This is a genomic window from Aeromonas sobria, from assembly GCF_000820145.1.
GTDB classification, from domain to species: Bacteria; Pseudomonadota; Gammaproteobacteria; order Enterobacterales; family Aeromonadaceae; genus Aeromonas; species Aeromonas sobria.
Genome location: NZ_CDBW01000016.1, coordinates 1 through 55657, shown reverse-complemented (window position 1 = coordinate 55657; position 55657 = coordinate 1). Strand labels below are relative to the sequence as shown.

Genomic DNA, 55657 nt, shown 5'->3' with positions numbered 1-55657 from the left:
CCTCGGCGCACATCACATCCGCCACTTCCACACAGATCTGCTGCAGGACATCAGCAAAACGGGGGCCCGCCAGCTCGCCGTTTTTCAGCTTGTAGAGCGCAGTAAGCGGATTGATGGCACAATTTATCGCCAATTTTTGCCACTGACGAGCCAAAACATGCTCATCCCAGCCGGCCTGGCCGAGGGCAGTAGCAAGATCATCCGCCAATCCGGCATAAGCCTTGGCAGCCTCATTGATCGGGCCCAGCCAAGTTTCACCCTTGCCAGTATGGCGGAAGACAAAATGGCCGCAGCGCATGGCACCATGGCTGGTCACCCCGGCAATCACCGGATTGTGCGGGAACATCTCAACTACCTGCTCGGCAATCCCCATCCCGTTGTGCAGCAGCACAATCGGTACCGCGGCATCCAGTTTACCTGCCAGCGGCGTCAGAGCGGCAATCACCTGGCTGGCCTTGGTCATCACCAGCAGACGCTTGATCTTGCCGGGTTTGCTGACAAATCCGCGCTCGATATTGAGCAGTTGCACCTGCCCTTCCAGCGAGGTGAAATCGGTCCCCGGATGGAGCGTAGACTGATGGTGATCGCGCAACAAGACACGGGTTGATTGGCCGCTGATGGTCAACAGGGAGGCAACCACGCCGCCGAGGGCGCCGCATCCCAACAGTGACCACTGCGGGATAACAGGTGGAATAACAGCAGGGGTAGCAAGTTGTCGGGAACTCTTAAATCCGCTTGGCATGATGTGACTCTGTCAGGGTAAGGGTTGCATTCCTCTCAACCTGTTACCGAAGGAAATTGAAGATATCATGAATGGACACTAACGGGTCCACCCGTTCTGTGCGCAGGGGATTCTAGCAGAGCGGCCCTATCAAAATCAGCAAATTTGCCGATTTTCTGGTAGATTTGCCCACCTATAGCGCAACATGAGGAGCCCTGACATGCCGTCATTCGATATTGTCTCAGAAGTCAAAATGAACGAGGTGTTGAACGCCGTCGAGAACGCCAATCGTGAACTGGCGACCCGTTTCGATTTTCGTGGTGTTGAAGCCAGCTTCGAGCTGAACAAAGAAGAAGTAAAGTTGGAGGCTGATGCCGACTTCCAGCTCAAGCAGATGGTCGAGATCCTGCGCGCCGCCCTGCTCAAGCGCAATATTGAGAACAGCTCGATGGAAGCTGGGGACAGCGTTCACTCCGGCAAACGCTTCCACCTGACCGTCAAGTTCAAGCAGGGGATCGAAAAAGAGATCGCCAAGAAGCTGGTCAAGCTGATCAAGGACTCCAAGATCAAGGTGCAAGTTGCCATTCAAGGGGATGAAGTGCGTGTCACCGGCAAGAAGCGTGACGATCTGCAAGAGGCTATGGCACTGGTGCGTGGCGCCGAGCTGGGTCAGCCGATGCAGTTCCAGAACTTCCGCGATTAATTTATCCACTCAGCCGTGGCGCACTCATTGACTCGTGCCACGCTATAAATCGCAGCCATAAAAAAACCGGAGCAGATGCTCCGGTTTTTTGTACCCTTTGTACCCCAAGCTTGATTAGAACTTGTAGGTAACAGAGAAGTAGTGACCGAAACCGGTAGTGTTCAGACCACCAAAGGCACCGTTGTTGATACCGTAGATTTCGTTGAAGTACTTCAGACCGTAACCAACAGCGTAACGGTCGGAGTGCCAGTAGATACCGTGGAAAGTACCCAGGCCGTTAGCACTCTGGTTGTTGTCGCCGTGGATATCTTTATCAAACAGATAATCCAGGTAGCCCTGATAGGAGACGAAGCTGCCGTTGGAGAAGGTATAGAAAGGCTTGAACCAGTTCATGGAGAACTGATAACCGTTCCAGTCACCCTCTTCGGCCTTGAAGCCACTTTCGGTTGCATGGCGAGCATACAGGTTCATGCCAACTTTACCGAACCAAGGTACCTGTACATCAGCACCCAGACCGATCATGTTCTCCATCATGGAGTCATCAACGTTGTTCAGGGTAGCGACGTAGAGCTCTTGCACCGGACCGAAGGATAGATCTTTACCAGTCAGGGCATCCAGAGAGAGACGCGGGGCGAACTTCATGAAGATGTTCGGGCCATTGTGTTTGTCGCTATGGCTGCTTTGGAAAATATCGAACACATCGACATAGCCATAGAGATCAAACATACCGGAACGACCACCGAACTCCATTTCCAGGTAGGTGTCGTTGTAGTCGCTGCCCATGTAAGGACGTTGGTCAATGGTATGCATTACGTTGAACTGCATCCATTTGAAATCATTCTTGTGGATATCACCGCTGTAATCAGCAGCAAAGGCCGGAGTAGCGGCAGCAGCCAGCAGACCGGCAGCGATCAGAGTCTTGGTAAATTTGGCCATTTTATTGGTCTCTTGTGCGTTAGTTGAGGTTTTCCGTAGCCTGCCCACAAGGAGCGAGAGGAATTCTAATCAAATAAAATCAGGGGAGAAACAACTTCTCGGGAACTTTATCCGGAAGTGTGAATCTAATCACCCCGCATTTTACGCAAACGCTTGCTATTTGTCAGCAGCAGATAGCAAGTGATTCCCCTTTCTGGCTACCAAAACAATCAACAGTAACACCGGCAAGCCGAGCACACTGGTCGCGACAAAGAAGGTGCTGTAGCCAATTTGCTCCACCACCTGCCCCGAGAAACCGGCCAGCAACTTGGGCAATAGCAACATCACCGAGCTGAACAAGGCGTACTGAGTCGCTGAAAACGCCACATTGGTCAGGCTGGAGAGATAGGTCACGAAAGCGGCGGTTGCAATACCGGCGCTGAGGTTATCCAGCGAGATGATCAGGGTCAGCAGCTCCAGGTTGTGGCCCACCTGATGAAGCAGGGCGAACAGCAAATTAGTGCTGGCGGTGAGCAATGCGCCGAGAAACAGAATACGCAAGGTACCAAAACGCATCACCAGTATTCCCCCCAGCGCGGCCCCCACCAGGGTCATGATGACGCCAAATACCTTGGTGATACTGGCCACTTCGGTTTTGCTGAACTGCATATCCACGTAAAAGCTGTTGGACATCACCCCCATCACCACATCAGCCACCCGATAGCAGGCGATAAGCGCCAGGATCAGCAGCGCCGAGCTGCCATAGCGACGGAAAAAATCGGCAAACGGACACCAGACCGCTTCGTAGCCCCAGGCCCCCGCACTCGCCAGTAGAGCAGGCCACCCTTTTTCCAGCAGCAGCGCCTTGCGCTCGGCCTGTTGCTCACCCTGCCCCGCCAGATCGATATCCGGTTCGTGACAAAACAGGGTGGTAATAACCCCGAGCGACATCAGGCCCGCCATCACCAGATAAGTAATTTGCCAGCCACGGTAGTCATAACCGCTATTGCTGCCAAACCAGGCCGCCAGCGCCAACGCACCCGCGCCTGCCATGATCATCGCCAGCCGGTAGCCGGTCATATAAGAGGCAGCCATAGCTGCCTGCAGCCGCTCGGGGGCGGACTCGATGCGATAGGCATCAATGACAATATCTTGTGTCGCCGAGGCAAAGGCTACCAGCAGGGCAAACATCGCCAGTTGAGCCAACCCGGTCTTGGGATCGCAGAACGCCATGCCAACCAGCGCCGCGGCGATCAGCAACTGGGAGAAGAACATCCAGCTACGGCGACGACCCAGCAGTCTCGAGAGCAGCGGCAGCGGCATACGATCCACCAGCGGTGACCACAACCACTTGAAACCATAGGCCAGCGCAACCCAGCTCATATAACCGATATCGGTCAGGCTGACATCGGCTTCGCGCAACCAGAATGAAAGGGTACCGAACACCAGCAACAGCGGCAGGCCCGATGAGAAACCCATAGCAAAGAGAATAAATACCCGAAATTCGAGATAAACGGCGAGGGACTCTCTCCAGCTTGGTTTGCGGACCATATTCAACTACCTGACGACTTTGGAAAAGTGCGCCATTTTGGCAGGTTGATGGCCGATAGCCAAGGCGAGCAAAGAGATAGGCGCAAAGAAGCCTGAATAGAGAAAAGGCCCATCCCAAGCGGGATGAGCCTTGCATCGTGCGTGACGAGAGCGCAGTGACGACCAGCGTCCGGCGAGGTTACTTGCCGGCTTTCTTGTCGACTTTCTTGTCCGCCGCAGTTTCAGCCAGTAGCACCACCTTCTTCAGAATGATGGGGCTGGTTGGCACATCGTTGGCGCGCAGAATGGAGCTGTAACCGGTCTGCACCTGAGCCAGCTTGTCCAGCACATCCATCCCCTGTACCACCTGACCAAACACGGTATAACCGGCAGCGCCACCGGCGTTGAGGTTATTGTTGTCGACCAGATTAAAGTAGAACTGGCGAGTGGCGCTGTCGACCGATTGGGTGCGGGCCATGGCAATGCTGCCGCGTTTGTTGGGCAGACCGCCACGAGACTCGTTGATCACGGGGTCAAAGGTGGGCAGTTGCTGGAACTGCTGGTTGTAGCCGCCCCCCTGCACTACAAAGTCCTGGATCACCCGGTGGAACAGGCTGCCATCGTAGCTGCCATCAGCCACATAACGCAGGAAGTTCTTCACCGTCTGGGGGGCTTGTTTAGACGCCAGTTCCACCACGATATTGCCGTGGTTGGTCTCCAATCTCACTTTCGGGCCCGCAAATGCCAACGGGGCGATCAACATGGCCAGTAACCAGAGTTTTTTCATCATCAGACCCCTGCACCGCTCGGTTGACCTTTCAAGTAACCACGCAGCGCGTCATCCGCCATGATCTGTTGCAGCACGCTGCCCAGTTGCAGGTTCAGGGTCGACTCCAGATCGGCCATGCCCGGCTCGCTCGGGCTCTCCTTGCTGGAGGACATGTTGAACTGCTTGGTCAGACGGTTGCCCTGGAAATCAGCGATCACCTGCAGGCTGACGCGGGACTTGGTGACGTAGGTAAAGGTCTTCTCTTCCACGTTGACCGCCGCATTGGAGATCACCAGTGTCAGGTTGGTGGTGCCACTGTTGCCCACTTCCAGACCCTGGCTGCGCAGCCCTTCGGCCAGCCGCTCGGCCATCAGCAGATTGAGCGGGCGTTCGCTATTGACCAGCACCGGCGCTTTCTCTTTATGTTTGATGGAGAAGACGTAGGCAGCCTCACGCTTGTCTACCCCTTCCATGGTAATGCGGTTGCCAGAGTAGTATTGCTGGTTGGCGGGGATCACCTGCGGATTGAGCAGCGCCGTCTCCGGCCAATGAGTGGCACACCCGCCCAGCATCAGGGCGGCCAGCAGCAAGAGTGACTTTTTCATCATGGTTTCCTTTGGCTTTAGCGTTTGATGGCTTTCAAAATAACGAATTTGCTGTTCGACGCAACGACTTGTGCGTTGGCAAACAAGCGCTTGAGTTTGTTGTGATAGTCCAGATGACGGTTGCCTACTATCCAGAGTTCACCCCCTTGAGGCAACACCCGGTGCGCATCACTGAACATCTGCCAGGCGATATGATCGGTGATCGCCTGCAGCTGATGGAAGGGGGGATTGCAGAGGATCCGATCCGCCGAACCGACCGCCACGCCGTCGAGACAGTTGTTGACCATAAAGCGGGCGCGCGGCAGTGCGTCAGGCAGATTGTGCTCGACGTTAAGCTGTGCCGAAGCGACCGCCATATAGGATTCATCGATAAAGGTCACCTCGACCTCACTGTCTTTGGCGAGCAGCGAGAGGCCCAGCACCCCGTTGCCGCAACCCAAATCGATCACTTTCCGCGCACTGTTGATCGGTAAATTGTCCAGCATAAAGCGGGCACCGATATCGAGACTGGTGCGCGAGAAGACGTTGGCATGGTTGTGGATCAGCATGTCGGTCCCCTCCAGCGGCCAGACGGTCGGGAACGGATTGGTCAGCGCGGGTTGCTCTGCCTGCGGCTCGCAGTGAATGAGGCGCGCCTTTTTCCAAGCCAGCGAAGTACGGGTCGGCCCCAGATACTTTTCGAACAGCTTGAGCGTGGAGGTATGAATATCCTTCGCCTTGCCAGCGGCGATGACGCGGGTTGCCGGTGTCACCACCTGACGCAACGCCAGCAGTTGCTGCTCCAGCAGCGCTTGGTATTTGGAGACCTTGATCACCACCAGCACGGGGGCATTCGGCAGCGGTGCCAGCCCATCCTGCAGCGTTATCCCGTCAGCATCGAGTCCGTTGTCGGCCAGATTGGCCAGGGTCGCCCGTTCGCTGATATAGGAGTCGGTGACGCAGCAGGGGGAGTGAGGATGCAGGTATGCCGCCAGCGCCCCGAAGCCGTCATTCATGATGATTACCGGGCCCGCCTGCTCGAGGGGAGATTCAGCCAGGGTGTTGATCAGATATTCGTCAGCCGCATCCCAGGCTTGCAGGGTCTCCTGACTCTGCCGCGGATAGCGGTAGAGCATGAGCTGGCAGTGGGGAGTGTCGAGAAGGGTTTGCATAGGAAGAGTCCAACCTCGGCTTGGTTCGTGTATACAGGCGCCAGGGGTGACGCAAAGTGGCGCTATTCTAACGAGGAGCAGAAATTTCACCAGTTCGATGCGCATCAAGCGGGCGAACGACGGCGATTTCTCCCTTTCGGGGGCTTATTCCATACCGCAACTGCCGCTAGAATGGCCCGACATTCACTCTGGAAGCAGACCCGATGACTATCCAACAACTGATTGCAGCCAAGCTGACCGCCGCCCTCTCCCCGACTCTGCTGGAGGTGATCAACGAAAGCCACATGCACCGTGTGGAACCGGGTTCAGAGAGCCACTTCAAGGTGGTGATCGTCAGCGAGCAATTTGCAGGGCAACGGCTGCTGGCTCGCCATCGCCAGGTCAATGCCATTCTGGCCGATGAGCTGGCAGGCGCTGTTCATGCACTGGCTCTGCATACCTACACAGAGAACGAGTGGCAGGAGAAGGGCAATGCCCCCCGTACCCCGAGCTGCGTTGGCAAGCCGTCCCTCTTCTGATCAAAGCGCAGCCCTCATCCCCCCACTGGGGCGCGCCACACAAAAATGCAACAACTTTCCCCAATTAGACCGTAAAAGGCTACATCTAAAGGGGTATTTTGCAGGGTGATCACTTTTGTTGATAGCTGAGATAACAACAAATACCCCTATCGAGGTATCCAAATAAAAAAACCTTTAAAACCACGACTTACAAGGCATCAGAGGCTTATTCATTGCAGGTTAATTTTGTGATGGCACGGGGATTTTGCCCATTTTGCATGGCAGAAAATGCACCTTAAGTGGTAAACTCAAGCGCTTTTGAGTGACCTTGCATGTTGAATAATTGTTAAGCCTGAATATTTGGCGTGACCACAGCAGCGGCTCATTCAACCACCCGTCGTGATGTATTTCTCGGCGCTAACCAACCTCTCTTCCCGTAACGGTAGTGCAATTGAGTATGATTACAATCAAAAGAGGACTGGACATCCCCGTGCTGGGTGCGCCAGAGCAAGTAATCTACGATGGCCCCGCCATCACCCGTGTTGCGACACTGGGCGAGGAGTTCGTGGGGATGCGACCTACTATGTTCGTCAAAGTAGGTGATCGCGTCATCAAAGGTCAGGATCTTTTTGAAGACAAGAAGAATCCGGGCGTTAAATTCACAGCTCCCGCCACCGGTGTGGTTTCAGAAATCAACCGTGGTGCCAAACGTATTCTCCAGTCAGTGGTCATCGACCTCGACGGATCCGATGAACAGGTGACCTTTGAGCATGTTGCTTCTGCCGAGCTGGCCAAGCTCGAGCGCAGCAAGGTGCAAGAGATCCTGATCACATCAGGTCAATGGACTGCATTGCGTACTCGTCCATTCAGCAAAGTGCCGGCGGTAGGCTCTGCCCCGCGCGCCATCTTTGTTACTGCAATGGACAGCAACCCGCTGGCCGCCAGTGCCGAGCTGATTATCAAGGAACAGCCACAGGCATTCCTCGATGGTCTGGCCGTCCTGACCCGCCTGACCGACGGTAGCGTCTATGTCTGTAAAGGCGAAGGCAGTCTGCCCCACTCTCCGCTGGCTCAGGTCAAGGAAGAGATCTTCGTCGGGCCACACCCTGCCGGTTTGCCAGGTACCCATATCCACTTCCTGGATCCGGTCAGTAGCACCAAGGTGCAGTGGCATATCAACTATCAGGATGTGATCGCATTCGGCAAGTTGTTCACCACAGGTCAGATCTGCACCGACAAGGTGATCGCGCTGGCCGGTCCGAACGTGCTCAAGCCGCGTCTGCTGCGTACCCGTTTGGGTGCCTGCATCAGCCAGTTGACCAACAATGAGCTGCGTGCCGACGAAAACCGTGTTATCTCCGGATCGATCCTCAGTGGTGCCAAAGCCGAAGGGGTTCACGACTACCTGGGCCGTTATCACAATCAGGTCTGTGCATTGGGTGAAGGTCGCGAGAAAGAGTTCCTTGGCTGGATCAACCCCAGCGCCAACAAGTTCTCGATCACCCGCACCACCCTCTCTCACCTGATGAAGGGCAAACTGATCAACTTCACCACCACTACCAACGGTAGTGACCGCTCCATGGTACCGATTGGTAGCTATGAGCGGGTGATGCCACTCGACATCCTGCCAACCTTGCTGCTGCGAGACATGATCTCTGGCGATAGCGATGGTGCGCAAGCACTGGGCTGCCTGGAGCTGGATGAGGAAGATTTGGCGCTCTGTACCTTTGTCTGCCCTGGCAAGACAGAGTACGGCCCAGTCTTGCGTGAGTGCCTGACCAAGATTGAACTGGAAGGTTAAGCAATGAGTTTCAAGCAACTTCTTGAAAATATGGAACACCACTTCGAGCCGGGTGGCAAGTACGCCAAGTACTACGCCCTGTTCGAAGCGGCGTACACCCTGTTCTACACCCCGGGTACCGTTACCCGAAATGCTGCCCACGTCCGTGATGCGCTCGATCTGAAGCGTATGATGATCATGGTGTGGCTGGCCGTGTTCCCGGCGATGTTCTGGGGCATGTTCAACGTCGGTAACCAGGCGATTGCCGCCATTGCCCATATGGGCTCGGCTGCTGGTGCCAGCAGCTGGCAATATGCGCTGGCGACCATGCTGGGCGCCTCCCTCGATCCGGCTGTCGCCGGTATCGGCAGCAAGATGCTGATCGGCGCCACCCACTTCTTCCCGATCTACCTGACCGCATTCCTGGTCGGTGGCTTCTGGGAAGTGCTGTTCGCCATGGTGCGTAAACACGAGATCAACGAAGGCTTCTTCGTCACCTCGATCCTGTTTGCCCTGATCGTGCCGCCAGAGCTGCCCCTGTGGCAAGCTGCGCTGGGTATCACTTTCGGTGTGGTAATGGCCAAAGAAGTGTTCGGTGGTACCGGCAAGAACTTCCTGAACCCGGCTCTTGCGGGTCGTGCGTTCCTGTTCTTCGCCTACCCGGGCCAGATCTCCGGTGATGCCGTGTGGGTTGCCGTTGACGGCTTCTCCGGCGCTACCGCCCTGAGCCAGTGGGCTCAAGGCGGCCAGATGGCACTGATCCACGGTGCAACCGGCCAGGCTATCAGCTGGATGGACGCATTCCTTGGTAACCTGCCAGGTTCCATCGGTGAAGTCTCTACCCTGATGATCCTGCTGGGTGCCGCCATGATCGTCTACATGCGGATCGCCTCCTGGCGCATCATTGCAGGTGTGATGATCGGTATGATCGCTACCTCCCTGCTGTTCAACGTCATCGGTTCCGATACCAACCCCATGTTCAGCATGCCGTGGCATTGGCATCTGGTACTGGGTGGCTTCGCCTTCGGTATGGCCTTTATGGCGACCGACCCTGTCTCTGCTGCCTTTACTAACAAGGGCAAGTGGTGGTATGGCGCATTGATCGGCGTCATGGTGGTGCTGGTTCGTGTGGTCAACCCTGCATTCCCGGAAGGTATGATGCTGGCCATTCTGTTTGCGAACCTGTTTGCTCCCCTGATGGACCACTTCGTCGCTCAGGCAAACATCAAGCGGAGGATTGCTCGTGGCGTTTAATAAAGATTCAACCCTCGGCACCATCAGCGTGGTTACCGGCCTGTGTCTGGCCTGTTCCATCGTGGTATCCGTTGCCGCTGTTGGCCTGCGTTCTACCCAGCAGGAAAACAAGGCGCTCGACAAACAGAGCAACATTCTCGCCGTCGCCGGTGTGGATGTGAGCGAGGTTGCCAAGCGTGACCTGGCCAAGCTCTACGGCGAGAAGATTGAAGCTCGTCTGGTGGATCTGACTACCGGTGAGTTTGTTGATGGCGATGCTGACAACTTCGATAGCAAACTGGCAGCCAAAGATCCGGCCAAGAGCATCCGTCTTGCTACCGCTGACGACAAAGCCAGTCTGCGCCAGATCTCCAGGCTGATCCCGGTATTCTTCGCCAAAGACAGCGAAGGCAAGATCGACAGCATCATCCTGCCCGTCTACGGTCAGGGTCTGTGGTCGACCATGTACGCCTTCGTTGCGGTAGCTGCTGATGGCCAGACCATCAAAGGCATCACCTACTACGACCACGGTGAAACCCCGGGTCTGGGTGGCGAGATCGAAAACCCGGCCTGGCAGGCACTGTTCAAGGACAAGAAACTGTTCGGTGAGGATGGCATGCCGGCGCTGCGCGTCATCAAGGGCCATGCTCCGGAAGGTTCCGAGCATGATATCGATGGTCTGTCCGGCGCTACCCTGACCGGTAACGGCGTTCAGCATACCTTCGACTTCTGGATGGGTCCCAAGGGCTTTGGTCCTTTCCTGGCCAAGGTTCGTGCAGGAGAAATCAACAATGGCTGACAAGAGCGAAATGAAGAAGTTGCTGTTGACGCCGGTGCTTGGCAACAACCCCATCGCCTTGCAGGTGTTGGGTGTCTGTTCTGCACTGGCGGTTACCAGCCAGATGAAGACAGCGTTTGTAATGACCCTGGCGGTCATGGCGGTCACCGCCTTCTCAAACCTGTTTATCTCTCTGATCCGCAATCACATCCCGAACAGTGTCCGGATCATCGTCCAGATGGCGATCATCGCCTCACTGGTTATCGTGGTTGACCAGGTGCTCAAGGCTTACGCCTATGACATCTCCAAGCAGCTGTCGGTATTCGTGGGTCTGATCATCACCAACTGTATCGTGATGGGTCGTGCCGAAGCCTACGCCATGAAGAGCGCCCCGCTGCCCTCCTTCCTGGATGGTATCGGCAACGGTCTGGGTTATGGCGCTATTTTGCTGAGCGTCGCAACCGTGCGTGAACTGCTGGGCTCCGGTACCTGGTTCGGTTTCGAACTACTGCCGCTGGTGAACAATGGTGGCTGGTACGTGCCAAACGGCCTGCTGCTGCTGCCGCCGAGTGCATTCTTCATCATTGGTCTGATCATTTGGGGCGTTCGCACCAAGGATCCCAAGCAGGTGGAGGCGAAGGATTAAGGTATGGAACACTATCTGAGTCTGTTGATTAAATCGATCTTCATCGAAAACCTGGCACTCTCCTTCTTCCTGGGGATGTGTACCTTCCTGGCGGTGTCCAAGAAGGTAAAGACCTCTATGGGTCTTGGTATTGCCGTTATTGTGGTGCAGACCATCGCGGTTCCGGCCAACAACCTGATCTACAACTACGTGCTTAAAGATGGTGCTCTGGTATCCGGTCTGGATCTGAGCTTCCTGAGCTTCATCACCTTTATCGGTGTGATTGCGGCACTGGTACAGATCCTGGAAATGGCGCTGGACAAGTACTTCCCTGCGCTCTACAACGCGCTTGGCATCTTCTTGCCACTCATCACCGTGAACTGCGCCATCTTCGGTGGCGTCTCCTTCATGGTGCAGCGTGACTACAACTTCGTCGAATCTGTGGTTTACGGTGTAGGGTCAGGGGCAGGCTGGATGCTGGCAATCGTTGCGCTGGCAGGTATTCGCGAGAAGATGAAGTACTCTGATGTTCCGCACGGTCTTCGTGGTCTGGGCATTACCTTCATCACCGCTGGCCTGATGGCTCTGGGCTTCATGTCCTTCTCTGGTATCTCCCTGTAATCGGCTTTCCTGCAATCAGAAAGGAACGATAGATGGAAATTATTTTGGGTGTGGTCATGTTTACCGTGATCCTGCTGGCACTGGTGGCAGTCATTCTGTTCGCCAAGTCCAAGCTGGTGACTGCGGGCGATGTGACAATCAGCATCAACGGTGACCCTGCCAAGGCTGTTGTAGGCCCTGCGGGTGGCAAACTGTTGGGCGCTTTGGCCGGTAGCGGTATTTTTGTCTCCTCCGCCTGTGGCGGCGGTGGCTCCTGCGGCCAGTGCAAAGTACGGGTGAAATCCGGTGGTGGCGACATTCTGCCGACCGAACTGGATCACATCAGCAAGGGCGAAGCTCGTCATGGCGAACGTCTGGCCTGCCAGGTCACCGTGCGCTCTGACATGGATATCGAACTGCCGGAAGAGATCTTCGGGGTGAAGAAGTGGGAATGTACTGTTATCTCCAACGATAACAAGGCCACCTTCATCAAGGAGCTCAAACTGCAGATCCCGGATGGTGAAACAGTACCATTCCGTGCCGGTGGCTATATCCAGATCGAAGCCCCTGCTCACCATGTGAGCTACAAAAACTTCGATATTCCCGAGGAGTATCGCGGTGACTGGGATCGCTTCAAGATCTTTGAACTGGAGTCCAAGGTCGATGAGCCGATCATCCGCGCCTACTCCATGGCCAACTATCCGGAAGAGTTCGGTATCATCATGCTGAACGTGCGTATCGCTACGCCGCCGCCGAGCAACTGGACTGCCCCTCCGGGACAGATGTCCTCCTACATCTTCAGCCTGAAGGCTGGCGACAAGGTGACTATCTCAGGTCCGTTCGGTGAGTTCTTCGCCAAAGAGACCGATGCCGAGATGGTGTTCATCGGTGGTGGTGCAGGTATGGCGCCGATGCGTTCCCATATCTTCGACCAGCTGCGTCGCCTGAACTCCAAGCGCAAGATGAGCTTCTGGTACGGTGCCCGTTCCAAGCGTGAAATGTTCTATGTCGAAGATTTCGACATGCTCGCTGCCGAGAACGACAACTTCACCTGGAACGTCGCTCTGTCTGATCCGCAACCGGAAGACAACTGGGATGGCTACACCGGCTTCATCCACAACGTGCTCTATGAGAGCTATCTCAAGAACCACGAAGCACCGGAAGATTGCGAGTTCTACATGTGTGGACCTCCGGTGATGAACGCTGCCGTCATCAACATGCTCAAAGATCTGGGCGTTGAAGACGAAAACATCCTGTTGGATGACTTTGGTGGTTAATCCATGCACAGTGTTGTAAAGACCTGGCTAGCCTTCGGGCTAGCCTTTTTCTTGACTGGGTGCGGTCAGGAAACGGTCCAAACCAAACCGGAGATCCACATCACCGGTAGCACCATGGGCACTTACTACTCCATCAAAGTGGCTGATGGCGTCATCAGTGATCCCGCCAAATTACAGGCTGAAGTCGATGTATTGCTGGAGCGGGTCAACGATCAGATGTCGACCTATCGCCCCGATTCCGAACTGTCGCGCTTCAACCAGCATCGCAGTGCCACGCCGATCGTGGTGTCCCGTGACACCGCGCGGGTCGTCACAGAGGCCATTCACATTGGCCGTGAGAGCCAGGGGGCGCTGGACGTCACCGTTGGCCCCTTGGTCAATCTGTGGGGCTTTGGCCCGGACAAGAAGCCGACCAAGATCCCCTCCGACGAGCTGATCACCCAGACTCGCCAGAAGACCGGCCTGGGCAACCTGCACGTCATCACCTCGGTGGATGCCGACACCCTGCAAAAAGACATTCCGGATCTCTACGTCGATCTCTCCGCCATCGCCAAGGGCTTTGGTGTGGACAAGGTGGCCGAGTATCTGGAGTCCCTGGGTGCGCGCAACTATCTGGTGGAGATTGGCGGCGAGCTGCGGATCAATGGCGTCAACGGCAAGGGTCACCCCTGGCGCGTCGCCATAGAGAAGCCCACCGCGGGCACTGGCACGGTGCAAGAGGTGATCGTTCCCGGTGACAACGGGGTTGCCACCTCCGGCGATTACCGTAACTACTATGAACTGGATGGCCAGCGCTTCTCTCACACCATAGACCCACGCACCGGCAAGCCGATCCAGCACAGGTTGGTATCGGTCACCGTGATCCACCCCTCCTGTATGACCGCAGATGGGCTGGCGACCGTATTCATGGTGATGGGAACCGAGAAGAGCCTGGCGTATGCCAAAGAGCGAGGCCTGGCGATCTTCGTGATCACCAAAACGGACGACGGCTTTGAAGAGGCCTACTCCGATGCCTTCAAGCCCTATCTGGTCAAGAAGTAAGAGGTACAGATGCAGATTTTTCTGATCACCTTCGGGGTCTTCATGCTGGTGATAGCCGCCATGGCTATCGGTTACATCTTCCAGAAGAAGACCATCTCCGGCTCCTGTGGTGGCCTGGGTACGGTCGGCATCGAAAAAGAGTGCGATTGCCCCGAGCCTTGTGACAACCGCAAGAAGAAGATGGCCAAAGAAGAGGCCCGTCGCAAGATGCTGGAAGATAACCGCATCATCTGATCCGGCCTTCCTTGCGAAACAAAAAGCGCGCCATCGGCGCGCTTTTTCATTGAGGTAAAGTTCCTTAATCGTCAGGGCTGGCGCTCGATGTAGAGGATCACCTCACCAAGGTGGATGCCAAATTTGCTAATTGCAGCACGATTAATCAGGCGCGCCTCATCCAGCAGATACATCCAATCATCGAACCTCACCCGCACTACCTCGCCATCCGGCAGCGCCAGATCAAGCTGATAGCGCCAGTTGAGGGCAAACCCTTCCGTCTTGCCTACCGCCTCCCCCACTACATCGGCAGCGGTACCGCGCCAATGACCGTCCGCGCCCTTGCTCAGATACCAGGTGCGGGTCTGCTGACGGCCATCATCGAAGTAAAACTGTTCGAACAGCTCCCCCTTACCATCTTGCCAGCTCCCCACCATCTCGACCCGAAAGCGACTGGTCACTTCGCCGCTACGGTCGGTCACCAGGCCGTGAGCCACCAGCTTGCCGTTGAAGAAACGGGCAATATCCCAGTTCGGCCCCTGCTCACGATAGTCATTGAGACTGGCGCCACAGCCGCTCAGCAATAGCAGGGGCAGCAACAGCAACCAGCGGTATGCACGATAGAAAGACATCAGAGACTCCATGTTCAGGGTTGGCCACGCAGGCGGCGGGTCAGGGCGGGATCGCGGCTGTTGTCAGCCAGCCAGATGGCGAGGAAAGCAGCCGAAAATTGCGGATCGGCCAGGGTGCCGAGGGGCTTCTCCTGCCACCAGAAGTGGCCTGCGCCACCCTTGTCGACATAGAAGGTGAGCTGGTCACCCGCCTGCACATCGGGCCACAACTCCGCAAGCTGACCGAGCCAGCGCTGACGCTCTACGTCAGTGCCAAGGCCGAGCCGCTGCCACTCGGCTGCGGTGGCACTCAGCAGATCTTCCCGCTCGATGGATCTGGCATAGGTAAGGATTAGAGCCTGTGGATATTGGCCCAGCTGATAGCGGCCACTCTGGCTGTAGAGGGTGGCATCGTAGAGCTTGAACCAGAGCCAGTTCATCTCGCCCTGCCCGACCGGGCGCAGCTGTTGCCAGGGGGCCGCAGAAGCGTGCACGGTAGTTGCAATGAGTAAAGTCAGCGCCGCAAGCAGTGGGCTAATTCCACCCCATATGCCAATGGTGGGGGTCTTCCAGTTCATGCCAGTCCATCTCCTGTTCTTGCAAGGTGTTGATATCCTGCACCACTACCTGCACCAGCTGCCCTTGCGCGTCACGCTGGCAGGCCACGACCAGATAGTGGCGATCGGTCAGCTCATGCTGGCTCTCTTTGGTCCATTTGGAAAACAACAAGGTGTCGCTCGAAAAGGTGTTCATGCTGGCTCACCCTCCAGTTTGACCATTACCCACAGCAGTACGGGTAACCACCACATCCAGATCACTGTCAGCACTGCCGCGCTGATCCAGATGCCCCAAGGTAAGTGTACTGCCCCCATGGCGGCACCCGCCACATAGGAGAAGGCGCCCCCCACTATGCCAAACAGCGCCTGCTGCCAGCGGGGCAAGCGCAGCAGCCAGCGCATGCCATGAGCCAAGGACAGAGCAAAACCGAGCCAGAGTAGCACCAGCCAAAGGGGAAAACCGGCGGGAAACTGGAACAGCCCGATCCGCCATAGCAACAGATCAAGCAGACACCCGGCAAGAGCCAGGGGCAACAGCCGCACATCATCCTTGCGGCTGGGCGAGAAGAGAAAGTGCAGCAGCAAGATCACCAGCAGCGGGCCCGGTTGCTGCCATTTCACCGCCAGCAACCAGTAGAGGTTGAACCCCAACAGGTGGGCCCACTGCCACATGATTAGTGACCGCTCACTGGCAGTGAACCTGACCAACCAGACGGCCCAGGCTTGGCCGCCTCCAGCTGCACCAGACTGATCGCCCGCTCCCAAAATCCCCCCTCGCAATAGGCGAAGTAGAAGTGCCACAACCGGATGAAATCCTGGCTATAGCCTAACTTAGGCAGCTCGGGGGCCAGCGCCAGAAAGCGCTCGCACCAGTGGGCCAACGTACGGGCATAGTGATGGCCGTGATCGTGCAACCGCACCAGCTGCATGTCGGTCTCTTTGGCAATCAAGCCCGCCATCTGGGATGCACTCGGCAAGCAGCCACCGGGGAAGATGTAACGCTGGATGAAATCCACGCTGCCCAGATACTGGGCATGACGCTGATCGGCAATAGTGATGGCCTGGATCAGCAGACGGCCACCTGGCTTGAGCAGCCGTGACAGCTGGCGGAAATAGTCGGGCAGAAAGGCATGGCCCACCGCTTCGATCATTTCGATGGAGACCAGCTTGTCATAGGAGCCCTCCAGCTTGCGGTAATCCTCCAGCAGCAATGTGATGCGATCCCCCAGCCCCTCCCGCGCGATCCACTCTTTGGCATAGTCATGCTGGGCCTGAGAGATGGTAGTGGTCGTCACCCGGCAGCCGTAGTGACGGGCGGCATAGACTGCCAAGCCGCCCCAGCCGGTACCGATCTCCAGCAGATGATCGTGCGGCCCCAGCTCGAGCCGCTCGCAGATGGTATGCAGCTTGGCCTGCTGCCCCTGTTCCAAGGTGGCCTCTGCGGTTGGATAAATGGCACTCGAATACTGCATATGGCTGTCGAGAAAGCCCTGATAGAGGGCATTGCCCAGATCGTAGTGGGCGGCGATATTGGAGCGCGATCCAGTCAGGGTATTGCGATTGAGCCAGTGACGCGCCTTGTTGAAGGGGAAACTCAACCAGCTCAGGCGCCGCTCCAGGCTGTCCAGCAGGGACATATTACGGGCCAGCAACCGCACCAGTGCTACCGGGTCCGGGCTGGTCCACAGCCCCTCTACCCAGGTCTCACCAGCCGCTATGCTGCCCCCCAGTAACAGGCGACGATAGAAGGCGGGGTCCTGCACCACCAGCTCGGCATGCAGATCGGTGCCTGCTACCCCGAAGCTGTGGCGCTCACTACCGTCTCGCAGGATCAGTTGACCATGGCCGAGGCGCACCAGCAGCTTGAGTAGCAACTGCTTTGCCCCTTTTTCAATGAAAGAGGCTGATTGTGTGGCTTGCACTAATTCCATTAGCGAGTCTCCGGATGACTAAAAATGGGGGTTCGTTTGATAAAAAGACGCAATGCTTGCCAGTAGATCCCGAGCAGCACCTTCAGGGTCATCCACGGCCAGTGCACCAGCAGCGCCATCAACCCCTTGCGTGACAGCGGCTCACGACTCAGTGCCAGGGTCGCATCAAACAACTTTGCATCGCCGGATACGGGATGACTCTCGATGTGGATCAGCGTCTCTTGTGCCGGGGGGCGAATACGCCAGTGATAACGCATGGCCAGCCCCATAAAGGGGGATACATGAAAATCTTTGTCGTGGGGTGCCAGCGCAGCCAGATCCAGCAGATAGTAGTGGCGCTCGTTCCAGGGGGTGTTGGAGACCTCCGCTAGCAGATAGCGCGCCTCCCCCTGCCGGTAGCAGAAGTAGAAGTTGACCGGGCTGAAGTAAAAACCCATGCAGCGCACATTGCCAAGCAGTAGTACCCGCTCACTGGGATCTGCGGTGCCACCTAGCTCTACCACTTTCTGCCACACCGCCTGTTTGAGGTTACCCTGACTGCCTTTGAGGTAATCATCACGATGAAAGGAGAGCAGCCCCGCCCGCTCTACCCCGAACCAGCGCCCCTGATCCAGCGCAGCGATCTCATCCAGATCCAGCCCCAGCATAAACAGGCTATAGGAGAAGGCATGTGCCCGTGGTGCAAAACGGCGATGGCGCACTGATCCTTGCCAAATGGCACTGATGGTCTGTTCAGCCGCAGTGGTACTCATAAACTGGCCCCAAAGCGTTCGGCCACATCCAGCGCGCTACGCACCCCGTCTTCATGAAAACCGTTGTACCAATAGGCGCCGCAAAAATGGGTGTGGCGCTGACCGCAAATCTCGGCGCGCCGCTGCTGGGCTGCGATGGACCCCTGATTGAACACCGGATGGTGGTAGACAAAGCGACGCAGCACCTTGCTCTCATCCACCTTGCCCTGCGGGTTGAGGCTGACACAGAAGGGTTCTGGGGATTCAACACTCTGCAAGATGTTCATGTTGTAGCTCACCAGCGGTCGAGCCTCGTCATTGCCATCGAGCTGATAATTCCAGCTGGCCCAGGCTTTCTTGCGGCTCGGCAAACAGCCCGCATCGGTGTGGAGCCAGACATCGTTCGCCTGATAAGTCATGTCACCGAGAATGGCTTGCTCCCCTGAACTGGCATCTTGCAACAGGGCCAGCGCCTGATCGCTGTGACAGGCGAGGATCACTTCATCAAACGACTCCTCACCATAGCTGCTCTGGATCACCACGCCATCAGCCACCCGTCTAATACCCTGAACCGGACAAGCGAGCCGGATCTGTTGCTGCCAACCCGCAGTGAGCGGGCCGATATATTCCCGCGAACCGCCCGGAATGACATACCACTGGGGGCGATTGGCCACATCCAGCAAGCCGTGGTTGGCAAAAAAGCGCAAAAAGAAACCCAACGGAAAGGCGCGCATATCCGCCAAGGTCGAAGACCAGATCGCCGCCCCCATGGGCAGGATGTAATGACGGGCGAAGTAATCGCTAAAATCACCGGCCAGCAAAAAATCCCCCAGGGTCAGCTGATCGCTATTCCCTTCGAGTTGCGCATCGGCCAGCCACGCGCGAGCATCCCGGTTAAACCGCAGGATCTCGCCAACAAAACGATAAAAACGCGGGCTTAGCAAATTGCTGCGCTGGGCAAACAGGGTATCGATGTTGTGACCGTTGTATTCAAGCCCCTCCGGGCTTTTGACTGAAAAGCTCATCTCGGCGGGTTGCCGTTCTACCCCGATCCGGGCCAGCAACTTCAAAAAATGGGGATAAGTACGGTCATTAAACACAATAAAGCCGGTGTCGATGGCGTAGTTACGACCCGCCAGACTCACATCAACGGTCGCGGTATGGCCACCCAAGGTTGGCGCTGCCTCAAACAACGTAACATCGTGCAACTTGTGCAGTAAAAAACCGGCGGAGAGACCGGATATTCCGGAGCCGATGATGGCTATCCTTTTCTTCATTTATTGTGTCCTTTCGAAGTAAGCGAACCACCGAAACGCAGCCACAATCCCACCGGCAGCGCCCCAAGCAGGCGCAGCAACCAGATGAAACGGCGGGGAAAATGGATCTGATGGTGACCCGCAGCAAGCCCGTCCATGATAGTGCGGGAGGCCTGCTCCACGGTCACCAGACAGGGCATGGGAAAATCATTCTTCGCGGTGAGGGGGGTTTTTACAAAACCGGGGCGGATCAGGGTCACGCCGATCCCCTTCATGGCAAGATCCAGGCGCAAGGTGGCGGCCAGATAATCAATCGCCGCCTTGGAGGCGCCGTAGGCTTGCGCTCTTGGCAAGGCCAACCAACTGACAGAGGAGCTGACCAGCGCCAGCCGCGCCCCCTGATGCAGCAGCGGTAAAAACGCGTCAAGAGCATAGCCGGTAGCAATGAGATTGGTCTCGATCACCCGGGCAAACAGGGCGCTGTCAAAGCCCTCGGCAACATCCATGTATTCACAATTTCCGGCATTGAGGATCAGCAAGTCCAGTGGCGGCAAGCTGCTAGCCAACTCTTTCATAGCAGCCAGGTCACGGGCATCAAATTGCAGCGGGGTGATGCCCGCTTGCGCCAATTCCTGTAACCGCTCACCATCCCGGCCACAACCCCACACCTGCCACCCGGCCTGCTGGTAATCCAGCGCCAGTTGACGACCGATCCCTGAGCTGGCACCAGTGATCAATACGCGTCCATTCATGAACCCAATCTCCCTCTGATCGCTCTTACCACTGAGCCCAGTAGCGGCAACTGCTCGTAGAGCATGGCGCCAAGATCAAAATAATCACGGTGCATCACTACCTTACCAAGCTGGTCAAAGGTGAGTCGAGTGGCACCTTCTACCGTGACAGTCTGACCGCTGGCAAGCCGCGGATGCGAAAAATGCATTATCCAGCTGATCCATGCCTCCTGCCCTTGCTGTTGCTGACTGGTGATGTCGAAGCGGCAGTAGGCGAGGCGCTGGTACATTGCAGCAAAATAGTCAGTAAGCGCTGCCAGCCCGTCGATACGATGGGCCGGATCGACAAAAATGACCTGCTCGGCATAGATCTCTGGCAAGCGGTGCAGTTGCTGCTTGTCCAGTTGCTGATAGAGCGCAATAAAGCTGGCCAGCGGATCCTTCATCCTATTTCTCCTGATTTCGAAACATCTCGATGGCTCTCACCCGGGCAACCGCGTGATCCACCATGGGAGCCGGATAATCCTGTCGCCCCTTGAGTCGCAGCCAGTCGTGGGGCTGATGCACATAAGCGGCGGGAATATCGGCAAGTTCAGTTACCCAAGTACGGATAAACTCCCCTTGTGGATCAAATCGTTGCCCCTGAGTGGTGGGGTTGAAGACCCGAAAATAGGGCGCCGCATCGGCGCCGGTACCCGCCGCCCACTGCCAGCCACCGTTGTTGGCCGCCAGATCCCCATCGATCAGCCGGCTCATGAAGTAGTCCTCCCCCAGCCGCCAGTGGATGTGGAGATCCTTGGTGAGAAAGCTCGCCACTATCATCCGCAGCCGGTTGTGCATCCAGCCGGTGGCGTTGAGACAGCGCATCGCCGCATCGACGATGGGGTAGCCGGTGCGCCCCTCGCACCAGGCGGCGAAGGCATCCGGATCCCAGCTCCATGGCAAGGCCGCCGTCTCCGCCTTGAAAGGGCGATTCATGGAGAGGGTCGGGATCAGCACCAGCAGGTGGCGATAGAACTCGCGCCAGATGAGCTCATTGAGCCAGACAAAGCCGGGCTGGGCCTTGGTCTGGGGTCGATAGCCAAGCCGCTGCTGAAGCGCCGCCACGCACTGGCGGGGGCTAATGATGCCCGCCGCCAGATAGGGGGAGAGTACGGACGTGCCCGCGATGGCAGGGAAATCCCGGGTCTCGCCATAGTCGAGCACTGCCTGCTCCAGAAAGGCGTGCAGGCGGCGCAGGGCTTCGCCCTCCCCAACCGGCCAGCGGGGATCTGCCGTCAGCTCGCCGAGCGCTTCATCAACCCACTCCCGCTCGGCCAGTGACTGCCACGGCAACGGCTCGCCGCGCGCTGCAGGGGCGCGGTGAATGACAAAACCCTCCTCATCGAGGGCCTTGAGCCAGGCGCGGCTGAAGGGGGTAAAAACCTTGAACATCTCCCCCGACCCGGTCAGCACCCGCCCCGGCGGCAGCACGCAGCAACCGTTGAGCCAGTGGCAACTCACCGCCTGCTCTGCCAGCACGGCGGTGACGGCGTGATCGCGGCGCTGCTCGTCGATCTCGATAGCCTGATTGGCATAGAGCCGGGTCACCCCCAACTCGCGGCTTAAATCAGCCAACGCAGCGGGCACCTCGGCAAAGGTCTCCACTCGCAGCAGATGGAGCGGGATGCCTAGCGCCGCCAGTTCACGGCCCAGCACATCCACCTGCGCCAGCATAAAGCGCTGACGGATGGGTGCCATCTTGTGCTGCCGCCACTGGGTGGGGGAGACGATAAAAAGCGCGGCGACCGGCTCATCACCGGCGCAGGCACTCTTGCCACAACAAGCGCGTAGCGCAGGGTTGTCGGCAAGGCGCAGATCGTTGCGCAACCAGACCAGTTTCATGGTTTTTTCCTCCCGCGTCCGCTGGCGCTACCCGCAGCAGGCGTCTGCGCCATCAGCTCGGCAAGGCTCGCCTGCCAACCGTTGGCTTGCAGCCACTCGCCATCGTAGAGACGCCCCAGCTCGCCAAACAGGCGCGTACCTGCGGGCCACCCGGCTGCCAGCTCCTGCTTGCCGAGTCCAGCTCCCAGTAATACCAGCCAGGGGGTGACGGCGCGCCCCTCCAGCAGGCTGGCATGGCGGGGCTCCACCGCCCCCAGCAGTTGCACTTCATAACCCTGACCGATCAGCTCGTAAGCGGCCCACACCAGATCGAGGGGGCCAACCTGTCCCCAGCTAGCCAGCGTGATCGGCACGCCCTTCTCCTGCTCGATCAGGTGGCGGGCGAAGCGGGTATGGAGCCAGCCCAGCCACACCTGTTGCAGCAACTCGCCATCGGGCCGCTCGCGCCACAACCCCAGCAGCCGCTCCACCAGCGGTTGCAGTACCCGGCTGCGCACCAGCTCGAATGGGTAGCTCGCCAGCAAGTCGTTCAGCTCGGCCTCCGCCTTGCGCTGATTGAAGGCGAGCAGCGCCTGACTGAACTGCTCCAGGGTCTGCTGCCAGTGATCGCTCACCGGCTCGGCGTGGGGTTCGCTCAAGAGCCCCTTCACCTGCCCGATACTCACCCCCCGCTCCAGCCAGCTCAGGATCTCGCCGATCTGGCGGATATCCTGCTCGCTGTAGAGGCGGTGGCCCTTTTCGGTTCGAGCCGGTTGCACCAGACCGTAGCGGCGCTGCCAGGCGCGCAGGGTCACGGCGTTGACGCCGGTAAGGCGGGAGACCTCGCGAATGGGGTAGATCCCCTCATAAGCCAGAGGAGCAACTTCTTGCGATAAATCAGACATGACAACGTCCATCAAACAGAGGGGGGAAGCGCCTCGGCGCAAGGTCTGCGCCGGGGCAACAGCACGGATTCAGAGCCCGTAACGCAGTTTCAGCGTATCGGGATGCGGATTCAGATAAACCTGCTCAGCGAGATAGGGATTGGGGTACTCGCGCAGGTAGTGACGGATCAGGGTGAGCGGCACCAGTAAGGGGAAGATACCGGTGCGGTACTTGTCGATGGTATCGGCAAGCTCCTGCTTCTGGGCCGGGCTCAGCACCCGCTTGAAGTAGCCCTGCAGGTGCATCAGCACATTGGTATGACTGCGGCGGTTGGCCCGCAGGGTCAGCGCCGTCATCAATCCCTTGATGTAGTTGTCGGCCACCTCCTGCACATTGGTGGCCTTGCCCAGATTACCGAGCAACTTGCCGAGGATGCGATAGTGGGTGGTGGCGTGGGAGAGCACCAGATACTTGTAACGGGAGTGGAAGCGGATCAGCGCAGCGGCGGTGATGCCGCGGGCGCAGAGTTGCTGCCAGTCGTGGTAGGCGAAGACCCGCAACACGAAGTTCTCCCGCAGGATGGGGTCGCACAGGCGGCCATCCTCTTCGACCGGCAGCAGGGGGTTGGCTTCCATCAACGCCTTGGCAAACAGGCCGATCCCCTCCTTGGCGCTCCCCTCGTTATTGGCGCCATAGACCTTGACCCGCTCCATACCACAGCTGGGGGATTTGGCGCAGAGGATATAGCCGGAGATAAAGTCGAGCTGGCGGGCTTTCTGCTCACTAAAGGCAATCAGCTTTTCGGTGACATCGAAGCTGCCATTGCTCGCCTCGGCGCGGATCTCGCCGTGACGTTTGACCAGCCGGATGGCGGCGCGGGGCGCCCCCAGACCGATGGCCATTTCGGGACAGACGGGGTGATAGTCAAAGTGAGCGCCAAGATCCCGTTCGCAGAAGCTGGAGCGCTTGTGGCCCCCATCGAAACGCACCTCTTGTCCCAGCAGGCAGGCACTGATACCGACTTTAATCTTGTACATGATGGCGCTCCTTGTATAAGTACTGATTCAGTTATAGCAGTTATACAAAGAAATGGAAGTTGTATAACTATTTGCGACTGATACGACACAAGGAGAAAAAAGGGATCACCGGAAAAAGAAAAAACCCATGGCAAACGCCATGGGTAAACATCAAGACACTACGGAATACAGGAAGGAAAATCAGAAGCTGTACTTCACGCCCAGACTGGAGATGGAGCCTTTTTGCAGATCCCAGTTGCGATAGGTGTAGTCGGCAGTCAGCGCCCAGTTCTGGTTGAGCTTGTAGGCACCGCCCACCTTGAAGTCGTGCATATCGTCGGTCATGTTGGCGTAGCGATAGGCGGTGGAGAGCTCGATGTCGCCGATGTCGTAGCGCAGACCCACTTCACCATACATGCTGCCGCTGCTCTTGCGGCTCACCAGATCCCAGCCCTTGACGTCATAGGCCTGCTCGCGCTCCATGGTGTAGCCCATCAGACCGGTTTCACCGTAGAGGTTCAGGCCGGTGCTGAGCGGGGTGAAGACACCGATACCCAGGCTGCCGATCCCCATGCTGTCATTACCGTGCTGGGCAGAGGTGCCCTCTGAGAGCAGACGGCCGTAGACGTTGTTGGCGAACGATTTGGAGAGATCCAGCGTCACACCGCCAAAATCGCGAGTGCCCTGATTGCTAGTATCACGGGGAAAGGTCAGGCCGTTGTTCAGATAGTCGGATTTGGTGTGCGCCCAGGTGGCGGAACCCTTGGCGTAGCTGAAGGCATCCTGCGCCATGGCGGAAGTAGAGGCAAACCCGGCCAGAACCAGAAGAGAGACAGTTGCTTTTTTCATGATGATAACTCCATGTGATTGGGCTCGTTGCTAGCGAGCTGGTATGGAGTCATTGTGCGGCCAGGTTCCCGGCTTGCCGAGCTGCAAGCTGTTGCAGAACCATGTCAGATGTAAGCAGATATTGCTGGGAGTGTCAGCGGCAACAAGTTGCCGGCCCAAACGGTTTGCATGGGCCGGCACAGCGAAAAATCAGCGGAATACCACCTCGTCAATTTCGACCCGCACCAGCGGCTGACCGGTCAATCCGGCAGGACGGGGGATCTCGAGGGCCAGCGATGGACGGGCTTGCCCCTTGCGCAGATAGGTCTCCGGCAAGCGATTCTCGGCAACCCAGAAACGGGCCTCCTGACGGCTCAGCTGCACCCCGTCAGCACTGAACAGAGTCACCATGCCGCGCACACCAACCACATTGCGGTTGCCGGTATTGCTCACCATAAAGGTCAGCTCCAGCGGGTCAGACCCTTCGATTTTGTCCAGCTTGACCACCACACCGTCGCGCGCCATCTGGGCCAGCAGTTCCGGATTGGCCTTGGCCTGCTCGGTCAGTACCGGGGCGGCTACCGCCACCACGGCCCCCGTCTTCCCATCAGTCGCCACGCCCTGCACCGGTTCTGCCGGTTTGACCACCAGATACTCCCAGGTGAAGTCATCGTTGAGCTGAACCTGCCGGCCATCGGGCAGCGTCACCTGAGAGAGGGGGGCGGCCTGTACCAGCACGGGTGAGAGGCACAGGGCAATCAGCAGACGGGAGAAGGGTTTCATAGGGCGAAGCTCGGTAACGGGTGAAAGGGCGACAGTATAAACAGTCCCGTCGCCCCTTGCCTATGACAGCACTCACGTTCTGACACCCCCGTCGCTCGCCCGCAGGCTAGATGGCGAGCTCGTGCCGCTCTTGCTGCGCCATATCCAGGGTCACCAGATCGAACTCGGTCCCCTTGAGGGCAGACAGAATATCCGATTGCATATCAAAGGCCTGGGCACGCTGATGCTCGGGCAGACGTACCCGGGCCAGGGTGGTAGAGCAGTCGCACAGGGTATGGAAAAAGACCTGCGCCTCATCCAGCCCCATGTCGGCCAGCATCTGCTCGGCCTGATCCACCATCCGCAGATAGCGCTGCTCCAGCAGCCGTGGATTGGCGAAGCGATTGCTGAGGCAACCGTTGCTCCCCTTGCCCCAGCGACCCAGCTGGCGTTTGTGGAAGCCGTAGCGATAATCGCGACGCTTCAAGCCGTTGTCAGCAAAAAACCAGATGGTATTGGCAGGCAGGGAACCAAACTGGGCCAGATAGTCGTCACGCTCCTCCACCGCAGCGGGGATCAGCAGCGGCAGGTGAGACCACTCTGCACGGGTCTGCACATGCTCATAAATGCGGCGAACCGGATCGATCAATCCTTCCATGTGTGGCAGGCGATCACAGAAGACGATCTCGTCGCTCTTGACGATCCAGTGGTCGATGCCATAGCGCTGGCAATAACGCCGGGCACGGGCCACTTCGCTGCGACTGCGAGTCGGATTATCGAGGGTAATGGCGTGGATCTTGACGCCAGCGGCGCGGCACAGATCGATGCTGTAGCAGGATTCCAACCGTCCCGAAAAAGAGACAACCAGCTCGTCAAAACCCGCCAGTCGCTCAATCAATAGCTGTTCCCTGGCTTGAAAAGAGTGATCATATCCCTGATTCAGTACAACAACATTGGCACCCATTAAACAGCTCCGGATGATGAACAGGTGCGCTATTGTGGGGTAAACAAGCTGAATAGACCCTTAAAGAGTCTGGTTAACATTAAAACTTGATGATTATTTCTTGCGAGCCTGCCGTCATCTCTTCAGTTTGAGGGTCATAAATTCGCAAACGAGCCTGATACACCTGATGAGCCCGCAAAAAACCCTGAGCTTGATCCAGCGAGGTGAAGGTCAGGTGCCCTCCCTCGCTGTCGGTCAGGCAGAGGCTCTCCCCTTCCGCCTCGATGCAGAGCTGATAACCGCTGCCATCCTTGCAGGCGATGATCAAGGTCGCCTCGGGATAGTGACTCAACCAGTTGCGAAACCGGCCATGCTCCATAGTGCTCCCACAGGGGCATCACCCCTTGCCGGTGGTGGGCAAACAGCCCAGCTCACCCAGTTGCTGACGGCAACTCGCCGCGTCGGTGAAGACGATCCCCCTGATGCCGAGGGCCTCTGCGGCCGCGATGTTGGCGGGACTGTCATCGATGAAGATGCACTCTGCCGGTTTCAAATCGAACGATACCAGCAGATAGCGATAGATATCCGGCTCAGGCTTCATCATTCGCACCCGCGCCGATACCACCTTGCCGCTGAAGCAGCGCCAGAAATCCTGATGCTGCTCCAGCCAGTCGATGCTGGCGTGGCCCATGTTGGAGAGGGCATAAAGGGTGTGCCCCGCCCCGTGCAGCTCGGCTATCAGGGTCAGCATAGCGGGATCTGGCAAGAGCGATGCGGGAACCGCCTGCAAAATGGCCAGATTCTCCGCCGCCGAGAGGCCGGTGCGCGCTTGTGCTTCGCGGGCCATGGTGTGCAGTGACATGGTGCCTCTGTCCACCTCCAGCCAGTCCGGGTGGTTAAAGAGCTGTTCCGCCAACTGTTCGGCCCCTTGCGGGCCACGCACCGAACGCACTATGCCCACCGGATCCCAGCTCACCACCACCCGTCCCAAATCGAAAATAATGGTCATCCGCTTCACCTCCCTCATCCTTTGAATGTTATTCAAACGGAATCAATACATCCCTTTTACACGCCGTTTTCTTAACCGGATACCCTGCCCCCATCCCCGCCCGCGGGCAAGTTTTACTTGCATCAGACCGGCAAATCCCTTAATGGTTAGGGCGTTACAATCAGGACTTTGACCATGCAGCCAACATTCTTCTTTGCTTTCTCGTTTATCCGGCCCGCTTGAGGGAAGGCCTGTCGTCGTGTGAGCAGCAAGCAAAGACGAATCGAGCCTCCCCTAGCGGAGGCTTTTTTTTGCATTAATATCAATCGATTACTTGGATAGGGAACAATCATGGCAACGCTCGACGAGATCAGACAAGACATCACCCGGTTGGATCAGGAGCTGCTTGCCCTGCTGGCGAAACGCAAGACCCTCAGCATCGAGGTGGCCCGAGCCAAACAGGCCAATCCCCGTCCCATCCGTGACCACCAGCGGGAGCAGGAGCTGCTGGTCGCCCTGATCCAGAAAGGGCGCGTGCTGGGGCTGGACGCCCAGTACATCACCCGCATCTATCACACCATCATCGAAGATTCTGTGCTCTCCCAGCAGGCCTATCTGCAGAGCCTGCTCAACCCGGAGCAACAGGAGCCGATGACCAGCGTCGCCTATCTGGGGCCGCGCGGTTCTTACTCCAGCCTCGCCGCCCGCAAATATCTGGCGCGCTACAAGGATCAGGTGATCGAGGTGAACTGCCAGAATTTTCGCGAAGTGCTGGATGCGGTGGAGTCAGGCCGTGCCGCCTTTGGCGTGCTACCCATCGAGAACACCAGCTCGGGCTCCATCAACGAAGTCTATGACGTGATGCAGCACACCAGCCTCTCCATCGTCGGCGAGCTCACCTACCCCATCGAGCACTGCATCCTCACCGCCGTGCCGACCGAGCTAAGCCGTATCAAGACCTTCTATGCCCACCCGCAGGTGTTCCAGCAGTGCTCCCACTATCTGAGCAAGCTGGAAGGGGCGCGCCACGAGATCTGCGACTCCTCCTCCAGCGCAATGATGAAGGTGAAAGAGCTGGCCAGCCCCGAGGCCGCCGCCATCGGCAGCGCCGCCGGTGGCGAGCTCTATGGCCTGGACGTACTGGCCGAACATCTTGCAAACCAGAAAGAGAACTACAGCCGCTTTATCGTGGTGGCACGCAAGCCCATCGACGTGGCGCCGCAGATCCCGGCCAAAACCACCCTCATCATGTCCACCTCCCAGAAACCGGGTTCGCTGGTGGAGGCGCTGCTGGTACTGCGCAGCCACGAGATAAACATGACCAAGCTGGAATCCCGTCCGGTGCAGGGCAACCCGTGGGAAGAGATGTTCTATCTGGATGTCTCCGCCAATCTGCAGACCCCTGCGATGCAGGGCGCACTGGTGGAGCTGACCAAGATCACCCGCTATATCAAGGTGCTTGGCTGCTACCCGAGCGAGGATGTGAAACCCACCGCGGTGCCGCCGGTGCTGATGGGGAGCTAAACAGCCCTGAATGACAAAACCAGAACGACAAAAGGCGAGCACCATGCTCGCCTTTTGTTTTGATGCCTGTGTTGATGCCTGTTTTCAGGTCAGGCAATCAACTCAGAACTGACCGGCCATCAACTGATTGATGTTGTAGAGGGCGCGGGTATCGAGCTCCATCTCGGTGGCATAAGTGTTGCCACGGGGATAGGAGGCAACCACCCGGGCACCGCGCACCACGCCTGCCACCGACACATCCAGCGAGTTGGAGGTCTGGGTCAGATCGCGGTAGCTACTCTGGCCACGCACCTGCTGGCCATTGAGCTGCTCGGCCAGCTCACGATAGGCATCCATCTTGGAGGCGCGAATGGCTTGCAGCATCTTCTCCGACTGGGAGGGGCCGGGCTGAATGTCGATCACCGCATACCCCACCGCCTTGAGCACCGGAAAATCATCGGGCTTGCCACCCTGGGTGTAATCCACCACCCGGTTGCCGCTGCAACCGGTGAGCAAGAGTGCCAACAGGCAACCAAACAGGATCTTCATGACTCGCTCCTCACGGGGTCAGGTTGACCAGATGACCGCCCGGCCTCGCCTGACTGTCACGCATCAGATAACCGCGATTGATCGATGCCCGACCAAACGAATTGTTAGCACCGAACAGATATTTTTGCGGGATCAGGCTCTGGGCCGTGGTCTCCACCATCTTGGTGCGCATGTCGATAACGCGGGCATTGACCAGAATTCCCTTGCTGTTGCGGCTGAAGGTGCCGACCAGAATGCGGGAGATCGGCAAACGGGAAGAGAGCTCCTTATAGTTGCGGCTCAGCACGAAGTCCCCCTGCGGCGTCACCTTGATGCTACCGGTCAGCTTGAAGTCCACCACCACCTCGCCGCGGCGGTTGAGCTCGTAGATAAAGCTCTCCTCAATCTGCTGCCCCATCCAGTTGGTATCCTGCAGGGTATCGAGATCGACGAAAGAGGCCACCGCGATGGGCTCGGTCAGGGTGGTCAGCGATTTGCGCTCCATCAGCTGATCGGTCATGCGCGCCACCAGCCAGTTGAGCTCCATCCCCTGCGCCGCCTGGCGGGGGTCACCCTGATCCCGATTGATAGGGTCGGAGCCGCACCCGGTCAATGCCAGGGCAAGCGCCAACGCCGTGATGAGTTTGTTCATGGATACCTTTCCTGTATCTGCACCTGACTTATTATCGGACGCGCCGGACAAAGCTTGAGCCGGGAATGAGGCATGATTCTTGCTTTTTAATGGACATCGTCAGCGCCAACGTGCGCTGCCACTTGGAACGTGTTGTGATCCATGTCGGCCAGCAGGCGCCATTTCCTCAAAAATGGCGCGGCTGCCCGCCAACTCAAGGTATCTGCTATGAAATTACCGCTGCTGTTGACCCTGCTGCTGGCCAGCCTGAGCGCCCGAGCCGAGCTTATCGAAGCGCAGGGCAGCGCCGCCATTCTGGGGGGCGATGAGGTCTATGCCCGCGAGCAGGCGACCCGCGACGCCCTGCGTCAGGCGCTGCTGGCCAGCGGCGCGGCCGTCTCCAGCGTCCAGCGTCTGGAAAATGGCAGCCTGCGTTCCGAGCAGATCCAGATCCGCTCCGGCGGTGACATTCGCCAGTACCGGCTCAAGCGGGAAGAGGTGCGCAACGGCCGCATGTATATCACGCTAGTGGCCGATATTCAGGCCGAGCGCCAGATCTGCCAGACCCAGCACTTCGCCAAGGATTTGACACTGGTCAGGCTGCGGATGCGTTATCCGGATCAGGCAAGCTATGGTGCCATGGACGACATGCCGGAAAACCTCTCGCGCCGGCTGTTCGAAACCCTCGCCAACGCGCCGCAAGGGGTCGCGGTGCGCCAGTGGCTGGATGAAAACCTGCGCATCGATCCGCTGCATCTGCAACAGGGGGATCGCAGCGCCCTCGAAGAGATAAAGGCACTCAGCCTGCGTACCGACAGCCAGTATCTGGTGCTCGGCAGCATCGACGATCTCTCCATCGAGCCCCAGGGCAACCAGCTGACCAGCTGGTATGAGGATCCCGTGCGCAACTTTCGCATGCAGCTCTACCTGTTCGATGGCATCAACGGCAGTCTGGTCAACCGCAAGGTCTACGAAGGGCGCGCCACCTGGACCTTTGGCAAGCGGGAACAGGTAGGCAGCAGCAGCGGCCAGTTCTGGCAGTCAAGCTACGGCCAGGAGGTCAGCTACCAGTTGCAGCAAGCCGCTCAGGATCTGGTGGCCCAGCTCACCTGCGCCCCGGTCACCGCCCGGGTGGTCGGCCAGAACGAGCGCGGCCCCTACATCAATCTGGGGCGGCGCAACGGCGTCAAGCTTGGCGATCAGTTCCGCATCCAGCACAACGCCGACTTCATCGACCCCTACGGCAAGTCGCGCATGATGCGCAACCCGGCCGACGGCCTGTTCGAAGTGGTGCAGGTATTCGACGATGGCGCCATCATCAGCAGCCAGAACAAATATTCACCGTTTAACATCCAGAATGGGGATTTGGCAGTATTGGAATAAAAATCAAGGGTTTAAAAGGGAGTTGCTTCTTGTATAATGCCCGCCACAAGGCTCCCGTAGCTCAGTAGGATAGAGCGGTCCCCTCCTAAGGGACAGGCCACTGGTTCGACTCCAGTCGGGAGCACCATATAAAACAAGGGGTTAGCATCTTCATGATGCTAACCCCTTGGTCTTTTTTGGCTTGGGGTACCACACGGGGTACCACAGCGCGCATTCCATAGCTAGAAACCAGAGAGGCAAATAAGTCTCATTTGAATTAATTTCAGATATATATTATCTCCATGAACCTACCCAAGGGACTGCTCTGTGCAGTCCCTTTTTCATTGGAGATTTCTCATGGCTCACCTGATCGATACGATGGCCTACACCGGTCAAACGCCCTGGCATGGCCTTGGCAATGTTTTACCCCCGCAACAATCTCTCGATATCTGGCTACAGGCAGCCGGGATGAATTGGACTATCGAGCAGAGCGACGTGATGTTTAACGTCGCCTCCGATGCGTTGCATATTCGCCCCTACAGCGACAGCAAGGTGCTGTATCGCTCCGATACCCTCGCCCCCCTGTCGGTGGTCTCAAGCCGCTACAACGTGGTACAGCCTCACGAGGTGCTGCACTTCTATCAAGACCTGGTGGAAGCCGGTGGCTTTGAGCTGGAGACCGCAGGCTCACTCAAAGGTGGCCGCAAGCTGTGGGCACTGGCTAAGACCGGCCATGATCTAAAACTCAAAGGCAATGACTTAGTAAAGTCCTATCTGCTGCTGGCGACCAGTTGCGACGGCACGCTCTGTACCACGGCGCAGTTCACCTCTTTGCGGGTGGTTTGCAACAACACCCTGCAGATGGCACTGCGCGGCGCTACCGGCGCCATCAAGGTACCCCACTCCACTCAGTTCGACGCGGCAGCCGTCAAAGAGTCGCTTGGGCTCGGGCTCTCTCATTGGGATGAATTCAAGACACAAACCAAGGCGCTGGCACAACGACCCGTCGCCCCCGAAGAGGCGCTGCGCTTTTTCAGCGACTTGCTGGCGCAACCGCTCGATGAGGAGAACATCATTCTCACCAAGCCGGTACAACGGCTGCATGAGCTCTATCAGGGCGCGGGTATGGGCTCAGAGCTTGCCAGCTCCCGCAATACCGCCTGGGGGCTGGTCAATGCGGTCACCGAATACGTGGACCATCATCGCCGTGCTCGCAGCCAAGATCACCGGCTCGATTCCGCCTGGTTTGGTCAGGGCGCTCAACTCAAATCCCAAGCCCTGAATCAGGCACTCACTCTGCTGCAGTAATTCCGCTTCCCCATTCAAACCGCATAACGACCTCACCCGGACTGGCGCAAGCCAATCCGGGCGTAGCCATTTATGCCGTCAACAAGGAGTCGTCATGAAAGCAAAAGCCAAGTATGGCCAAGCCCTGCGGCTGGCCTCTACTACCCAGTTAACCCGCGAGCAGTGGCTCGCTATCCGCAAACTCGGCATTGGCTCCTCCGATGCTGCCGTGGCTGTAGGCCTCTCCCCTTACAAATGCCCGCTCAGCCTTTGGCTGGAGAAGACCGGCCGCAAAGAGCCGGAGGATATCTCCCACAAGGAAGCGGTGCTGTGGGGTATCGAGCTGGAGCCGGTGTTGGCGCAGGTCTACGCCAAACGCACCGGCTACAAGGTGCGTCGGGTCAATGCAGTGCTGCAACACCCCGATCAACCCTTCATGCTCGCCAACCTCGATCGGGAGGTAGTCGGCCACCCCGATGGGCCGGGCATTCTGGAGATCAAGACTGCCAGCTATCACAGCGCCCCCCAGTGGGAGGAAGGGGTGCCGGTGGCTTACCAGTGTCAGGTACTCCATCAACTGGCCGTCACCGGCCATGCCTGGGCTGAGGTGGCAGTGCTGATCGGCGGCCAGGATTTTCGGATTTACCGCATCGAGCGCGATGAGGAGAAGATCCAGGATCTCACCGAGCGGGAAGCGCAGTTCTGGCAGATGGTGCAACAAGACCAGCAGCCCGAGCCTGACGGCTCCAATGATGCCGCCAATGCCCTGAGCTGGCTGTTTCCGCATGACGATGGCCAGACGGTGGATCTCTCCGATTCTCCCGAGTTCAACCAGCTCTTTGGCGAACTGCTGCGATTGCGTCAGCAGAAAGAAGCTGTCGAGCTGCAGGAGTCACAGCTCAAGCAGCGGCTACAGGCCACTTTGGGCGAAGCCACTGCCGGGCTGTTTGCCGATGGCAAGATCACCTGGAAGCGCAGTAAAGACCGGCTGGCACCGGATCTGGATAAGCTCGGTCAGGATCATCCAGACCTGCTCACCCGTTACGTCAAACCGGTGCCCGGCGTGCGCCGTTTCACCATTCAACCCTTGAGGCAAACACCATGATCAAAGGACTGGCGATCACCCCGCCCGTGATCGGGCGGATCTGCATCGGCAAGCTGGTGCAAAAACAGGATAAATGGGTACCGGAGAAGGACGACAGCTTCACCCTCACCACCCAGGTACAACAAAAAGGGGGATGGTTACTCCATCCCCTGCATCAACACTACTCATCGCAGAAAAGTGGCCAAGGGCAGGAGCAAACCAAGATCCGCGCAATTCCGGTGCGGGTGCTGTTCAACGACAGCGACTTGAATCTGCGGGCGGAATACAGCGCCTTTGACCGGCAAACCGGCAGGCCGCTGTGTATCGGAAATGGGGAGGTGGCAAGACGCGTGGGGGCACAAGGCATAGAGGAGGTCAGCTGCCCTGGACCAGAGCGCTGCGCCTTTGCAGGCCAACAGGGTTGCAAGCTGTACGGGCGACTGAACTTGTTTGTGGAGGGGCAAGGGGATGAGCTGGGCAGCTTTATCTTCCGAACCACCGGCTACAACTCAGTGCGAACCTTGGCGGCACGGCTCAAGTACCTGGAGGCTGTGAGCGGGGGTCATACCCGCTATCTGCCGCTCACCCTGCGGCTGCGGGCCAAAAGCACCACCCAGTCCTACCGCACACCGGTCTACTACGTAGATTTGACCTTGCGGGAAGAGACCAACCTGACTGAGGCAGTCAGGCTGGCACAGGAAGCCGCCCAGCGTGACCAAGAAGCAGGCTTGGCCATCGAGCATATGGAGCAGACTGCTCGCGAGCTGCTGCGTAACGGCCAGTTTGAGGATATCGATGAAGAGGTGCCGATGTTGCTGGAGGAGTTCTATCCCGAAGCCAACAGCGGCGAGACGGCGAATGGTAACGCTGGTGTGGAGGCGACTACCTCGTATGCCGCACCGCAGAGCCAAGCAACCAGAACACCACAGAGGCCGCAACCAAGAAGGAGTCCGCTCACCAACAAATTGGGGAAAGGGAGCCCATCCCCTCCCCAGTGAATAGCGGATGATCAGCGGGGGCGAGCCAACCGCTCCACCAACCGTTCTACCGTTTCCAGCAACAGAGTTCGGTCAGCATCATCGAGCCGGGCCAGTTGCTGGCTCAGCACAATGCCCTGCTCGGTCGGGCGGTTGCTGGTCTCGCGCAGAAAGTCCGCCAGCTCGCAACCAAACAATTGAGCAAGCTCTGCCAGCCGCACCACGGTCGGCACCACAATCCCTCGCTCCATTCGAGAGACGGCCTCCATCCCGATATTGAGGTGTTCAGCCACCTGCTCTTGGGTAAACCCGGCCTGGTTACGCTGACGCCCAATAGCCTTGCCCACGTTCTTGGCTAACTGCTCAAAGTTGATATCTGTCATAAGTCCTCCAATCAACCCCTATGGTTGAGGGTGGACTCGTTGACATGAAGAACCACAAAAGGCGAGGATCAACCTAATAGGTTGTTATTGGGCATTTTCTGCCTATCTAACCGAACTAGGGTTATCCCCTTCTCTACGACTTACTACCAACAGGAGTTCTCATGAAACGACTCGTTCCATTGCTCACCCTGGCAGTCACTGCACCGATTGTCATGGCCAGCAACACCAATGACATCTGGTCCTATCAAGACAGTGATGGCACCACCTTGGCTCAAGCGTGTAATAACAAACGTACCTGTGAGCTGATCTACAAAAACAGCCACTACCTTGCCTTAGTCAACAACCGCTCCCAAACGGGCTGTGCCACTGGCGATCTGCTGGTTGCCGAACACGCCAGTCGCAGCTTTAAAAAGCTCGATACCGGCACTTGCAGCTCCTCCGCCAGTATCGAGGTCAATACCTACAATCGGCTGAACAACGTCGATATCATGGTCGGTGACCGACTCATCAAGCGCTATCCGCTAGATGCCTGGATGTGGGGAGAAATACGTAAAGCGGGTAAGGGGGCATCTTGGAGCAAGGCGGAAGAAAATGCCCAGAAACCCCGAAAACTGGACACGCCGAAAGGCCCTCCGGCACAGTGGATTGTGCAAGAAGATAAATATGGCCTTAGCTACATTTTGACTCAAGGCAAGGACTATTCCCGGTATGTGCTGGAGATCAAATGCGCCTATCAAATGCCGGGTTGGAGTCACCTGCACTCCAACCTCCGATATACCAGAGCTTATGACGCCTCAGCGACCGTCCATGAAATTGAAGTCGATGGTAAACGCCTCTCTGGGACAGTCAGAAACCAGGCAGAGTGGACCCAACTCGTTAACTCCATTCTTTCCGCATCAACCCTGAGCGTCTACAACGTCTACGGCAAGCCGGGCCAAGAAGCCATATGGACAGCGAAATCCATGAAGTTGACCTCCACTTGTGACTATTACAACGGGTGAACCATGAACATCGTTAAAACTAAATGCTCTATAGCTGCCCTGATAACTTGTGGATTGCTGTGGGCAAATACCAGCCATGCAGAAGAACAGCGCTACCTCGCTATCCAACACACCGACACTGTATACGCCAACCAAGGCGTCTGTGCGTACCACTTTTCCCTCGATAGTGGTGGAGCAGATGAGTTTGGTCACTTGTACATCTCGCTGCAGTTTAATGACAAGAAGGGCAAAGCGCTGGCCGAGTCAACGCTGGAGGTTGAGCCATTCGGCGGGAGCTCGGCTACCCGCTATGGCGGAGGCTTTACAGAAGTGGATTGCGAACAGGTAGATCAGGCCAAGTCCATCGCCATTATCCAGGCGACCGAGGTACTGGCACACAACCAAGTCACCCGACTGCCGGTATCAACCTTCACTCCCGAGTTTCATCAACCACTGAAGATCACCTTGGGCAGCAAGTAACCCACTCACGAAAAAGCAAAGCCAAAGGGCGTCACCGTAATGGTGACGCCCTTTTTCATTTCCAACCCCTTAATAGGATCATCACCCCATGACACGACATTTCATTATTGGCGATCACCTGGTTGCACCACAGCCTGAAGGCCACCATCACGGACTCTTTGTTGGCCATGACCAGGTCATTCACTGTCTACCAGACTCTGCTGGTGAACACTCAGGCCAATTGGCGCTGACCTCGTTGGCTCAATTCAGCCAACACCGCGTCATTGAGGTCAAGCCCCATGCCATGCGCTTGTTCAGTAGAGAGGAGTGTCTGACGCGGGCCTACGCACGGCTCAGCGAAGGTGCGCAAGGCCAACCATTTGCAAGTGGTGAGCAATTTGTTACCTGGTGCATCGAAGGGCTTGCACGTCCCCCCAAGTTACTGCAGACCGCTGTTGCAACCGTCGTGGCTGCCGAAGTGGCTCGCCATACGCTGGGGAAAGCGGCCACCAGTGCAACAGCAGGACTTGCTGCCAGCACGCTGACCACGACTGCTGGCAGCAGTAGCGCCGCTGCGACCGTGGTGTCCGTTACCGGTATTGCCGCTGCCCCACTGCTAGCACCGATTGCCGTGGGCGTAGTCGCTGCCTATGGCATCAGCAAACTGTGGGATTGGTTAAACGACTGACCCATCAATTCAAAGCAAAAAGCAGGGGGATCCCCTCCTGCTTTGAACTCCATAAGGAAAAACCATGACCATTCCCTTTTTCCGGGACGGCTTTGCCTTGCCCGTTACCCAGGCTCTGCTGGTACTGCTTAACCAGCAAGCTGCAAACACCACGCTCGATCCTGAGCACCTAACCCAACTGACCTTCAACTTTCGCAACCCCGGCTACAGCGCCGAACAAGGCGGCGTGCACCCGGTCGAGATCCGCCTGATCCGTGGGCTCGATGGCTGGCTGTTCGATTACGTCACCGATTTCAGCTACCAAGGATTGGGCAAAGATGCTGAGCTCTGCAAGGAGCTCGATTTCAACTTCCTTGATGGGGAACACACCATGTTGGGCTGGGGACCACTGCGGCTGGCCGAAGCGCGGGAATTGTTCGATATCTGGCAGAGCAACTTCATTGCCTACTGCCGGTTGGAGTGTTTCAGCGTCACGGTCGCAGGAGATTAGGAGGACACGATGAGCCAAGAATTAGCGCTCTCCCACTACTCACGTCAGTGGTTGGGACAAGTTGCCGCCAACGCCAAGATAACCCCCACCCGCAGTAGTCAGCGATGGCTGCTGCACCTGACACCGGATAGTCCACACATCCGCACAGTCACCCTGCAGGTCCGTTGGTCAGGCGTGCAGTGGCAACTGCTCACCATCAGCAATGCCGATGACGGGCGCACCATGAGCCAGCCAAGATATGAGATCTGCATCGACCCCAAACGCAATTGCTTCTGGCATTGCCAAGCAGGGCCGGTGCCACTCACCGAGCAGCCCCGCGTGCTGGCAAGCTTCTTGGCTGACCTGCAACGCATCTGCATCCATCGCGGCTATGCCGTGGAGAGCGATCCCATCGCCGACAAGGAGAGCGAAGATGATTAACGCCGTGATCGCCATCGAGCTGGAGGGTTATCTTGAGCACGATGGTCAGATTGAAGCTGTGCATGACCAAGACCAGCCGGTGGACGGTTATGCCCTCTACCTGCGCTATGAAAACGAACAGGGCAATGCACTGGCTCAATAGCAGTGCGACCACCCGGATCACCGCTGGCTAACCCAGCTAGGCACCCTGCTAGCGACCAGTTACCACGTCCCGTTGCACGACTACACCACTCACACCCTTGCGGCCTGAACACCGCCAGCCAATCCTGCAACCACCACATTTACCAACCCATTAACCAAACACCTCGCCTACCCTGCCGCATCCCACGCGGTGGGGCGATGGCGTATGGAGCACCAGCATGCTGCATCACAAACTGATCGCCGGAGAGCAACCCGGCACTTATCTCGTCACCGATCTGGTTAACGAAGATGATTTGTTAAATATCGCCAACCAGATTGCTCGCCAGAAACTGGCCAAGGGCATCGTGATTACAGACAAATACTTGGCACAACAGGCGCTGCAAACCCTATTGCAGAGTAGGGAGCACGAAGTATTTGCCATGCTGTTTTTGGATAACCAGCATCGGATCCTGGCATATGAGGAGCTGTTTCGCGGCACGCTCAGCAGCGCCTCCGTGTATCCAAGGGAAGTCGTCAAACGTGCGCTTGCGATCAATGCGGCTGCATTGATGCTGGTGCATAACCACCCATCAGGTCACCCGGAGCCCAGCCGGGCGGATATTGAAATCACCCAGCGCCTGCAGAGCGCATTGACTCTAGTAGATATCCGGCTGCTGGATCATCTCGTGGTAGGGAGTGAAGGCTCTGTATCTCTTGCTGAGCGTGGCCTCTTATGACAGTAAATTGAGAGACCGTACTCTAACAACAGAAAATGCCCTTCAAATGAAGGGCATTTTCTGTACATATAGTTCTAGATTTTTTTTGCTTCAAAGCGACTAAATGCAACATGGAACTAACCCATACCTGTAGCAACTACTTTACCTTCGAAATGCTGTTTCACTGTGGTGAAACTTGGCAACGGATGCAGTGTGAGAATGTGCCAGAGCAAGAAGCCAGCTGGCTCGCCTATCAAGCATTGGCGCAAAAGCTACTCGATCCCTTGGTCGAGCAATTTGGCATGCCGATCCTGACCTTTGGTTTTTGCGGCCATCGATTACGACGCGCCATACAGGGTAAGCCTCAACCTCGCATTGCCCCTCGGCTAGATCAACACGCTGCTTGTGAGCTCAACCGACACGGCCAATTGATCTGTCACCGCCAGGGCGCAGCCATCGACCTAATTTATCCGGCTCGCAGCAGCGCCCAGATCGCCTATTGGCTTGCCTGCCACACACCGTTTGATCGCCTCTACTTCTATGGATCGGATAGGCCGCTACACCTGACTCACGGCCCCGAGCAATCCCGCACTATGACCCAACTCATCGAGCACCAAGGCAGACGACTGCCGCGTCAACTCTCCCTCCCGATTCTGCAAGGATGGCTTTGATGCTGACCCCGTCCCGTTTTCACGAGCTGGTTGCCGCCCTCCCCTATAAAAAAGAGCTGCCCGAGGCAGTCTATCTGCACAGAGAAACGCTACAACAGACTTGCCCGCCCCTGAGTCAATTTGTTTGCGCCGTGGCCAAGGCCCTCAAACTGGCCGACGAAGAGTGGCATCTGGTCAAACTGGCCAAGCACGACTTTCGCCTCTCGCTGCTTTGCTACCCCACCTTCTTCGAAGAAGCCTACCCCAGCCTGAACCAAAGCGTGACGGTCGATCTGACCGAACTCAAACACACGGTGACCCGCTATGAGGAGCACGACAACCCTCCCATACTGCACCGCAAAGAGGTGATGCTGGCTCCGCATCACCCCATGGCGGAGCAGTGTCGCCAGATCACCGAAGAGGGGGAGCTTGCCGGTCTTTACGAACAGCCACGGATGATCGGCTTTAAACAATCTTGGCTGCGCCTGATCACCCGTCACGGCTACGCCCTGGTGGATGGGCGCCTCTTTCGACAGAGCGCACTCCCCGACCTTGAACACTCGCCACAGATAGATCGCCATAAGACAGCCCTCACTCGTTACCAACTCTCAGCCCCCATGAAAATGCTGGCCCGCCATGGCTATCTCAACGGCGACTATTCTCTCTTCGATTACGGCTGTGGCAGAGGGGATGACCTGCGTGAGCTAGAGGCGCACGGAATTGCAGCCCTAGGGTGGGACCCCAATTTCCGTCCCGATGCCGAGAAGGTGAGATCTCATCTGGTGAACCTGGGTTATGTCATCAACGTAATTGAAGATAGAGACGAGCGAACCGATGCACTGCTAGGAGCTTGGGATCTCACCCAGACCCTGCTGGTAGTGTCGGCCATGCTGGCCGGCGACCACTTTATTGCCCAGTTCACCCCCTATCGAGATGGGGTGATCACCTCCCGCAACACCTTTCAGAAGTACTACAACCAAAGCGAGCTACGCGGCTTTATCGAGCGAACCCTCGACGAGCAGCCACTCGCCATGGGGCCTGGGCTCTTTTACGTCTTCAAAGATAAGGAAGAGGAGCAGCGCTTCTTAAGTGAGCGGCAACGCCGCCACCATGGCTGGCGCCAGCTCAGCCGCCCTCCCCTCGAGCGAGTCAGCAAGGCGCAACATTTGCTGCAAACTCACCAGGCCTTATTTGATGACTTCTGGCAAATGACCCTGAGCCTGGGACGCCTACCCGCCGACGACGAATTTGGGCAGATGGCGAGCCTGCGCGAGCTGATCGGCTCACCATCGCGCGCCTTACGCCTCATAGAGACACAGGAAGAGAGCGCTGTGCTTGAGCAAGCCCGTCAGGAGCGCATCGAAGACTTAAGCGTCTATCTCGCCCTCACCCTCTTTGAGAAGCGCCGGTCCTATAGCCGTCTCAACGAAGCGCTGAAACGCGACATCAAAGCCTTCTTCGGGGATTATCGCTCCGCCCTAGATCAGGCCAAGACGCTGCTCTATGCCATCGCCGAGCGGCAAAAGATTGAAAAAGCCTGCGAGGCGGCGCATGCGACCCTACCGGCCTCTCTGTTCTATGCCGGTCACTCCCTTATTCTGCACAAGGCGCATCTGACCCAGCTCCCCGCTCTGCTGCGGGTCTATGTGGGCGCCGCCACCCAACTCTACGGAGAGCTCGAAGAGATAGATCTTATCAAAATCCATATCACCTCAGGCAAGGTGAGCCTGATGGGGTATGACGACTTCAGCAAGCCCATTCCCTATCTAGTGGAGCGAGTGAAGATCAAGATGGCTGAGCAGGAGGTGGACTTCTTTGACTACATAGATGAACACACAAGGCCACCACTGCTCAATAAGAGTTATCTGATGGCACCAGATGCCCCCAGCTTTAAGGCACAGCGCACTCTGGAGCAACAATTAAGCAAGTTGTTAGGGGTCGACTTGCACACAGACCACAATCTCAGCCGCAAAAGATATGATTCGGCCCTCAATGAGCAAAAAAAATGTGTTGTTGGCCTTCGAGTTTGCAACGTGAAAGGGTAGAATATCGCGCCTTAAATGACGTACAAACCTCAATAAAAACTCCCCACCTCGCTATTTTTTCGTGATTTATTTCAATTTTAACGTAGTCTACGTTAAAAAATAACGAACAAAACAGTGATATGGATTGGCAAGGAGTCCCATCATGAACCACTTTGACGCTGACTACTGCTACTCATTCCCCGCCGTGCGCGGGATACAGGCAGGTCGCCCTTTCTACATCGCGACCTGCCCGATGCGTATCATCCCCAAGATTTTTAGTTTCGATGAGAGCGAAGTGCCACCAGAGTTGAGAGCGCAACGCACGTTGAATAAATCTCGGATCCCGGAAATGGTGCGCTACCTCTTGGAAAACCCCAAGGATTACGTCTTTTCTGCCTTAACTGCGTCAATAGCCGTTGATGTCGGATTTGTTGAACACCCAGGCTCAAACAACTTGGGTACTTTACGTGTCCCCATGGATGCGCAGATTTTGATTAACGATGGTCAGCACCGCCGCAAAGCTATTGAAGAGGCCCTGATAGAGCGTCCAGAGTTAGGCCAAGACAACATTCCGGTACTGTTTTTTGTCGATGAAGGGTTAACCCGCAGCCAGCAGATGTTTGCTGATCTCAACAAATATGCCGTGAAGCCCAGCCCTTCTTTATCCACTCTTTATGACCATAGGGATCAAGGTTCTGAACTTGCTCGCCATCTTGCGAGCAATATGGAACCCTTTGTCGGACTAACCGAGATGGAAAAGTCCAGTATCGCCCAACTCTCCAGCAAGCTGTTCACCTTAAGCAGTATCAAACAAGCTACCCGTGCCTTGCTGGGTAAAGGCTCGAAAGAGGGCTGTACAGAAGAAGAGGCTGAGCTGGCTGCTCTCTATTGGCAGACCGTGTATCGCCATATGCCAGATTGGCAGATGGCTAGACGAAAAGAGGTTTCCCCTGCTCAACTCAGACAGGAATATGTTCATGCCCACGGTGTTGGTCTACACGCACTAGGGATGCTTGGGCGATACCTTATCAGTGAGAATCCTGATACTTGGCAAACCGACCTCATAAAACTCAAAACCATCGATTGGCGTAAGACCAATCCTGAATGGATTCGCAGAACCATGTCGCATGGCAAGCTAAGCAAATCAACCACTGCTCTTCAGCTTACCTGCAACGCACTAAAAACATCGTTGAACCTTTCCCTCACTCCAGAGGAAAAGGTGCTAGAAGCCCAGGTTGTTACTCAATGAGCACCTTAATACAGGCCCACGATCTGGCCGATTATGAAGACTTTATCAATGCAGAACTATTTGCTGGCCGCCCACTGGCAGATTACGTGGCGGAAGTTCAACGTATCTACTGCGCCGACAAACGTCCTTGGGTCATTGGCTATAGCGGCGGTAAAGACTCCTCTGCTGTTCTGACCTTGATCTATTTGGCTCTGTTAGGACTACCGCCTGAGATGAGACACAAGGATGTCTTTGTGGTTTCGTCAGACACGCTGGTGGAAACTCCTGTGGTCGTCGACCTGATCATCCGTACCATGGAGCAAATTGAAAAAGGCGCCAAAAGAGACAAACTTCCAATCACATCTCACCCAGTAGTCCCAAAAACCCACGAGACGTTTTGGGTCAACCTGCTCGGTAAAGGGTACCCAGCCCCTACCCGCAGCTTCCGCTGGTGCACCGAGCGGATGAAGATCAACCCGGTCAGTGACTTTATCAAAGACAAGGTCAGCCAGTTTGAAGAGGTGATCGTGGTACTCGGCTCACGCAGTAGCGAAAGCGCATCTCGTGCCCAGGTCATTGCCAAACATAAAATTGATGGCTCTCGTCTCGCCCGCCATACCACGCTGGCCAATGCCTTCATCTACACCCCCATCGACACCTGGGATGTGGAAGATGTCTGGAAGCTACTGCGTGGCGCCTTCAAATACGCCTCTGATGACGTGGAAGAGTGGGAAAATCCTTGGGGGGGTAATAACCGGCCTTTGTGGACTCTGTATATGGACTCCTCCGGTCAGGGGGAATGCCCTCTGGTGATCGACGACAGCACTCCTTCCTGTGGTAACTCACGTTTTGGTTGCTGGACCTGTACTGTCGTCACCAAAGACAGGGCCATGGAAAGCCTTATCCAAAATGGTGAGGACTGGATGCTGCCCTTACTCAAGTTCCGAAATCAGTTGGCGCTAACCACCGACCCAGCCCAGAAGGATACCTATCGGAACTACAAGCGTCGTACCGGTAAGGTGAGCTATCAGTACGCCAAAGAGGGCGAGGACATTGCCAGCGATCGTAAGCATGTCCCTGGTCCTTATTGGCTCAAATATCGCCAGCAGTGGCTGCGAGAACTGCTTTGCATGGAGAAAGAGCTCAATGAACAAGGTCATAGCATCACCCTGATTACTGAGCCTGAGCTACATGCTATTCGCCAACAATGGCTAATAGATCCCAACGAGCCAGATTGGGAGGATGCGCTCCCTAAGATCTATCGTGATGTCTATACCAAAGATCTCAATTGGGTCGTCGATGATCAGTCTCGCTTCGATGCCAGCGATGCCGAGCTATTGGATAAACTCGCGGCTCATTATGAAGTTGAGCCCGAGATGGTCATGAAGCTAATAGAGCTCGAAATATCACTGGAGGGACTGAGTAAACGTCAAGGAGTCTTCGATAAAATTGGCAGTATCTTGAAACAAGACTGGGGCTCCCTGGAAGGGATCCAGCAAAAACAGGCCGCACTGCAAAAAAGAAATCAGCGCGATCAACACCAAGAGACCATTGATACGATTGAAGCTGAACTTAAAATAGTACAGTCACAACTAAACGATGCCTATGAAATAAGCCATCTGCTGAGCGAGGTAGTCACTGATGATCATTAAGAGCCTCACATTGCATGACTTCCGTGTTTTTCGTGGCTGTCATCGAATAGACCTGACCCCTCGCCCACGCTTACTTGTAGATGGTAGCAAACTCACAGATCGCCCAATTGTGCTCTTTGGAGGGCTCAATGGGGCCGGAAAAACGTCTATTCTAACGGCCATTCGACTGGCTCTTTACGGCCGGCTTGCTTTTGATGGACTCTATAGTCAGCAGGACTATATCGATCACCTTGCGGCCTTAGTCCATAACGGGGTCAGCAATACTCAGCGCCCAAATGAGGCAAGTATCGAGCTCTGCTTTACCTATAACAAAGCAGGTATTGAATCTGAGTTCACCGTTATCCGCAGTTGGAAACGGGGGAAAAAAGATCGCCTGATGCTAATACAAGATGGCGAAGCAAAAGACGAACTCAATTACGAGCAGTGCCAAGGTTTTCTCAATGAACTTATCCCTCACGGTATTGCCGATCTCTTCTTCTTCGATGGTGAAAAGATTGCCGAGTTGGCAGAAGATGAATCAGGCAAGGTATTAAAAACCGCCGTTCGCCGTTTACTGGGACTGGATCTCGTCAGCAAGCTGCGCAGTGACCTAGGGATCTATCTTAAGCGGGTGGATGCAAAGAGCCTGGGCTCACAGCAGCAAAAGCGCCTAGCAACTTTGGAGGCCGAGTGCGCCCAACATGGTGCAACCGCTGAGCGCCTTCGCTTTGAAGCGGATGTACACAAGACCCGCATTGAGTTACTGACTATCGACATCAAAAAGATTGAGGCGCAACTTGCCGCAGAAGGTGGGGCATTTGCCCTCACCAAAGCCCAAGAGGAGCAGCGCGTCGAGTCACTACTCAAAGAGAAAGAGCAGCTAGAAAAGCAGATCCGCCATGAAATGGAGGCCTATCTGCCTCTATCATTGGCCCCCAATACCCTGACCCAATTGCTTGCTCAGCTTGAAACAGAAGCCAGCGTGAAGCAGACTCACCACTTCACTACCGAGCTCACCCGCTTCCTGGAAACCTTGCAAGGGGAAGTCGCCTTCCAATCGGTACAGGCAGGCAAGATTGCCGCAGAAGCAATTGAAAGCCAGTTATCTCGTTATCTGGCCAATAAACCACAAGGAACGGTTCGTCTCGATATCTCAGAGCGAGAGTTTGGTGTTATCGAGCAGCTTATCAACCAAGAGAGCCAATACGCTAAGGCGCGCTTCTGTGTCGCTAGAGATCGACTGCAAGAGGTCGAACAAGCCTTGGAACAGGCAGCAACAAATATAGCCAGAGCACCTGAAGATGAGCAATTGTTCGACATATTCAAGGCGTTGAGAGCCCTCGACAGCAAGCGACAACAAGAAATCCATCGCTACCAGCAGCTACTCACAGAGGCCAAGCAGGCTCTTAATAAGCAACTGAGCGCAGCGCGGGACATTCAAAAACTCCACGATAAAGAGCGCAGTCAATTTAATGATAACAGCGCGGTCCATCATGCCCATGAAACCATTAAGCTGCTCGATGAATATACCGATGTCTTGACGATGGCCAGGGTAAAGCGATTGGAGGCAGCATTTTCTATTGCCTACCATAAGCTCGCCCGTAAGGAAGATTTACAGATCCAAGCCAGGATCAATCCGGCCACTTTCGATGTCGAACTGATCGATGAACAAGGCGTCAGCATCAATCGCAAGCTGCTCTCTGCCGGTGAGAAACAGATCTACGCCATCGCGATTCTGGAAGCCTTGGCAAAGACCTCTGGGCGACAGCTGCCCGTTATTATCGATACCCCCCTCGGCAGGCTCGACTCGCACCACAGGGATAATCTGATCGAACACTACTTCCCACAAGCGAGCCACCAAGTAGTCCTCCTCTCAACCGATACCGAGGTGGATCAACGCTACTTTGCAGAACAGTTGAGCGGTGATATATCCCACGCCTACCAGATCGAGTTTGATAGCCTAATGAAGTGCTCATATCTGAAAGATGGCTACTTCTGGAAACAAAAGGAGGCATGTTGATGCTACCTAACCGCATGCAAGTAACACAGCAAACCGAAGAGCAGTTAAAGCGGCTAAAAAGCATGACTGGGGTGACACCCAATGTGGCCGCTCGTATTGCTTTTTTCCGCTCGATAGAGTCAGGGTTTCGCTACCAGGGTGACCAACGAAAACTCGACGGTTCTCTGGTTCTGGACAAGATCACCTGGCTGGGTGACACCACCCAGATAACAGAGTTATTGCTGGCACTAACTTACCCAGAATTAGATCAAAAAGAGAAGGCAAAAGCTTGGGCATTTCATGTAGAAGATGGTATTTCTGCCCTAAGAAACCACAAGAAACTGTTAGATTTATCTACTGAGATTTAACATGAGAGTTTTTAATAATGATAAGCAAATGATTACTGAACAGGGGAATTATAACCTTGTGGTATCATGCGCACCTTATGAAAAGAAACAAGCTGATACATTTGGTGGCTATAGCACAACAGAAATTACTGCAATAAGTGGTGTGTTAACTGTTGTTGTCTCGCTATCTGTGGCGTTTTCTACCATTTGGAAATATAGAAAAGATATTAAATATCTTCAGGAAAGGAATGACTTGGAAAAGCAGCAAATAAGTGTAGATAATGCAAAGGAGAAACTGGAGAAATTTTTCGGACCTCTTTCAGCTTTGCTGGAAGAGTCTAGTATATTGTACTCACATTTCGCTCTCTCTGAAAAAGAGAATCTTCATGCTCGTGGAGACTACTTTAGAACTCTTCGATATATAACCGATTCAATAGGGGTAGATAAACTAGACACTCATGACAAAGCAATCTTAGAGAAAATCATAGAAATTTCTGAAAAAATTAATGCCTTGATAGAGAACCATTCAGGATTTGTAGATAATCCAGAATTTCACAGTTTGCTTGGAAAGTTGTGTTCACACTACAAAATATTAAAACTAGCATTTGACGGGAAACTACTAGAGCAGTCAGAGCATCTAGAAAGTATCGTTTTCCCTTTGGAAATAAATGGAGCTGTAGATAGCGAAATAAGAAAACTAAAATCTATAATAAGCCCTCAAGAACAACGTGTTAAGCGTTATTCTAGGACTGTTAACTACTACAACAACAACTCATTTATGTACTACAGCAAAACATATTCAAATGACATGAATCATATTTATAACAAGGTGCGGTTTTATATAGAAAATGGTTCTAGAATTTTAGATGCAGGTTGTGGTGTAGGCCGCGACACTGAGTATTTTATAAAGCATGGCTTTAAAGTAACATCATTTGATGCATCTAGTGAGATGGTTTCTTTTTGCAATCAATATAGCTTTGCATATTGTGAACAAAAGAACTTTTTGGATATTGACTTCCCTCCAATATTCTCTCTTGTTTGGGCTTGTGCGTCCTTACTTCATCTAAATAAAAATGAATTCGAACTCACACTTCACAGACTATTTAAGGCAACAAAAAAGCACGGCTATATATATTTCTCTCTCAAGAAAAAGAACCCTTCAGCTTCAGAGTTTATTGAAGAGCGAAGTTTTTATTACTACGATGATAATTACTTATATTCTCTACTAGAAGGTGGACTTGGGATGACATTAGTTGAACGGTGGGAAACTGTAGGCGGCACTAGTTTACATGAAGACACATTTATAAATTATATTTTCATGAAAAAATAATTTTTGGATAAGGTTTTTCAAATTATCGTAACCAGTATGAGTTATCCCAATTATAGCCTAACTACTATATGGAGCATGGATTTTATTTTATCTTATCTTATCTTATCTTATCTTATCTTATAATTTATTTTCCACTTATTCTGGTGGAGTTGAACAGTAACTCCGGAATCCTCTATATTAAAGAGGACTTTTCATCTAAAATTGAATGAGACACCAGCTTAAGGCCGGTGTCTGGTGATAACTAGATCTATTCATTCTAGTAATAGATGACCTAGCTTAGCACTCGTACATATTCTTTGTAATCCTTGTGCTCATATAGGTCAGAAATATTCTTCAAATCCATTTTAATTAATGCTACATTTTTTATTCTGCTTGCACCTATGCCAGAAGCAGTAAAAAATATGTCAGAGAAGTCAATGTTGATAAGCTTTTTCAATTGAAAGTCGATATTTTCAAGGTCATAATCATGCGTTGACAATAGATATTTCCTTAAGATTTCAAACTGAGCCTGAAACCCTATTGTTTTTAATAAATAGCTTTCCTCAGATTGATATCTCCATACAGAATCACTAATTTTGTCAAAATAAATAGTTACAACTTCTTCTATGAATTCATCATTATATTCTAAATAGTATCGTCTTAATGGCTGCTCAGGCATTTTTTCTGAAAGAGCAAGGCGACCAGTCTTGTTTTTAAAATTTAACAGTTCATCCCTATCTTTCTTAGGGTTATTGCTTATCAGCTTCATAATACCATCAACAACGGTTGACAATGAAATTAATTTGTTCTCTCCGTTTGCTTCATCAATATCCAACGGAGCACCTAACTTTATTTTATTTTTCAATGGGGTGGAATATTTATTTAACTTCCTAGAAATAAACACTGCTAGTTTCTCTGGTGACCATTCTTTTTTATCTTCTTCTTCAACCTTAAATCCATATAAATCATAAGCAAGACTTTTATTTACGCTCTTTTGGTTAAAGTTAATTGTGGCGAAAATATAAGCTTGATAAGGTGCTGGTAGGTCAATAAAAACGGAGCATAAAAGATCCATTTCTTTTCTTTCTGAAAAATCGAACCCTGACAACCGATGTTGTCCATCAATGATGGTTGCCATCATTGTATTTGCTGATGGAATAACTAATGTATATTGATTGTTATTCTTTTCTATTCTCCAACGAACATTATAATCCTTTACCAAGTTCCCATTTTTGTCAAAATTAGCCCCAAGTATGATAGCATTTGGAAATGTTGACTCAACACTATCAATATATTGTCCTATTTGCTTACTTCTTTTATCATCCAGTTCGCGTTGATTACCCTTCAAATTAAAAATTGAGTTCCCTTTACTTTGATATTCAGCTCTTGAACTAAAGGCAACCTTAGACAATAATCTTGAATTTATAGACACAGCGTAAAAAGAGCCTATAGGCTGCACTACTTTAATAGCCGGAAGCCTAATTTCAACGTTCATACATCTCCTCCGAGCATATTATTAACATCTCTTTCATTATACCGTGACGTGTTAATGTGGTTAATCAACCACACGATAATGGTTAAAAACAAAGAGATATGAACCCAATTGATATCTAGGATGATTGGGTTTCCATTTGTCATTACCCCCTTAACGTAACCAATACCTAAAAAAAACACACCGACTAGTACAATCAACTTTGTTACCCCTGAAGACTGATCATCATCACTAGTGCTCATAAACAAGCGAGCTTCCAGGGTTATACATAGTGTTGCGACACCAAAGGTTAATACATTAAGAGGTTCGAAGACCTTACTAGCACTAGGTATAGATAAAAAAGCAGGAAGCCATAAACCCATGCTACCCAAAATAAAGTAAGCAATAAATTCTCGCCAAAAAGAAAGGCTTTTAAATGCATTCCTCCCTCTTTGGCATGTACTTTTAATGTAATTTCCCCCTGAAACTACAGTATTACGTTCATTACTCAATGCCCCCTCCCCCAGTTAATCATTTACAATACAGCTCCCAAAAAGCACGGTCTCGCATCATAGACATATTTTTATCTCCATCGATATAGAGACTAAAGTGTTTGTCCAGCTTACGGATCTGCTCCATTAACGCTTCCTGCTCACCCTTATCATCTTTATTAAAAATGGCCTTGATATCGGCATTCTTGATCTCGGCAACGCGGTGCACTACCCAGGTCAAGATATAAGAACCGTAGTTGTTTTCCCCGGTTTTAAAGTGGCTCAAGTCCTGGGTTGAGAGGATCACCCCTACCCCATACTCTCGCCCCTCTTTCAGGATTTTGCGCAGGCTGGGGAAGTCCTGCGACATAAAGTTATCGGCCTCATCGACCAGAATCATCTTGGTGATCTGGCGATAGTCCCCCACCACCTTGGGCTTACCGCACTTTTGCATCTGCGAATAGAAGAGATCCAGGGTCAGGGCCACTACCAGGCTCTGGATCTGGGGGGAGTAGCCCGCCAGCTCGATCACTGTCACTCCCTCGAGCAGTTCATAGAGCGAGCTCACCCCATCGGGTTTGGTCTCGAAAATCTCGTAAGTGACCAGGGAGTCGAGGGCCGCATAGAGGGAGTCTTCATCGACCTTCTCTTGCTCCATATAGAGATCCCATACCTGGGCCAGGGTCGGAGCCGATTTTGACCAGGTGCTGGCGTCTGATTTGCTGATCCCAGCCAACTCATAGGCATCGAGGATCAACTTGCGCAGTCGCAACTGCTGCTTGGGGCCAAGGCCAAAAGCTTTAGCGAGAGTCTCAGAAAAACCCGTTGCCGTGTGCACCGGCAGCATCGGCATATCCCCATAGAGGGAGAGAGGGTTATAGGGCAAACGGTGCAGCTTCAGCTTCCGGCTCTGGTTTGCCTCGCTAAAAGCCTCATCCACATAGTCCGACTTGTAGTCAAAGATAAGCAGACCGATCCGTGCACCCTCGACGTTGTTATCCTGCTGGCGCATCAACTGGGTGATCAGCGACTTAGTAAACTGGGTCTTGCCGGTGCCCATGGTGCCAATGATACCGGTATTGGTATTCATAAAGCGCGCCGTGTTGGTGGGTTCCCAATAAAGCGGGGTCTTATGGAAGGCATCGTGACCAAAGAGCACCTTCAAGGGCTCACTCACCTGAGGCGGTGAGACGGGCTCTGTCGACGACACAGGGGGCGCAACTGGCGGCTCAGCCGGCTCAACGGTCACTGGTTTGGCAACATTCGCCTTGAGTGGCGGCGGCGCATCAACCTCGCGCTGCGGCATCAGGCAAAATTGACTCGGCACCTGGCACTGCTCGACCAAGGTCTGGATCGATGCATCCATCTTGCTGGCAATCAAGGCCGGCAGCAGTGAATAGGGCAGCTCAATTTGCAACACATTTTGATCTGTGGTCTGGTAACTCGGCTTAAAGCAGCTGTCGTTTTCCACATGGGCCACCACCATGGCCTCAACATAATCGGGCAAGGTGCCCAACTGATAGTCCCCTCGCATCCACCACTCTCGCTTATCGAGCAGCGGCTGCAACTGGGCACGCTCTAGCACCCCATAGAGACAGAGCTTATCAACCTGCATCAATACCTGGCGGATAAAAAGACCCCGATAGAGGCGGCTGGCCAAGGTGTCTTGCCCCAGCACCTCTTCGCTCAGGTAGCGCTTGAGCTCCACCGCCTGCTTGCCTGCATAGGCATAATCGGGGCGCACTCCCGTCTTCACCTCGAGGGGCATCAGGTAGAGGTGCCCATCCTTAAATCCGACGAAGAGCACATCATCAGAGATGGCCCCCTTACGATAGCCCTGCACCTGACGGGAGAACTCGCTATCGCTCATCTTGAGTCCCACATTGCCCGACACCCTGATCATCTCGGCCACCGACAGTGGCACCCAGCAGATATCGGATTGACGCAGCAAGGCCGAGGCAAACTTATAAGCCCCTATAATGCCGTTCTTCTCTTTACGCTCCTTGGGGTTTGCGGTCAGCATCTTAAGCAGCCACTCCCCGTTAAAGGCATTAAATTCGGTCAGTAGTACTTCACCCTGCCCATGACCCTCTTTTTGCAGCAGACGCTGAAAGAGCTCTACTTGCTTGGTCACAGTAATGGCGTCATAGCCGGCAGCACTGGTGTATTGATCCGAATAGTGGATCAGCACCACATCCTGTTGGTTGGCAAAGAAGTCGAGGGTAACCTTGGGATCAATGATGGTGGTCCACAAGGCGCTCTTATAAGAGCACTGCAGCAAAGATTGAAAATCGGCACTGACGGCCAGTCCCAGGCTGGTCTCAAGATATTGCGTGTTACTCTGGTGAGCAGGCTTCCACAGGTTTGCCATTCGGTGGGCCAGTCGCAGGTGCTGATGAGGCTGGAAATCGACCCCACGCAACCCAAAGGCGGTGAAATAGGCGCCATTTTGGATCTCTGCCGCTTCGCCGGCGATCAATCCATCGCACAACACCCCGCTCATCGCCATCTCGCTCTTGATATCACGGCACTCTACCGGCTCTTTATTGCGGAAAAATGCCAGATGGGCATAGGCGAAGACATCACCCCCCTTAGGTAGGGTGAACTTGCTATAGGTGAGACGGCTTCTGATGAGATCTATCAGCATATCGGCCTCGGCGCGTAGTGCCCCGCTATTTAACCCCAGCCAACTCTTAAGCTGGTCATAGGCCTGCGTCTCGGCAAAGCGATCGAAGTCGTTAAATTGCAGCCGCTCGTCATAGCAGTTGACGTGGATGGCGATAGCCTGATCTTTGTGCTGTTTGAAATGTTCGACCAAGCCCAGGAAGAGATCGGCACTCCCCCCCTGATTGATAGCATTGATAATCAGGCTACTCTTGGCCCCCGCACTAAAGAGACGGGCATAGGCCTGCGTAAACTCTGCCAGTTTGTCGCGCACCAGGCGCTTGATGTAGTCAAAGCTTTCCTGCTTTTGCGGCACAACATTGAGCCAAAAACAGTTTTCCCGGACAACCTGAAGATGGGCATAACCGGAGTCGTTGTCATAGACAAAGGGCAAGAGTCCAGAGGCAACTAGGCGCTCTCGGGTCACATCGGGCAGCTCAGCAAAGCTGCTGCCCTCTTCACTCTCAGGCTCACTCAAGATGGCACTGACCAGCGCTAAGTGATAGGCCAACACCAGAGGATGCAGTGGGGTGAATTTCAGCATCCCCTCATGGCGGCATACCCCCACCCGCATCAGCCTCTTCTGCTCCGAGGACAAAACACTATTGGGGGCAATCGCGGCGAGCTCCTCTTCATAGGCATTCACCACTCCCTGTACCAGAGCGCGATAATTCTGACCCCAAGCCACTAGGCTAGGCAGACTTTTTCTCTGGGACAGGTAGGCAAAGAGGGAGGTATACGCCGCAAATAGCGCGGGCGAGATCTCGTCCATCTCGGCCAGCGTGAGGGTATCGTCATCGCTTAGATAGAGCAGTTGCTCGTCCACCATGCGCGCCTCGAGATTGAGCAGTTGCTGGCGAATGCCCACCACCCCACTCTCGGCGTTATCAAAGACGATGCGCCCCTTGGCACGGTTATATTCGGCATTGCGATCATCATTAAAAATCCGGCCAAAACGGCTCTTATCGAAGAGCAAAGGGACGGTCATCCCCTCATCTGCGGCAGGCCCTTCCACATTGATAGCAAGCTGGCGCTCACCATTTCGTAGAGTAAAGAGGGTTTGCTCATTCGACTCGGCCAATCGCTCAAAATCAGCCCAACCCACCGCTCGACAATCGACCTCAACCTCATCCTCACCCAAGGTGCTGCAACCCTCTTGCTGGAGGTTGACGCGCAGTCGGTTCTCTTCAAGCTGAAGAGTCAGCCAAGCTTTACTCGGCTCGACCCGATAGCGGTGCAAAATCTCGTCGAGATAAAAGTCCCCCTCTTCTAGCACCAGACAACGGAGCTTGTACTCTTCAGCCCGATTATCTCGCTTGAGCTCGATGCTAAAGAAGGTTGGGTCACCAGTCACCGGCAGCACCAAATGGGCCTTGCAACGCTTTCCACCGGCTCTGGCTCTGCTCACGGCGATAGTAGCCAATTTACTCAAGGCTCGATTGTGCTTTAGCTGTAACTGCTGCGTCTCAAGATCGTTGCCGATAAAGTCGAGCAAGAGGTCACACTGGGTGGCCCCTTTTGGCATGACCAGCAGCAGGCTCAGCTCACGTTGACCGGCCTTAGTCTGGGCCTTGGCCCGTTGATGCACCACCCCATCTTTCAGCGTAATTTCGTCAAGCAGCAGCTTTTGAGCCTTATTGGCCGCGATCTCTTGCAACAGGGTCTCGAAGGTGAGCTGACGCCAACGGTCATCTTGAAAATGCTCGCGAATAAAGCGGGAGCTGAACTCCTTAAGGACATTTTCCAGTTGATCGAGACCATAGTGCTCGACCGCCTCTTCGATATCCCGACGCAGCTCGCGGTTTTGTTCCAGACGCTTGCCAATCTGCTCGCGCTTACCACTCCAATTTAGCAAGAGCGGATCGTTAAAGAGCTGCAGCTCGTCGAAATCGAGCACTCCATCTTTATCCAAAGCGCTAAATAGGGGGGCAAACCCAAAGACGGTCGAGCCGTCAGCCTTGATCAACTTAAGCTGCTCTTCGAGCAGACAGCTTGAGAGCTCGCGACGGGGGTGACCGATATCGATCAGCTTAGAGAGCTTCTCTGAGAGCAGCTCAGGGTGCCAGATCGCCCCTTTTCCTCCTAAATCAAACGCACTATTGATCAGGGTGTCAAGCAGGCTGTTATGGATGATCAAGAGCGCAGCATTGTTAAAGACACCACCCCGACCCGCCACCAGATCGCGCAGGTGAGAGATGTAGTTTTCACTAAACCCCTCCCCTTCTCCATGCAAGACAGGTAAGAGTGCGACACCATTGCAATGCAGTACAGGTAAGGTGACCCCATCATGGACAAGTGAGTCATCCGAGTGATCCAAGAGTGCATGAAAGAGTGCCAGGCCGTTTTCGGCGCTGGGGGATTTGAACTGATAACGGGCGCCCGCCTCAAGCTGACCTGCGATCCATTCGATCAAAGACTGTACCAAAAACTGTTCAAAGGGTCTTGCGGACATACACTGCGTCTCCACTATCACTCATTCGCTCGACATTGCCCATGCGCTCATAGAAGGCAACCAGCACTTCTAGGGTCTGGTTATCAAGATAAAAACCTCGCTGCTCGAACCCTTTACACAGCTCGTGCAACCGCAGCTTCTCAGCCTTCCCTATGGTCAGGTTGGTCAGCAGCAGTAGCTGATCCTGATTCAGCACCAGAGTGCGGCCCGCGGCGCCGCGGGC

The 55657-nt window shown here is 55.0% G+C and carries 59 protein-coding genes, 1 tRNA gene and 1 other annotated feature (1 of these 61 cut by a window edge); of the genes, 30 read left to right on the top strand and 30 right to left on the bottom strand.

Translation table 11 applies throughout. The features are described from left to right. Positions 1–742, bottom strand: partial view of a ketopantoate reductase family protein gene (locus BN1135_RS07175; RefSeq protein WP_042019989.1) — the 5' portion only. It extends 224 nt beyond the left edge of the window; 742 of the gene's 966 nt are visible here — the first part of the coding sequence; it begins with the start codon at positions 740–742; its stop codon lies off the left edge, out of view. 199 nt (positions 743–941) lie between these two features. Between BN1135_RS07175 and BN1135_RS07170 the strand changes: the two genes are divergently transcribed. Beyond that, positions 942–1424, top strand: a complete 483-nt coding sequence (locus BN1135_RS07170; RefSeq protein ID WP_042019988.1) for a YajQ family cyclic di-GMP-binding protein — start codon at positions 942–944, stop codon at positions 1422–1424. A 114-nt stretch (positions 1425–1538) separates the two neighbouring features. Here BN1135_RS07170 and BN1135_RS07165 read toward each other — a convergent pair whose 3' ends face one another. The 5 genes from BN1135_RS07165 to BN1135_RS07145 form a co-directional block, all read right to left on the bottom strand. Then, positions 1539–2360, bottom strand: coding sequence for a nucleoside-specific channel-forming Tsx family protein (locus BN1135_RS07165; protein ID WP_042019986.1), 822 nt, complete (start codon positions 2358–2360; stop codon positions 1539–1541). A gap of 156 nt (positions 2361–2516) precedes the next feature. Beyond that, a complete protein-coding gene (locus tag BN1135_RS07160) occupies positions 2517–3896 on the bottom strand; it encodes an AmpG family muropeptide MFS transporter (RefSeq protein ID WP_042019985.1) in 1380 nt (459 codons plus the stop codon). Positions 3897–4068: 172 nt separating this feature from the next. Beyond that, positions 4069–4656, bottom strand: a complete 588-nt coding sequence (locus BN1135_RS07155; RefSeq protein ID WP_042019982.1) for a peptidylprolyl isomerase — start codon at positions 4654–4656, stop codon at positions 4069–4071. A 2-nt stretch (positions 4657–4658) separates the two neighbouring features. After that, a complete protein-coding gene (locus tag BN1135_RS07150; RefSeq protein WP_042019980.1) occupies positions 4659–5243 on the bottom strand; it encodes a YajG family lipoprotein in 585 nt (194 codons plus the stop codon). A gap of 17 nt (positions 5244–5260) precedes the next feature. Continuing rightward, the gene (locus BN1135_RS07145) at positions 5261–6394 is read right to left on the bottom strand and encodes a methyltransferase (protein WP_042019978.1); all 1134 of its coding nucleotides are present in this window, start codon (positions 6392–6394) and stop codon (positions 5261–5263) included. Positions 6395–6597: 203 nt separating this feature from the next. Between BN1135_RS07145 and BN1135_RS07140 the strand changes: the two genes are divergently transcribed. The 9 genes from BN1135_RS07140 (at position 6598) to nqrM (ending at position 14459) form a co-directional block, all read left to right on the top strand. Beyond that, positions 6598–6912, top strand: coding sequence for a BolA family protein (locus tag BN1135_RS07140; protein ID WP_042019976.1), 315 nt, complete (start codon positions 6598–6600; stop codon positions 6910–6912). Positions 6913–7348: 436 nt separating this feature from the next. Further along, a complete protein-coding gene (locus tag BN1135_RS07135; RefSeq protein WP_042019975.1) occupies positions 7349–8692 on the top strand; it encodes a Na(+)-translocating NADH-quinone reductase subunit A in 1344 nt (447 codons plus the stop codon). A 3-nt stretch (positions 8693–8695) separates the two neighbouring features. Further along, the gene (locus BN1135_RS07130; protein WP_042019970.1) at positions 8696–9925 is read left to right on the top strand and encodes an NADH:ubiquinone reductase (Na(+)-transporting) subunit B; all 1230 of its coding nucleotides are present in this window, start codon (positions 8696–8698) and stop codon (positions 9923–9925) included. After that, the gene (locus BN1135_RS07125; protein WP_042019969.1) at positions 9915–10703 is read left to right on the top strand and encodes a Na(+)-translocating NADH-quinone reductase subunit C; all 789 of its coding nucleotides are present in this window, start codon (positions 9915–9917) and stop codon (positions 10701–10703) included. Before BN1135_RS07130 ends, BN1135_RS07125 begins: the two co-directional genes overlap by 11 nt. Continuing rightward, positions 10696–11328: an NADH:ubiquinone reductase (Na(+)-transporting) subunit D gene (locus BN1135_RS07120; RefSeq protein WP_042019967.1), complete on the top strand. Its 633-nt coding sequence runs from the start codon at positions 10696–10698 to the stop codon at positions 11326–11328. The genes BN1135_RS07125 and BN1135_RS07120 overlap by 8 nt, the downstream gene beginning before the upstream one ends. Positions 11329–11331: 3 nt before the next feature. Continuing rightward, a complete protein-coding gene (nqrE, locus tag BN1135_RS07115; RefSeq protein ID WP_042019965.1) occupies positions 11332–11928 on the top strand; it encodes an NADH:ubiquinone reductase (Na(+)-transporting) subunit E in 597 nt (198 codons plus the stop codon). 32 nt (positions 11929–11960) lie between these two features. Beyond that, positions 11961–13184 (top strand): NADH:ubiquinone reductase (Na(+)-transporting) subunit F, encoded by a 1224-nt coding sequence (gene nqrF / locus BN1135_RS07110; RefSeq protein WP_042019963.1) that lies wholly within the window; start codon positions 11961–11963, stop codon positions 13182–13184. Positions 13185–13187: 3 nt separating this feature from the next. Beyond that, the gene (locus tag BN1135_RS07105; RefSeq protein WP_042019961.1) at positions 13188–14225 is read left to right on the top strand and encodes an FAD:protein FMN transferase; all 1038 of its coding nucleotides are present in this window, start codon (positions 13188–13190) and stop codon (positions 14223–14225) included. 9 nt (positions 14226–14234) lie between these two features. Next, a complete protein-coding gene (gene nqrM / locus BN1135_RS07100) occupies positions 14235–14459 on the top strand; it encodes a (Na+)-NQR maturation NqrM (protein WP_042019960.1) in 225 nt (74 codons plus the stop codon). 71 nt (positions 14460–14530) lie between these two features. Here nqrM and BN1135_RS07095 read toward each other — a convergent pair whose 3' ends face one another. The 17 genes from BN1135_RS07095 to BN1135_RS07015 form a co-directional block, all read right to left on the bottom strand. Then, complete coding sequence (locus tag BN1135_RS07095; RefSeq protein ID WP_042019959.1) at positions 14531–15070, bottom strand: DUF3833 domain-containing protein; 540 nt, start codon at positions 15068–15070, stop codon at positions 14531–14533. A 14-nt stretch (positions 15071–15084) separates the two neighbouring features. Further along, positions 15085–15627, bottom strand: a complete 543-nt coding sequence (locus tag BN1135_RS07090; RefSeq protein ID WP_042019958.1) for a chalcone isomerase family protein — start codon at positions 15625–15627, stop codon at positions 15085–15087. Continuing rightward, on the bottom strand, positions 15584–15802 hold the full coding sequence (locus tag BN1135_RS07085) for a TIGR02450 family Trp-rich protein (protein ID WP_042019957.1): 219 nt from the start codon (positions 15800–15802) through the stop codon (positions 15584–15586). The genes BN1135_RS07090 and BN1135_RS07085 overlap by 44 nt, the downstream gene beginning before the upstream one ends. After that, positions 15799–16278: a DUF2878 domain-containing protein gene (locus BN1135_RS07080; protein ID WP_042019956.1), complete on the bottom strand. Its 480-nt coding sequence runs from the start codon at positions 16276–16278 to the stop codon at positions 15799–15801. The genes BN1135_RS07085 and BN1135_RS07080 overlap by 4 nt, the downstream gene beginning before the upstream one ends. 2 nt (positions 16279–16280) lie before the next feature. Beyond that, on the bottom strand, positions 16281–17537 hold the full coding sequence (locus BN1135_RS07075; protein ID WP_042019954.1) for an SAM-dependent methyltransferase: 1257 nt from the start codon (positions 17535–17537) through the stop codon (positions 16281–16283). After that, positions 17537–18289 carry a DUF1365 domain-containing protein gene (locus BN1135_RS07070; protein ID WP_042019953.1) on the bottom strand — a complete coding sequence of 251 codons (753 nt, stop codon included), beginning with the start codon at positions 18287–18289 and terminating at the stop codon, positions 17537–17539. Before BN1135_RS07070 ends, BN1135_RS07075 begins: the two co-directional genes overlap by 1 nt. Continuing rightward, on the bottom strand, positions 18286–19545 hold the full coding sequence (locus BN1135_RS07065; RefSeq protein ID WP_042019950.1) for an NAD(P)/FAD-dependent oxidoreductase: 1260 nt from the start codon (positions 19543–19545) through the stop codon (positions 18286–18288). The genes BN1135_RS07070 and BN1135_RS07065 overlap by 4 nt, the downstream gene beginning before the upstream one ends. Then, positions 19542–20276, bottom strand: a complete 735-nt coding sequence (locus tag BN1135_RS07060; protein ID WP_042019948.1) for an SDR family NAD(P)-dependent oxidoreductase — start codon at positions 20274–20276, stop codon at positions 19542–19544. Before BN1135_RS07060 ends, BN1135_RS07065 begins: the two co-directional genes overlap by 4 nt. Then, entirely contained in the window at positions 20273–20701 is a 429-nt protein-coding gene (locus tag BN1135_RS07055; RefSeq protein WP_042019944.1) for a nuclear transport factor 2 family protein, read from the bottom strand. Before BN1135_RS07055 ends, BN1135_RS07060 begins: the two co-directional genes overlap by 4 nt. 1 nt (position 20702) lies before the next feature. After that, a complete protein-coding gene (phrB, locus tag BN1135_RS07050) occupies positions 20703–22139 on the bottom strand; it encodes a deoxyribodipyrimidine photo-lyase (RefSeq protein WP_042019940.1) in 1437 nt (478 codons plus the stop codon). Continuing rightward, entirely contained in the window at positions 22136–23023 is an 888-nt protein-coding gene (locus tag BN1135_RS07045; RefSeq protein ID WP_042019939.1) for a MerR family transcriptional regulator, read from the bottom strand. The genes phrB and BN1135_RS07045 overlap by 4 nt, the downstream gene beginning before the upstream one ends. A gap of 69 nt (positions 23024–23092) precedes the next feature. Beyond that, positions 23093–24040 carry a YbgA family protein gene (locus tag BN1135_RS07040; RefSeq protein ID WP_042019938.1) on the bottom strand — a complete coding sequence of 316 codons (948 nt, stop codon included), beginning with the start codon at positions 24038–24040 and terminating at the stop codon, positions 23093–23095. A 180-nt stretch (positions 24041–24220) separates the two neighbouring features. After that, positions 24221–24868: a hypothetical protein gene (locus BN1135_RS07035; protein ID WP_042019937.1), complete on the bottom strand. Its 648-nt coding sequence runs from the start codon at positions 24866–24868 to the stop codon at positions 24221–24223. Positions 24869–25057: 189 nt separating this feature from the next. Next, positions 25058–25630 (bottom strand): DUF3157 family protein, encoded by a 573-nt coding sequence (locus tag BN1135_RS07030; RefSeq protein WP_042019936.1) that lies wholly within the window; start codon positions 25628–25630, stop codon positions 25058–25060. 106 nt (positions 25631–25736) lie between these two features. Then, the gene (locus tag BN1135_RS07025) at positions 25737–26573 is read right to left on the bottom strand and encodes an adenine nucleotide alpha hydrolase family protein (protein WP_042019934.1); all 837 of its coding nucleotides are present in this window, start codon (positions 26571–26573) and stop codon (positions 25737–25739) included. A gap of 79 nt (positions 26574–26652) precedes the next feature. Further along, positions 26653–26931 (bottom strand): DUF6482 family protein, encoded by a 279-nt coding sequence (locus tag BN1135_RS07020; protein WP_042019932.1) that lies wholly within the window; start codon positions 26929–26931, stop codon positions 26653–26655. 18 nt (positions 26932–26949) lie between these two features. Further along, positions 26950–27561 carry an HAD family hydrolase gene (locus tag BN1135_RS07015; protein WP_042019929.1) on the bottom strand — a complete coding sequence of 204 codons (612 nt, stop codon included), beginning with the start codon at positions 27559–27561 and terminating at the stop codon, positions 26950–26952. Between the two features lie 170 nt (positions 27562–27731). Beyond that, positions 27732–27853: a sequence feature (Phe leader region), on the top strand. Between the two features lie 38 nt (positions 27854–27891). Here BN1135_RS07015 and pheA point away from each other — a divergent pair. Beyond that, positions 27892–29064 (top strand): prephenate dehydratase, encoded by a 1173-nt coding sequence (pheA, locus tag BN1135_RS07010; protein WP_042019926.1) that lies wholly within the window; start codon positions 27892–27894, stop codon positions 29062–29064. Between the two features lie 102 nt (positions 29065–29166). Here the strand turns inward: pheA and BN1135_RS07005 are convergent, their stop codons facing one another. Both BN1135_RS07005 and BN1135_RS07000 read right to left on the bottom strand, forming a co-directional pair. Continuing rightward, complete coding sequence (locus tag BN1135_RS07005; RefSeq protein ID WP_005338717.1) at positions 29167–29592, bottom strand: LPP20 family lipoprotein; 426 nt, start codon at positions 29590–29592, stop codon at positions 29167–29169. A gap of 10 nt (positions 29593–29602) precedes the next feature. Continuing rightward, positions 29603–30223, bottom strand: coding sequence for a FlgO family outer membrane protein (locus BN1135_RS07000; RefSeq protein WP_005338718.1), 621 nt, complete (start codon positions 30221–30223; stop codon positions 29603–29605). Between the two features lie 207 nt (positions 30224–30430). On the opposite strand from BN1135_RS07000, the gene BN1135_RS06995 reads away from it, so the two are divergent. From BN1135_RS06995 to BN1135_RS06975, 5 genes are all read left to right on the top strand, one after another. Then, positions 30431–31585, top strand: a complete 1155-nt coding sequence (locus BN1135_RS06995) for a flagellar assembly protein FlgT (RefSeq protein ID WP_042019923.1) — start codon at positions 30431–30433, stop codon at positions 31583–31585. A 50-nt stretch (positions 31586–31635) separates the two neighbouring features. Then, positions 31636–31712 (top strand) — tRNA-Arg (locus BN1135_RS06990). A 209-nt stretch (positions 31713–31921) separates the two neighbouring features. Beyond that, positions 31922–32872 (top strand): DUF932 domain-containing protein, encoded by a 951-nt coding sequence (locus BN1135_RS06985; protein ID WP_042019919.1) that lies wholly within the window; start codon positions 31922–31924, stop codon positions 32870–32872. 94 nt (positions 32873–32966) lie between these two features. Further along, positions 32967–33956, top strand: coding sequence for a YqaJ viral recombinase family nuclease (locus BN1135_RS06980; RefSeq protein WP_042019917.1), 990 nt, complete (start codon positions 32967–32969; stop codon positions 33954–33956). Further along, positions 33953–34933: a recombination directionality factor gene (locus tag BN1135_RS06975; protein WP_042019914.1), complete on the top strand. Its 981-nt coding sequence runs from the start codon at positions 33953–33955 to the stop codon at positions 34931–34933. The genes BN1135_RS06980 and BN1135_RS06975 overlap by 4 nt, the downstream gene beginning before the upstream one ends. 11 nt (positions 34934–34944) lie before the next feature. On the opposite strand, the gene BN1135_RS06970 is transcribed toward BN1135_RS06975, so the two are convergent. Further along, the gene (locus tag BN1135_RS06970; RefSeq protein ID WP_016349802.1) at positions 34945–35295 is read right to left on the bottom strand and encodes a helix-turn-helix domain-containing protein; all 351 of its coding nucleotides are present in this window, start codon (positions 35293–35295) and stop codon (positions 34945–34947) included. Positions 35296–35456: 161 nt separating this feature from the next. Between BN1135_RS06970 and BN1135_RS06965 the strand changes: the two genes are divergently transcribed. The 14 genes from BN1135_RS06965 to BN1135_RS06900 all read left to right on the top strand — a co-directional run bounded on the left by BN1135_RS06965 (position 35457) and on the right by BN1135_RS06900 (position 48377). Continuing rightward, positions 35457–36296 carry a hypothetical protein gene (locus tag BN1135_RS06965; RefSeq protein WP_042019911.1) on the top strand — a complete coding sequence of 280 codons (840 nt, stop codon included), beginning with the start codon at positions 35457–35459 and terminating at the stop codon, positions 36294–36296. A 3-nt stretch (positions 36297–36299) separates the two neighbouring features. Then, positions 36300–36755, top strand: a complete 456-nt coding sequence (locus BN1135_RS06960) for an IrmA family protein (RefSeq protein WP_042019910.1) — start codon at positions 36300–36302, stop codon at positions 36753–36755. A gap of 88 nt (positions 36756–36843) precedes the next feature. Continuing rightward, entirely contained in the window at positions 36844–37422 is a 579-nt protein-coding gene (locus tag BN1135_RS06955) for a lecithin retinol acyltransferase family protein (protein ID WP_042019908.1), read from the top strand. A gap of 64 nt (positions 37423–37486) precedes the next feature. Then, positions 37487–37912 (top strand): DUF2787 domain-containing protein, encoded by a 426-nt coding sequence (locus tag BN1135_RS06950; protein WP_042019907.1) that lies wholly within the window; start codon positions 37487–37489, stop codon positions 37910–37912. A 9-nt stretch (positions 37913–37921) separates the two neighbouring features. Then, positions 37922–38332 carry a hypothetical protein gene (locus BN1135_RS06945; RefSeq protein WP_042019906.1) on the top strand — a complete coding sequence of 137 codons (411 nt, stop codon included), beginning with the start codon at positions 37922–37924 and terminating at the stop codon, positions 38330–38332. Next, positions 38325–38474: a hypothetical protein gene (locus BN1135_RS22385; protein WP_223290104.1), complete on the top strand. Its 150-nt coding sequence runs from the start codon at positions 38325–38327 to the stop codon at positions 38472–38474. The genes BN1135_RS06945 and BN1135_RS22385 overlap by 8 nt, the downstream gene beginning before the upstream one ends. Positions 38475–38691: 217 nt before the next feature. Beyond that, positions 38692–39189 carry a RadC family protein gene (radC, locus tag BN1135_RS06935; RefSeq protein WP_042019905.1) on the top strand — a complete coding sequence of 166 codons (498 nt, stop codon included), beginning with the start codon at positions 38692–38694 and terminating at the stop codon, positions 39187–39189. Positions 39190–39299: 110 nt separating this feature from the next. Continuing rightward, complete coding sequence (locus tag BN1135_RS06930; RefSeq protein WP_042019904.1) at positions 39300–39839, top strand: hypothetical protein; 540 nt, start codon at positions 39300–39302, stop codon at positions 39837–39839. After that, entirely contained in the window at positions 39839–41863 is a 2025-nt protein-coding gene (locus tag BN1135_RS06925) for a DNA phosphorothioation-associated putative methyltransferase (protein WP_042019902.1), read from the top strand. The genes BN1135_RS06930 and BN1135_RS06925 overlap by 1 nt, the downstream gene beginning before the upstream one ends. A gap of 142 nt (positions 41864–42005) precedes the next feature. Then, positions 42006–43091 carry a DNA sulfur modification protein DndB gene (gene dndB / locus BN1135_RS06920; protein ID WP_042019900.1) on the top strand — a complete coding sequence of 362 codons (1086 nt, stop codon included), beginning with the start codon at positions 42006–42008 and terminating at the stop codon, positions 43089–43091. Continuing rightward, positions 43088–44722: a DNA phosphorothioation system sulfurtransferase DndC gene (dndC, locus tag BN1135_RS06915; protein WP_042019898.1), complete on the top strand. Its 1635-nt coding sequence runs from the start codon at positions 43088–43090 to the stop codon at positions 44720–44722. Before dndB ends, dndC begins: the two co-directional genes overlap by 4 nt. Next, positions 44712–46721, top strand: coding sequence for a DNA sulfur modification protein DndD (gene dndD, locus BN1135_RS06910; RefSeq protein WP_042019896.1), 2010 nt, complete (start codon positions 44712–44714; stop codon positions 46719–46721). Before dndC ends, dndD begins: the two co-directional genes overlap by 11 nt. After that, positions 46721–47068 carry a DNA sulfur modification protein DndE gene (gene dndE, locus BN1135_RS06905; RefSeq protein WP_042019894.1) on the top strand — a complete coding sequence of 116 codons (348 nt, stop codon included), beginning with the start codon at positions 46721–46723 and terminating at the stop codon, positions 47066–47068. Before dndD ends, dndE begins: the two co-directional genes overlap by 1 nt. 28 nt (positions 47069–47096) lie before the next feature. Further along, a complete protein-coding gene (locus tag BN1135_RS06900) occupies positions 47097–48377 on the top strand; it encodes a class I SAM-dependent methyltransferase (protein WP_139245184.1) in 1281 nt (426 codons plus the stop codon). A 271-nt stretch (positions 48378–48648) separates the two neighbouring features. Here the strand turns inward: BN1135_RS06900 and BN1135_RS06895 are convergent, their stop codons facing one another. From BN1135_RS06895 to dptG, 4 genes are all read right to left on the bottom strand, one after another. Further along, positions 48649–49851: a DNA phosphorothioation-associated DGQHR protein 1 gene (locus tag BN1135_RS06895; protein ID WP_042019892.1), complete on the bottom strand. Its 1203-nt coding sequence runs from the start codon at positions 49849–49851 to the stop codon at positions 48649–48651. Then, positions 49848–50339 carry a hypothetical protein gene (locus tag BN1135_RS22025; protein ID WP_139245185.1) on the bottom strand — a complete coding sequence of 164 codons (492 nt, stop codon included), beginning with the start codon at positions 50337–50339 and terminating at the stop codon, positions 49848–49850. The genes BN1135_RS06895 and BN1135_RS22025 overlap by 4 nt, the downstream gene beginning before the upstream one ends. Before the next feature lie 19 nt (positions 50340–50358). After that, positions 50359–55395: a DNA phosphorothioation-dependent restriction protein DptH gene (gene dptH, locus BN1135_RS06885; protein WP_244830644.1), complete on the bottom strand. Its 5037-nt coding sequence runs from the start codon at positions 55393–55395 to the stop codon at positions 50359–50361. A 19-nt stretch (positions 55396–55414) separates the two neighbouring features. Beyond that, the coding region (dptG, locus tag BN1135_RS06880) for a DNA phosphorothioation-dependent restriction protein DptG (RefSeq protein WP_042019888.1) at positions 55415–55657 on the bottom strand (243 nt) is incomplete at its 5' end.

Excerpts from the sequence above, each read along its gene's own strand:
- BN1135_RS07080 (WP_042019956.1), bottom strand. The coding sequence starts at position 16,278 with ATGTGGCAGTGGGCCCACCTGTTGGGGTTCAACCTCTACTGGTTGCTG.
- BN1135_RS07155 (WP_042019982.1), bottom strand. The coding sequence starts at position 4,656 with ATGAAAAAACTCTGGTTACTGGCCATGTTGATCGCCCCGTTGGCATTT.
- BN1135_RS07055 (WP_042019944.1), bottom strand. The coding sequence starts at position 20,701 with ATGAAGGATCCGCTGGCCAGCTTTATTGCGCTCTATCAGCAACTGGAC.
- BN1135_RS06930 (WP_042019904.1), top strand. The coding sequence starts at position 39,300 with ATGGAACTAACCCATACCTGTAGCAACTACTTTACCTTCGAAATGCTG.
- BN1135_RS06955 (WP_042019908.1), top strand. The coding sequence starts at position 36,844 with ATGACACGACATTTCATTATTGGCGATCACCTGGTTGCACCACAGCCT.
- BN1135_RS06925 (WP_042019902.1), top strand. The coding sequence starts at position 39,839 with ATGCTGACCCCGTCCCGTTTTCACGAGCTGGTTGCCGCCCTCCCCTAT.
- pheA (WP_042019926.1), top strand. The coding sequence starts at position 27,892 with ATGGCAACGCTCGACGAGATCAGACAAGACATCACCCGGTTGGATCAG.
- BN1135_RS06985 (WP_042019919.1), top strand. The coding sequence starts at position 31,922 with ATGGCTCACCTGATCGATACGATGGCCTACACCGGTCAAACGCCCTGG.
- BN1135_RS06995 (WP_042019923.1), top strand. The coding sequence starts at position 30,431 with ATGAAATTACCGCTGCTGTTGACCCTGCTGCTGGCCAGCCTGAGCGCC.
- BN1135_RS07060 (WP_042019948.1), bottom strand. The coding sequence starts at position 20,276 with ATGAATGGACGCGTATTGATCACTGGTGCCAGCTCAGGGATCGGTCGT.
- nqrE (WP_042019965.1), top strand. The coding sequence starts at position 11,332 with ATGGAACACTATCTGAGTCTGTTGATTAAATCGATCTTCATCGAAAAC.
- BN1135_RS07005 (WP_005338717.1), bottom strand. The coding sequence starts at position 29,592 with ATGAAGATCCTGTTTGGTTGCCTGTTGGCACTCTTGCTCACCGGTTGC.
- BN1135_RS06975 (WP_042019914.1), top strand. The coding sequence starts at position 33,953 with ATGATCAAAGGACTGGCGATCACCCCGCCCGTGATCGGGCGGATCTGC.
- BN1135_RS07020 (WP_042019932.1), bottom strand. The coding sequence starts at position 26,931 with ATGGAGCATGGCCGGTTTCGCAACTGGTTGAGTCACTATCCCGAGGCG.
- BN1135_RS07140 (WP_042019976.1), top strand. The coding sequence starts at position 6,598 with ATGACTATCCAACAACTGATTGCAGCCAAGCTGACCGCCGCCCTCTCC.
- nqrM (WP_042019960.1), top strand. The coding sequence starts at position 14,235 with ATGCAGATTTTTCTGATCACCTTCGGGGTCTTCATGCTGGTGATAGCC.
- phrB (WP_042019940.1), bottom strand. The coding sequence starts at position 22,139 with ATGAAACTGGTCTGGTTGCGCAACGATCTGCGCCTTGCCGACAACCCT.
- BN1135_RS06900 (WP_139245184.1), top strand. The coding sequence starts at position 47,097 with ATGATTACTGAACAGGGGAATTATAACCTTGTGGTATCATGCGCACCT.
- BN1135_RS07145 (WP_042019978.1), bottom strand. The coding sequence starts at position 6,394 with ATGCAAACCCTTCTCGACACTCCCCACTGCCAGCTCATGCTCTACCGC.
- BN1135_RS07000 (WP_005338718.1), bottom strand. The coding sequence starts at position 30,223 with ATGAACAAACTCATCACGGCGTTGGCGCTTGCCCTGGCATTGACCGGG.
- dndD (WP_042019896.1), top strand. The coding sequence starts at position 44,712 with ATGATCATTAAGAGCCTCACATTGCATGACTTCCGTGTTTTTCGTGGC.
- BN1135_RS07165 (WP_042019986.1), bottom strand. The coding sequence starts at position 2,360 with ATGGCCAAATTTACCAAGACTCTGATCGCTGCCGGTCTGCTGGCTGCT.
- BN1135_RS07090 (WP_042019958.1), bottom strand. The coding sequence starts at position 15,627 with ATGAACTGGAAGACCCCCACCATTGGCATATGGGGTGGAATTAGCCCA.
- BN1135_RS07035 (WP_042019937.1), bottom strand. The coding sequence starts at position 24,868 with ATGAAAAAAGCAACTGTCTCTCTTCTGGTTCTGGCCGGGTTTGCCTCT.
- radC (WP_042019905.1), top strand. The coding sequence starts at position 38,692 with ATGCTGCATCACAAACTGATCGCCGGAGAGCAACCCGGCACTTATCTC.
- BN1135_RS06965 (WP_042019911.1), top strand. The coding sequence starts at position 35,457 with ATGAAACGACTCGTTCCATTGCTCACCCTGGCAGTCACTGCACCGATT.
- BN1135_RS07025 (WP_042019934.1), bottom strand. The coding sequence starts at position 26,573 with ATGGGTGCCAATGTTGTTGTACTGAATCAGGGATATGATCACTCTTTT.
- BN1135_RS07070 (WP_042019953.1), bottom strand. The coding sequence starts at position 18,289 with ATGAGTACCACTGCGGCTGAACAGACCATCAGTGCCATTTGGCAAGGA.
- dndE (WP_042019894.1), top strand. The coding sequence starts at position 46,721 with ATGCTACCTAACCGCATGCAAGTAACACAGCAAACCGAAGAGCAGTTA.
- BN1135_RS07105 (WP_042019961.1), top strand. The coding sequence starts at position 13,188 with ATGCACAGTGTTGTAAAGACCTGGCTAGCCTTCGGGCTAGCCTTTTTC.
- BN1135_RS22385 (WP_223290104.1), top strand. The coding sequence starts at position 38,325 with ATGATTAACGCCGTGATCGCCATCGAGCTGGAGGGTTATCTTGAGCAC.
- BN1135_RS06895 (WP_042019892.1), bottom strand. The coding sequence starts at position 49,851 with ATGAACGTTGAAATTAGGCTTCCGGCTATTAAAGTAGTGCAGCCTATA.
- BN1135_RS07135 (WP_042019975.1), top strand. The coding sequence starts at position 7,349 with ATGATTACAATCAAAAGAGGACTGGACATCCCCGTGCTGGGTGCGCCA.
- BN1135_RS06945 (WP_042019906.1), top strand. The coding sequence starts at position 37,922 with ATGAGCCAAGAATTAGCGCTCTCCCACTACTCACGTCAGTGGTTGGGA.
- BN1135_RS07095 (WP_042019959.1), bottom strand. The coding sequence starts at position 15,070 with ATGTCTTTCTATCGTGCATACCGCTGGTTGCTGTTGCTGCCCCTGCTA.
- BN1135_RS07075 (WP_042019954.1), bottom strand. The coding sequence starts at position 17,537 with ATGGAATTAGTGCAAGCCACACAATCAGCCTCTTTCATTGAAAAAGGG.
- BN1135_RS07085 (WP_042019957.1), bottom strand. The coding sequence starts at position 15,802 with ATGAACACCTTTTCGAGCGACACCTTGTTGTTTTCCAAATGGACCAAA.
- BN1135_RS07015 (WP_042019929.1), bottom strand. The coding sequence starts at position 27,561 with ATGACCATTATTTTCGATTTGGGACGGGTGGTGGTGAGCTGGGATCCG.
- BN1135_RS06980 (WP_042019917.1), top strand. The coding sequence starts at position 32,967 with ATGAAAGCAAAAGCCAAGTATGGCCAAGCCCTGCGGCTGGCCTCTACT.
- BN1135_RS07030 (WP_042019936.1), bottom strand. The coding sequence starts at position 25,630 with ATGAAACCCTTCTCCCGTCTGCTGATTGCCCTGTGCCTCTCACCCGTG.
- dndB (WP_042019900.1), top strand. The coding sequence starts at position 42,006 with ATGAACCACTTTGACGCTGACTACTGCTACTCATTCCCCGCCGTGCGC.
- BN1135_RS07120 (WP_042019967.1), top strand. The coding sequence starts at position 10,696 with ATGGCTGACAAGAGCGAAATGAAGAAGTTGCTGTTGACGCCGGTGCTT.
- dndC (WP_042019898.1), top strand. The coding sequence starts at position 43,088 with ATGAGCACCTTAATACAGGCCCACGATCTGGCCGATTATGAAGACTTT.
- BN1135_RS07170 (WP_042019988.1), top strand. The coding sequence starts at position 942 with ATGCCGTCATTCGATATTGTCTCAGAAGTCAAAATGAACGAGGTGTTG.
- BN1135_RS06960 (WP_042019910.1), top strand. The coding sequence starts at position 36,300 with ATGAACATCGTTAAAACTAAATGCTCTATAGCTGCCCTGATAACTTGT.
- BN1135_RS06950 (WP_042019907.1), top strand. The coding sequence starts at position 37,487 with ATGACCATTCCCTTTTTCCGGGACGGCTTTGCCTTGCCCGTTACCCAG.
- BN1135_RS07040 (WP_042019938.1), bottom strand. The coding sequence starts at position 24,040 with ATGTACAAGATTAAAGTCGGTATCAGTGCCTGCCTGCTGGGACAAGAG.
- BN1135_RS07150 (WP_042019980.1), bottom strand. The coding sequence starts at position 5,243 with ATGAAAAAGTCACTCTTGCTGCTGGCCGCCCTGATGCTGGGCGGGTGT.
- BN1135_RS07065 (WP_042019950.1), bottom strand. The coding sequence starts at position 19,545 with ATGAAGAAAAGGATAGCCATCATCGGCTCCGGAATATCCGGTCTCTCC.
- nqrF (WP_042019963.1), top strand. The coding sequence starts at position 11,961 with ATGGAAATTATTTTGGGTGTGGTCATGTTTACCGTGATCCTGCTGGCA.
- BN1135_RS06970 (WP_016349802.1), bottom strand. The coding sequence starts at position 35,295 with ATGACAGATATCAACTTTGAGCAGTTAGCCAAGAACGTGGGCAAGGCT.
- BN1135_RS07045 (WP_042019939.1), bottom strand. The coding sequence starts at position 23,023 with ATGTCTGATTTATCGCAAGAAGTTGCTCCTCTGGCTTATGAGGGGATC.
- BN1135_RS07130 (WP_042019970.1), top strand. The coding sequence starts at position 8,696 with ATGAGTTTCAAGCAACTTCTTGAAAATATGGAACACCACTTCGAGCCG.